This window comes from Alishewanella maricola (genome assembly GCF_016343785.1).
Taxonomy (GTDB): Bacteria; Pseudomonadota; Gammaproteobacteria; order Enterobacterales; family Alteromonadaceae; genus Alishewanella; species Alishewanella maricola.
Genome location: NZ_JAEINI020000011.1, coordinates 1 through 57,671, shown reverse-complemented (window position 1 = coordinate 57,671; position 57,671 = coordinate 1). Strand labels below are relative to the sequence as shown.

Annotated in this window: 48 protein-coding genes (1 of these 48 running past the window's edge); 29 read left to right on the top strand and 19 right to left on the bottom strand. The window is 46.3% G+C overall.

The window, feature by feature from the left end:
• Positions 1-352, top strand: partial view of an exo-beta-N-acetylmuramidase NamZ family protein gene (locus JAO78_RS13785; protein ID WP_226751947.1) — the end only. Its footprint begins 818 nt before the window's first position; 352 of the gene's 1,170 nt are visible here — the last part of the coding sequence; its start codon lies beyond the left edge, outside the window; it ends in the stop codon at positions 350-352.
• 6 nt (positions 353-358) lie between these two features.
• On the opposite strand, the gene JAO78_RS13780 is transcribed toward JAO78_RS13785, so the two are convergent.
• Positions 359-1,765, bottom strand: coding sequence for a M14 family zinc carboxypeptidase (locus tag JAO78_RS13780; protein WP_226751946.1), 1,407 nt, complete (start codon positions 1,763-1,765; stop codon positions 359-361).
• A gap of 179 nt (positions 1,766-1,944) precedes the next feature.
• On the opposite strand from JAO78_RS13780, the gene JAO78_RS13775 reads away from it, so the two are divergent.
• On the top strand, positions 1,945-3,381 hold the full coding sequence (locus JAO78_RS13775; RefSeq protein WP_226751945.1) for a Na+/H+ antiporter NhaC family protein: 1,437 nt from the start codon (positions 1,945-1,947) through the stop codon (positions 3,379-3,381).
• Positions 3,382-3,431: 50 nt separating this feature from the next.
• Here JAO78_RS13775 and JAO78_RS13770 read toward each other — a convergent pair whose 3' ends face one another.
• The 3 genes from JAO78_RS13770 to JAO78_RS13760 form a co-directional block, all read right to left on the bottom strand.
• Complete coding sequence (locus JAO78_RS13770; protein WP_226751944.1) at positions 3,432-3,959, bottom strand: hypothetical protein; 528 nt, start codon at positions 3,957-3,959, stop codon at positions 3,432-3,434.
• A gap of 117 nt (positions 3,960-4,076) precedes the next feature.
• Positions 4,077-5,438 (bottom strand): oxygen-independent coproporphyrinogen III oxidase, encoded by a 1,362-nt coding sequence (gene hemN / locus JAO78_RS13765; RefSeq protein ID WP_226751943.1) that lies wholly within the window; start codon positions 5,436-5,438, stop codon positions 4,077-4,079.
• 87 nt (positions 5,439-5,525) lie between these two features.
• Complete coding sequence (locus tag JAO78_RS13760; RefSeq protein ID WP_226751942.1) at positions 5,526-7,370, bottom strand: esterase/lipase family protein; 1,845 nt, start codon at positions 7,368-7,370, stop codon at positions 5,526-5,528.
• Between the two features lie 412 nt (positions 7,371-7,782).
• Here JAO78_RS13760 and JAO78_RS13755 point away from each other — a divergent pair, with 412 nt between their 5' ends.
• The 5 genes from JAO78_RS13755 (at position 7,783) to JAO78_RS13735 (ending at position 16,115) form a co-directional block, all read left to right on the top strand.
• Positions 7,783-9,975, top strand: a complete 2,193-nt coding sequence (locus JAO78_RS13755; protein WP_226751941.1) for a TonB-dependent receptor — start codon at positions 7,783-7,785, stop codon at positions 9,973-9,975.
• 211 nt (positions 9,976-10,186) lie between these two features.
• Positions 10,187-10,534 carry a hypothetical protein gene (locus JAO78_RS13750; protein WP_226751940.1) on the top strand — a complete coding sequence of 116 codons (348 nt, stop codon included), beginning with the start codon at positions 10,187-10,189 and terminating at the stop codon, positions 10,532-10,534.
• Between the two features lie 70 nt (positions 10,535-10,604).
• Positions 10,605-11,558 carry a glutaminase B gene (gene glsB, locus JAO78_RS13745; protein WP_369413469.1) on the top strand — a complete coding sequence of 318 codons (954 nt, stop codon included), beginning with the start codon at positions 10,605-10,607 and terminating at the stop codon, positions 11,556-11,558.
• Between the two features lie 274 nt (positions 11,559-11,832).
• The gene (locus JAO78_RS13740) at positions 11,833-12,981 is read left to right on the top strand and encodes an efflux RND transporter periplasmic adaptor subunit (protein ID WP_226751939.1); all 1,149 of its coding nucleotides are present in this window, start codon (positions 11,833-11,835) and stop codon (positions 12,979-12,981) included.
• Between the two features lie 14 nt (positions 12,982-12,995).
• Complete coding sequence (locus JAO78_RS13735; RefSeq protein WP_226751938.1) at positions 12,996-16,115, top strand: efflux RND transporter permease subunit; 3,120 nt, start codon at positions 12,996-12,998, stop codon at positions 16,113-16,115.
• Positions 16,116-16,213: 98 nt separating this feature from the next.
• Here the strand turns inward: JAO78_RS13735 and JAO78_RS13730 are convergent, their stop codons facing one another.
• A complete protein-coding gene (locus JAO78_RS13730) occupies positions 16,214-16,831 on the bottom strand; it encodes a TetR family transcriptional regulator (protein WP_226751937.1) in 618 nt (205 codons plus the stop codon).
• A gap of 296 nt (positions 16,832-17,127) precedes the next feature.
• Entirely contained in the window at positions 17,128-18,360 is a 1,233-nt protein-coding gene (locus tag JAO78_RS13725) for an Nramp family divalent metal transporter (RefSeq protein WP_226751936.1), read from the bottom strand.
• Positions 18,361-18,644: 284 nt separating this feature from the next.
• On the opposite strand from JAO78_RS13725, the gene JAO78_RS13720 reads away from it, so the two are divergent.
• The 3 genes from JAO78_RS13720 (at position 18,645) to JAO78_RS13710 (ending at position 22,784) form a co-directional block, all read left to right on the top strand.
• Positions 18,645-19,901: an ATP-binding protein gene (locus tag JAO78_RS13720; protein WP_226751935.1), complete on the top strand. Its 1,257-nt coding sequence runs from the start codon at positions 18,645-18,647 to the stop codon at positions 19,899-19,901.
• Positions 19,898-20,434 (top strand): response regulator transcription factor, encoded by a 537-nt coding sequence (locus JAO78_RS13715; protein ID WP_226751934.1) that lies wholly within the window; start codon positions 19,898-19,900, stop codon positions 20,432-20,434. The genes JAO78_RS13720 and JAO78_RS13715 overlap by 4 nt, the downstream gene beginning before the upstream one ends.
• An 85-nt stretch (positions 20,435-20,519) precedes the next feature.
• The gene (locus JAO78_RS13710; protein ID WP_226751933.1) at positions 20,520-22,784 is read left to right on the top strand and encodes a TonB-dependent receptor plug domain-containing protein; all 2,265 of its coding nucleotides are present in this window, start codon (positions 20,520-20,522) and stop codon (positions 22,782-22,784) included.
• A gap of 90 nt (positions 22,785-22,874) precedes the next feature.
• Here JAO78_RS13710 and JAO78_RS13705 read toward each other — a convergent pair whose 3' ends face one another.
• The 6 genes from JAO78_RS13705 to JAO78_RS13685 form a co-directional block, all read right to left on the bottom strand.
• Positions 22,875-23,189: a DUF3240 family protein gene (locus tag JAO78_RS13705; RefSeq protein WP_226751932.1), complete on the bottom strand. Its 315-nt coding sequence runs from the start codon at positions 23,187-23,189 to the stop codon at positions 22,875-22,877.
• Positions 23,176-26,247, bottom strand: coding sequence for an efflux RND transporter permease subunit (locus JAO78_RS13700; RefSeq protein ID WP_226751931.1), 3,072 nt, complete (start codon positions 26,245-26,247; stop codon positions 23,176-23,178). The genes JAO78_RS13705 and JAO78_RS13700 overlap by 14 nt, the downstream gene beginning before the upstream one ends.
• On the bottom strand, positions 26,244-27,281 hold the full coding sequence (locus tag JAO78_RS13695) for an efflux RND transporter periplasmic adaptor subunit (protein ID WP_226751930.1): 1,038 nt from the start codon (positions 27,279-27,281) through the stop codon (positions 26,244-26,246). The genes JAO78_RS13700 and JAO78_RS13695 overlap by 4 nt, the downstream gene beginning before the upstream one ends.
• Entirely contained in the window at positions 27,278-28,477 is a 1,200-nt protein-coding gene (locus JAO78_RS13690) for a TolC family protein (protein ID WP_226751929.1), read from the bottom strand. Before JAO78_RS13690 ends, JAO78_RS13695 begins: the two co-directional genes overlap by 4 nt.
• Before the next feature lie 87 nt (positions 28,478-28,564).
• Positions 28,565-28,693, bottom strand: coding sequence for a hypothetical protein (locus JAO78_RS16795; protein WP_255654633.1), 129 nt, complete (start codon positions 28,691-28,693; stop codon positions 28,565-28,567).
• A gap of 144 nt (positions 28,694-28,837) precedes the next feature.
• Positions 28,838-29,017, bottom strand: coding sequence for a hypothetical protein (locus JAO78_RS13685; RefSeq protein ID WP_226751928.1), 180 nt, complete (start codon positions 29,015-29,017; stop codon positions 28,838-28,840).
• A 290-nt stretch (positions 29,018-29,307) separates the two neighbouring features.
• Between JAO78_RS13685 and JAO78_RS13680 the strand changes: the two genes are divergently transcribed.
• The 10 genes from JAO78_RS13680 to JAO78_RS13635 all read left to right on the top strand — a co-directional run bounded on the left by JAO78_RS13680 (position 29,308) and on the right by JAO78_RS13635 (position 39,252).
• Complete coding sequence (locus JAO78_RS13680) at positions 29,308-29,949, top strand: peroxiredoxin (protein WP_226751927.1); 642 nt, start codon at positions 29,308-29,310, stop codon at positions 29,947-29,949.
• A gap of 50 nt (positions 29,950-29,999) precedes the next feature.
• Complete coding sequence (locus JAO78_RS13675; RefSeq protein ID WP_226751926.1) at positions 30,000-30,263, top strand: DUF2798 domain-containing protein; 264 nt, start codon at positions 30,000-30,002, stop codon at positions 30,261-30,263.
• Between the two features lie 27 nt (positions 30,264-30,290).
• Positions 30,291-31,688 (top strand): cytochrome ubiquinol oxidase subunit I, encoded by a 1,398-nt coding sequence (locus JAO78_RS13670; protein ID WP_226751925.1) that lies wholly within the window; start codon positions 30,291-30,293, stop codon positions 31,686-31,688.
• Positions 31,688-32,689: a cytochrome d ubiquinol oxidase subunit II gene (cydB, locus tag JAO78_RS13665; protein WP_226751924.1), complete on the top strand. Its 1,002-nt coding sequence runs from the start codon at positions 31,688-31,690 to the stop codon at positions 32,687-32,689. Before JAO78_RS13670 ends, cydB begins: the two co-directional genes overlap by 1 nt.
• Positions 32,690-34,396, top strand: a complete 1,707-nt coding sequence (cydD, locus tag JAO78_RS13660; protein WP_226751923.1) for a thiol reductant ABC exporter subunit CydD — start codon at positions 32,690-32,692, stop codon at positions 34,394-34,396.
• On the top strand, positions 34,383-36,059 hold the full coding sequence (locus JAO78_RS13655) for an amino acid ABC transporter ATP-binding/permease protein (protein WP_226751922.1): 1,677 nt from the start codon (positions 34,383-34,385) through the stop codon (positions 36,057-36,059). The genes cydD and JAO78_RS13655 overlap by 14 nt, the downstream gene beginning before the upstream one ends.
• Positions 36,060-36,110: 51 nt before the next feature.
• A complete protein-coding gene (locus JAO78_RS13650; RefSeq protein WP_226751921.1) occupies positions 36,111-36,716 on the top strand; it encodes a rhodanese-like domain-containing protein in 606 nt (201 codons plus the stop codon).
• Positions 36,717-37,033: 317 nt separating this feature from the next.
• Positions 37,034-38,326, top strand: coding sequence for an NAD(P)/FAD-dependent oxidoreductase (locus tag JAO78_RS13645; RefSeq protein WP_226751920.1), 1,293 nt, complete (start codon positions 37,034-37,036; stop codon positions 38,324-38,326).
• Between the two features lie 31 nt (positions 38,327-38,357).
• Positions 38,358-38,924 carry a Tll0287-like domain-containing protein gene (locus JAO78_RS13640; RefSeq protein ID WP_226751919.1) on the top strand — a complete coding sequence of 189 codons (567 nt, stop codon included), beginning with the start codon at positions 38,358-38,360 and terminating at the stop codon, positions 38,922-38,924.
• A gap of 139 nt (positions 38,925-39,063) precedes the next feature.
• A complete protein-coding gene (locus tag JAO78_RS13635; protein WP_226751918.1) occupies positions 39,064-39,252 on the top strand; it encodes a YgaP family membrane protein in 189 nt (62 codons plus the stop codon).
• A gap of 266 nt (positions 39,253-39,518) precedes the next feature.
• Here the strand turns inward: JAO78_RS13635 and JAO78_RS13630 are convergent, their stop codons facing one another.
• Together JAO78_RS13630 and JAO78_RS13625 are read right to left on the bottom strand one after the other, a co-directional pair.
• Entirely contained in the window at positions 39,519-40,499 is a 981-nt protein-coding gene (locus tag JAO78_RS13630; protein WP_226751917.1) for a sensor domain-containing diguanylate cyclase, read from the bottom strand.
• Positions 40,489-41,334, bottom strand: coding sequence for an alpha/beta fold hydrolase (locus JAO78_RS13625; protein ID WP_226751916.1), 846 nt, complete (start codon positions 41,332-41,334; stop codon positions 40,489-40,491). Before JAO78_RS13625 ends, JAO78_RS13630 begins: the two co-directional genes overlap by 11 nt.
• Positions 41,335-41,815: 481 nt before the next feature.
• Between JAO78_RS13625 and JAO78_RS13620 the strand changes: the two genes are divergently transcribed.
• From JAO78_RS13620 to JAO78_RS13585, 8 genes are all read left to right on the top strand, one after another.
• Complete coding sequence (locus JAO78_RS13620; RefSeq protein ID WP_226751915.1) at positions 41,816-43,270, top strand: sensor domain-containing diguanylate cyclase; 1,455 nt, start codon at positions 41,816-41,818, stop codon at positions 43,268-43,270.
• Between the two features lie 192 nt (positions 43,271-43,462).
• Positions 43,463-44,278 carry a DUF8812 domain-containing protein gene (locus JAO78_RS13615; protein ID WP_226751914.1) on the top strand — a complete coding sequence of 272 codons (816 nt, stop codon included), beginning with the start codon at positions 43,463-43,465 and terminating at the stop codon, positions 44,276-44,278.
• The gene (locus JAO78_RS13610; protein WP_226751913.1) at positions 44,279-44,566 is read left to right on the top strand and encodes a hypothetical protein; all 288 of its coding nucleotides are present in this window, start codon (positions 44,279-44,281) and stop codon (positions 44,564-44,566) included.
• Between the two features lie 22 nt (positions 44,567-44,588).
• Positions 44,589-44,936 carry a hypothetical protein gene (locus JAO78_RS13605; protein WP_226751912.1) on the top strand — a complete coding sequence of 116 codons (348 nt, stop codon included), beginning with the start codon at positions 44,589-44,591 and terminating at the stop codon, positions 44,934-44,936.
• 1 nt (position 44,937) lies between these two features.
• Positions 44,938-46,536: a peptidoglycan-binding domain-containing protein gene (locus JAO78_RS13600; RefSeq protein ID WP_226751911.1), complete on the top strand. Its 1,599-nt coding sequence runs from the start codon at positions 44,938-44,940 to the stop codon at positions 46,534-46,536.
• A 171-nt stretch (positions 46,537-46,707) separates the two neighbouring features.
• On the top strand, positions 46,708-47,505 hold the full coding sequence (locus JAO78_RS13595) for a hypothetical protein (RefSeq protein WP_226751910.1): 798 nt from the start codon (positions 46,708-46,710) through the stop codon (positions 47,503-47,505).
• 239 nt (positions 47,506-47,744) lie between these two features.
• Positions 47,745-48,401: a transglutaminase-like cysteine peptidase gene (locus tag JAO78_RS13590; protein WP_226751909.1), complete on the top strand. Its 657-nt coding sequence runs from the start codon at positions 47,745-47,747 to the stop codon at positions 48,399-48,401.
• Between the two features lie 34 nt (positions 48,402-48,435).
• Positions 48,436-50,334 carry a bifunctional diguanylate cyclase/phosphodiesterase gene (locus JAO78_RS13585; protein WP_226751908.1) on the top strand — a complete coding sequence of 633 codons (1,899 nt, stop codon included), beginning with the start codon at positions 48,436-48,438 and terminating at the stop codon, positions 50,332-50,334.
• 6 nt (positions 50,335-50,340) lie between these two features.
• On the opposite strand, the gene JAO78_RS13580 is transcribed toward JAO78_RS13585, so the two are convergent.
• From JAO78_RS13580 to JAO78_RS13560, 5 genes are read right to left on the bottom strand one after another with little or no spacing between them, the layout of a single operon-like run.
• Complete coding sequence (locus tag JAO78_RS13580) at positions 50,341-50,706, bottom strand: hypothetical protein (protein WP_226751907.1); 366 nt, start codon at positions 50,704-50,706, stop codon at positions 50,341-50,343.
• 12 nt (positions 50,707-50,718) lie between these two features.
• The gene (locus tag JAO78_RS13575; RefSeq protein WP_226751906.1) at positions 50,719-51,306 is read right to left on the bottom strand and encodes a helix-turn-helix transcriptional regulator; all 588 of its coding nucleotides are present in this window, start codon (positions 51,304-51,306) and stop codon (positions 50,719-50,721) included.
• Positions 51,307-51,313: 7 nt separating this feature from the next.
• On the bottom strand, positions 51,314-52,630 hold the full coding sequence (locus tag JAO78_RS13570) for an HlyD family type I secretion periplasmic adaptor subunit (protein WP_226751905.1): 1,317 nt from the start codon (positions 52,628-52,630) through the stop codon (positions 51,314-51,316).
• Positions 52,627-54,765, bottom strand: coding sequence for a type I secretion system permease/ATPase (locus JAO78_RS13565; protein WP_226751904.1), 2,139 nt, complete (start codon positions 54,763-54,765; stop codon positions 52,627-52,629). The genes JAO78_RS13570 and JAO78_RS13565 overlap by 4 nt, the downstream gene beginning before the upstream one ends.
• A gap of 23 nt (positions 54,766-54,788) precedes the next feature.
• Positions 54,789-56,645 (bottom strand): TolC family outer membrane protein, encoded by a 1,857-nt coding sequence (locus JAO78_RS13560; protein WP_226751903.1) that lies wholly within the window; start codon positions 56,643-56,645, stop codon positions 54,789-54,791.
• Between the two features lie 207 nt (positions 56,646-56,852).
• Between JAO78_RS13560 and JAO78_RS13555 the strand changes: the two genes are divergently transcribed.
• On the top strand, positions 56,853-57,671 hold an 819-nt coding region (locus JAO78_RS13555), incomplete at its 3' end, for a retention module-containing protein (protein WP_226751902.1).

The window sequence follows — 57,671 nt, the reverse complement described above, 5'->3', positions numbered from 1 at the left end:
AGTGATTGGTTATGATAAGTTTGCCACTGACGGCTTTGCTTTTACCCCGGTTAGCACACCGGGTGCCGCATTAAAACCGCCCTTAATGGACCAATTGCTACATGGTGAAGATTTACGCCACGTGCCGGCTGGCGGCTTAACGCTGAGTTATTTGATGCGCTGGAATCAGTTATTTGATAGTCATGCGAAAACGCTATTTAGCGCGCCCGATTTTATGGATAAATTAGCCGGCACCGATCAATTGCGTTTGCAAATCGCTGCCGGTTTAAGTGAGGCGCAGATCCGCGCCAGTTGGCAACCACAGCTACAGCTGTTTTTAAAACAGCGTCAAGCCTATTTGCTTTATCCGTAAAGCCCGTTAAGTGCCTAACGGGTTGTGAATAACGCCGCTGGGCACGCTAATTAATTGGCCATTTAATACGGCTTGCACAACCTTGCCTTGCGTATTAACTAATAAGAACGTGGCACCTTGCCAAAGTTGTGGCGAGCCTTGTGTCGGGCGTAACGGATTCAGCAGCACGGGCAAACGGCTGCTTGCTTGCAACAAAGCCTTATCACCCGAAAAATGGGTATAACCTTGCTGCAGTAAAGCGAGATGTGCCTCAGTGTCTAAAGACAAGGCCGTGTTAAGCGGGTAAGCCTGCCCAGCTTTAAAAGCTAAACCTTGCACCGAAAATTGATGAAAAGCGCTGAACAAGGATAAGTCACCTAGCTCATCAATACGCGCGCGCCGATCGCCAGTAAGAGCCAAATTAATGGCCAGATCCACCGTAGCCGTCGTGTCGCCGATGCTCACGGTTAACCCTTGTAGCAAGACATCTTTCATGCCGCCGCTACGGTTAAATGGGATGGCGTTATACAACGCCACATCAGCCTGCTGATAACTATCACTAGCAATCGCAGCTAACCAAGCCACATAGAGTTGGAAATTCAACCACCGCGCCATTTGCCGATTGTCATCACCACGATAAGCGCCCGACTCCACTAACACCGTGCTAATGCCCATCGCCGCAAACGTATCGCCAAAAGATCGGGCCGACCAATCATCGGCATAACGACCGATATGCTGCGGGATCTGCTGCTCAAGCCAAGGTTGGACATGCGCAATTAACTGCATCGCAGCTCGGCGGCTAGCATTAATCTCACGTTCGGCATTATAAGCCGGCGCTAACAATGAAATCGTTGCGGGGTTAGGATAAGGACCTGCCGCATGAAAACGGTTTTGATCATGCAAGTTAAAAGCAAAATGCGGTTTAATCTGCTTGGCTGCCGCCATTAACAACTGCCCTTCTGGGCTTTGTAACGCCAGGGCATCACGATTAATATCGATACCTTGGGCATTGACTCGGCTGTGCTTAGCGGCACCATCCGGATTGAGCATGGGTATAATATACAGCGTTATTTCGGCAAATAACTGCTCGCGCCACGCCGCCTGCTCTGGTGCCTGTAGATAATTTAATAAATCGAACAGAGCCGCGGTGGCGGTAGATTCATCACCGTGCATTTGCGACCAAGCCAATATTCGCTTGTCACCTTGGCCTAATTGAAGTTGATAAATGGGCTGCTGCTTCACCGAACGCCCCAGTTCGGTTACCGTTAGCCATGGCTGCACTTGGTAGTGCTCGATTAACGGCGCAATATCGCTAAATTGCAGTTGCGGTTTATTTAAATGCGCTTGTTGATACGGGTGATAATCAGGAATTGTCATTGCTTTGGCCATTATTACGCTGCTGACTGCCAGTATCAGGAAAACCAATTTATTCATGATTAGCCCATTTAAACTGCAATACTTATACAGATCCTAATACAAACGCATGAAAAGACAATAGGATATTTTAATTAGTTTCTGAGTAAAGCCACAGGGTTCGCGCTTGCAGAAGGCGCAGTTAGCCTGTATAAAATCATAAATTATCCAAACTGCGATGAACACAGCGCCTGAGCGTTATGGCCGCCATCATCCAGCAGATCCCGCATAAAACGGAGAACATCTTGGCAAATTGGCTCACCCTGTTACCGGCAATCGTAGCGATTGCGGTTGTGCTCTGGCGTAAAGAAGTGATCTTAGCGCTGTTATTATCTCTCTGTACCGCCGAACTGCTGATTTTCATGCAGCAAGGACAAGGCTTTGGTGCGGGTTTACTGCTTGATGGCAGTATTCAAACCTTAGAGCGTATTGTTGCGGTTACCGCTGATGATGGTAATGCTCGGATCTTAATGTTTTCCTTGTTAGTCGGTGGTTTATTAGCTTATTTACGCCTCTCTGGCGGTGTTACCGCAACGGTAGATTTTTTAGTACGAAAAGGTATTGCCCGCTCTGGCCGTCAAGCCGGTTTACTGACCTTTGGTATCAGCTTTTTTACCTTTATTGAATCGAACCTCAGCTCGCTAACCAAGGGGATTAGCACCCGTGGTTTATTTGATAAATTTCAGATGAGCCGTGCTCGGCTTGCCTATATCATCGACAGTACCAGCTCGCCTATTTGTATTATCATTTTACTCAATGGCTGGGGGGCTTATGTGCTTGGTTTATTAAGTACTTATGAGTTACCGATGCCGGCCATTTCAGTGCTGTTAGGCAGTATCCCGTTGAATTTTTATGCCTTATTTACGCTAGCCGTGGTGCTGTATACCATTATCAGTGGCAAAGTATATGGCCCGTTAAAACGGGTAGAACAGCGCGCCAGCGAGCAATTACCGCAAACAGAAATTGAAACGCCGGCCAGCCATCCAGCCTTTATGCTGTTACCGTTAATAACCTTAGTAGGCTCAATGATTGGCTTTATGTTTTTAACCGGTAACGGCGAGTTAGTGCAGGGCTCGGGGTCGCGCTCGGTGCTATATGCCACCGTGTTAGCCTGTTTAGTGGCGTATGCCATGATGATTATCAGCCGCCGCTTCCAGCATCAGCAGTTAGTGGATATGGGTTTTAAAGGTATGTCTGAATTACTGCCAGTAGTGACTATTGTGCTGCTGTCGATGGCGCTAGGCAGTAGCTTAAAAGTATTAGGCACCGGCACCGTGATTGCCGGTATGGTCGATCAAAATATCCCGCATTTTTTAATCCCAGCCTTGCTGTTTTTAGCCGGTTCTTTAATGTCAGTCACCACCGGTACTAGCTGGGGTACTTTCGCCATTTTAATCCCCATTGGCATTCCCATGGTGACCTTATTAAATTTACCCCCTCAATTGGTATTAGCCGCCATTTTAAGCGGCGGGATTTTTGGTGACCACTGCTCGCCTATTTCTGACAGCACGGCAGTAAGTTCCGTCGCCGCGGGCTGTGATTTGCTCGAGCACGTTAAAACGCAATTGCCCTATGCGCTGTTTTGTGGAGCACTGGCCTTAAGCGCTTTTGCCATTAGCGGTTGGTTGATGATTTAACCGAACGGCTATCAATTACGATAGCCGCTCATTTCTATACGTGTGTTTGGTTAACCGCGCCCATGCGGCTGATAACTGTATTTCGCAAGCAAGATCTGTTCACGCTGTCTGTCAAATTGGTTATGCGCTACTTCTACTTGATGCGCAAACTTATCATAAGCCCGCTCAACTTTACGTTGATACGCTTGTCTTGCTTTGCTCTTTTGTTTGGGTTTGGCTTTGTGATGACTGTGCTGATAAGCATCAGATAATTGCGCTAATTCGCGGTCAAGCTGACGCTCTAACGACACCAGATGACGCTGATGTTCATGGGCTAACTGCTGTAATGCTTGACGCTGCTTGGCAACAATACGCGGTGTTGCATGCTTAACCTTGTAATATCGGCTATAGCCTTGTTGCACCGGATCGATGCGGGCCACTCTCACTAATTCATCGGCAGCCCGCCTTAAGGTATACACCAACACATCATGACCTACTCGCTCAATGGCAACGGGCGAAGCTTGATGCGCGAGCACTGGCAGTTGTACCAGCGTTAACAAAGAAACAGCAAACAGGGTTTTGGTGATTGTTGTGGCCATAATAGCCTCCACTTTCTGCTAAACACCCGTTAATCTTGCACTGTACAACTGAACCACTGCTGAAAGCTTTTTCAGCATTTTGATTAAAAAAGTCAACTTACCCTGCCCTATGCCGATTTATACTACCTTGGAATAACGTTGCTGACTTTGCGTTAAATAGGCATCAAAGCAGGCACAAATACTGCGAACCCATAGTCGACCTAAGGCAGTCACTGTTAACTCACTGTCATTGGCGACAAGTAATCCATCGGTGATAAACGGCTGCAACTGCGGCACCGCATCGGCAAAATATCCCCAAAAATCGATTAACTGCCATTGCTGGCAAAAAGCAGTGATATCCAGTTTAAAATGACAAATGAGTTGGCTAATCAATGCAGCGCGCAGCCGATCATCCTCACTTAAACTAAAGCCACGCTCAACTGGGCGCTGTTGTTGCTGTAAGGCAGCATAATAATCGGCTAATACCTTACTGTTTTGCCACAATACACCGTTGATTTGGCTAATACTTGACACGCCCAACCCTAACAACGCATCTTGCCCGGCTGTGGTATAGCCTTGAAAATTACGCTGCAAATGGCCTTGCTGCTGCGCTATCGCCAGTGGATCACTGGCTTTAGCAAAGTGATCCATGCCAATAAATTGATAACCGGCTCCTACTAACGCCGTGATCGCCAATTGCAATAACTGCAGCTTTGCAGGCGCAGCCGGTAAACTGTCGTGGGGAATTTTACGCTGCGCGGCAAAGCGCTCTGGTAAATGCGCATAGCTGAATAATGAAATGCGATCGGGTGATAAACGGATAATCTCGGCTAAGGTTTCAGCAAAACTGTCGGGCTGTTGATATGGCAGGCCATAAATCAGATCCAGATTGACCGAGCTAAAACCCAGTGCTCGACTTAATTGCACTTGCTGGCGGATCAACTCGGTTTCTTGCACTCGGTTAATGGCAATTTGCACTTTCTCGTCTAAATCTTGCACACCAAAACTGACACGATTAAACCCCAGTTGGCGTAAATGTCGCAGCTTTTGCTCGCTACAACTGCGCGGATCGATCTCAATACTGATCTCTGCCTCAGTTGTCAGCAGAAAATGCTGATGAATTAACTGCATTAATTGCGTTAACTGCGCTTCCGTTAAAAAGGTGGGGGTGCCGCCACCCAAGTGCAATTGCGTGATACGCTTATCGGCTACACTAGCTTGATACAGCGCCATTTCTTGCGCCAATGCCGTTAAATACTGATCAGCTTTGTGCTGATGCCGCGTGACAATTTTATTGCAGCCACAGTAATAGCAAAGCTGATGACAAAACGGAATATGTATATATAAGCTCAGCTCAGACGGAGCGTCTTGCAGCACGGGGGTAATCATGGCCGAGTCAAAAGCAGGATCTAACGCTAACGCGGTTGGATAAGAGGTGTAACGCGGTCCGTTAATGTTGTATTTGGCAATTAACGCCGCATCCCATGATATCGCTTGCATCTGCTACCCCTTATTAAGCTAAGGCCGAAGTATACTGAGCTTTCACTGACTCAGCCTTGATCTAACGCAAACGGAAATACTTGCCGTTTAGCGTGTTAACTCAGCGAGGTGCTGATGCAAAATACGGCGGATCTCTAAAATGGCAGCCGAGGTTTCTTGTACGCTATGTCCCGAACGGATCACCATCTCTGATTGAGCTTCCGGTAAATGCGCGCTTAAATAGGGTACCACGCCATCCGAGTGTTGGGCCACGGGTAAGCTGGGTTGTTCTACCCCAATAATCGAGTGATACCGCACCGCAGCATTAATCGGAATGCGTGCCGCCGCCATGATAAAACTATCGCTATCGCTGAGGTTTTCAATGCTGGTGATCCGCAATGGCACCCGCGCTTGGCTCTTGCTGCTGGGATCGTTTAACAGCTCAGCGGCTTCGGCCACACGTTCTAACACCGTCACGGGCAAGGTAATGAGCCCGGCTAACCAGCGAGCTAAACGATAATCTGCCACCGCCGTACCCAAATGTGGTGTAGCAATAAAAATCGCCCGATTCGCCCCCGGTAAAGCTGAAAAAGTAAAATCATCACGAAAGCTTTGAAAAAAACGCTGCTGACGTTTTAAATCTAATTTATGCTCTTCGCTAACGGCATACAATAATTGCTCACCCGAGTCAGACACCAATAAACGCGCCAATAGCCCACCCATACTATGACCAATGATCACGATATCTTCTGAAGCCGGAGCCAAGCCTTCAGGATCAAACTGCCGTAAGGTTTGCGTAATACGTTGGCGTATAGCTTGTAAATTCAGAACCAAAGGTAGGTTCGTAGGGTAATACAATTGCCACAACTGATAGTTGGCACGCAGCTTTTCATCACCCAAAACCTCATTCGCCGTATTAACCCAGGCTTCAGGACTACTAGCAATACCATGTAACATAATGATAATTTTACGATTAGGGTCATAAGGCTGCAGCATAAATAAATGTGGCTGCGTTAATGAATCGCTTGCGCCCATTAAATTCCAAAATGCTTGCCGAGAAAAATCAGAACGCGCCAGCCATAAACCGTAACCGGCGGTAAAATTAGCCGCTAGCGGAATGTCAGCCCCCGCAATCGTTACTTGTTGCTGTTGCAGCGGATCCAGCACATGCAAGGTCACCTGATCAGTGCTTAATACTTCCGCCAACGTGTTACCGCCAAAACTCAATACAGCTGTTACTACCGGCGAGGGTAATTCGCTATAGCCTTGCTGCAAATTTAATTGCGTGCGCGCCGCACTGACGGCCACTAATTCAGCACCGAGCCCATCGCGGCGATATTGATTGCGCAAGCCTTGAAATGACAAGGTGTTGGTGGGCACAAGCTGTGCAGGAAGTGCTTGCTCGCGAAAGCGCCGATGTTGCAACTGGCTACGTAACTGCCAACGCTCGGTTTGTAGGGTAATAGCACTGTCTTGCAACCAGCGCCGTTGTTGCTGTGAGAATAATAAGGTTGCGGCTTGTTGGGTGGCAAAGTTGTAGTAATCACGCACTTGCGTTTGCCGGTCTTCAAACAAACGATTAATCGGTGTCACACCAGAATAAAATAAATAAGCGTAAGCATAGCGAGCGCTCATCAGGTAGGCATCGACCTCAGCCAGCACATCTTTATTGCGTGGACGGCTATACCATAAGGCTTGATGTAACCACAGTTCCGCCATCGCCGATAGGCGTTGTTCACTGGTTAAACCCAAACCGGTGCTGAGGATCTCGGCACATTCTGCCGCTTCGCGCTGACAGCTTGCCTGATCTAGCCCAAGTATTTGCAGCACGACACCTGTATATTGGCTGATGGTGCCCGTAGTTAACACATCGCCTCGCCGCTGCTTAACATACTCGCGGCTATCCACATTCGACACCGACACGGTGGCGCAGCCGCTAAGCCCGATCAGCAAAAATACCCCTAGCAAAGACCCTTTACGACAAAGGCCTATCAAGCAATTTAGTGACATTTTTACCGTAGCTAACAAGCTAAATACTCTCTATGGAACATCTTATTTAGGGGCCATATCATAGCATGTGCTGCTTGCAACGAATATCACCTTGCCGGATCTTTAACCGCCATAACAAAATGCCAAGATGTTTTACCAAAAAGCATTTTTGAAAAAAGAGAGTAAAATCTTTAATCAAAATATCGTCTACATTTTATCTTCTCAGCCACAAATTATCGCCTCAGTTACGCTCTGTTAGCATCAATTAAAAACAGTAAGCTAAATGCCAGGTAATGGTTTTCATCCAGCTGTTCAGCATTTATACTCCGCGGGTTTGCCCATAGGTTGGGCAGTCTACTCAGGAGAATGACACCATATGCCAACTCTACAGCTGACACCTGCTTTATCTACCAAACTTAGCCTACTGACTGTGGCAATGGCGGGTTTGTTTAATGCCTCCGCGTTAGCACAACAAACCGCGGACAATAGCGAAAGTAAAATTGAAATAATTGAGGTCACCGCAACTAAACGTACACAAGCCATTTATGAAGTGCCGGTGGCTATCAGCGCGTTCAGCGGCGACGCCTTAGCCGAACAAGGAATCACTGATTTAACCGATGTCGGTAAATTTGTTCCCAATTTAAATGTCACGGGTTTTTCTGCTGGTCACACTTCGTCGGCTAACCCTTTTATTCGCGGTATCGGTTTGCAAGATCACTTGATCACCACCGATCCGGGTGTCAGTGTTTACGTGGATGGCGTGTATCTTGGCCGCCAAGTCGGTCAAAACTGGAACCTGAATAATATTGCGCGTATTGAGGTGTTACGTGGCCCACAAGGCACCTTGTATGGTCGTAATTCCATTGGCGGTGCCATTAATATTATTACGAAACAACCAGATGAAGTCGCTCTGAATAAGGCTACGGTCAGTGTCGGAACACGCGGTCGCTTAAAAGGTGATGTGTTTGTTAATCATGAATTGACCGATACCCTCGCCTTCAACTTAAATGCCGGCTATAACGAGCGTGATGGCTTAGGTAAATTTATTAACGTGCCTAATGCCAAATATGATGTGGGTGAAACCCAAGAAGCTTATGGGCGTTTAGCTATTAAATTTTCGCCACAAGACGATTTAAGCTTTACCCTTACCGCTGATGCTAACGACGGTAATGGCGGCTTGCGCCCTTACACCACATTAATAGATGAAGTGCCTACGGGTGCTTATTACACTGGTGAGCGTTTTGGCCAACCCACTCCGGCAGGCCCACTTCGTAACAGCGATGTAGCGGCTAATATTTATGATAATGCCACAGGTACTAAAGAAGTCACTGAAGTCAGTAATTCTGCCAGCGGTTTATCACTGACCATGGATCTCGGCCTGACCGATACCTTAGCCACTAAAGCCATCATTAGCCATCGCACCTCTGACTACAAAGCCGGCTTAGATGATGACGCCACTATTTTTAGCTTAGATCACTATCCTGAAGTGGGTAATGCGGATCAAACGTCTGCTGAATTGCAATTAAATGGTTACCTCGGTGAAGTCGATTTTGTTTCTGGGATTTATTATTTCACCGAAGAAGGCAGCAATCGGCAAGGTGCCGATTCACGTTTTAACGGTGGTGCCAACCTGTTAGAGCTGGATCAGCGCTCAGTCAGCCGCGCTATCTTTGTGAATGTCGGCTATATGCTTACAGACGATCTGCGTATTGCCGGTGGCTTGCGTTTTAACCGTGACAAAAAAGACGTGATTGCCGATGTCGGCATTGGTGCTTTTACTGCTAGCGACAGCTGGAGCCAGCTAAGCTATGACTTATCCGCAAACTACACCATGCAAAATGGCTTGAATGTTTACGGTAGCATCCAAAGCGGTTATCAATCAGGTCAGTTCCCGGCGCGTCCTTACTGCTTGTTTGGCGATCCAAATTGCTTAGTGGCTTCTGAAAACATCACGGCAGTAAACTACGAAGTGGGCTTAAAAGGGCAAATCAATAATAACTTTGCCATGAGCATTGCGGTATTTAATACCGAATATGATGATTTACCTTATCAGGTGAGCACCACCGCAGAAGGCGGGTTTAGCACCACAAACTTAGTGGTAAGCCAAACCTCACGTGGTATTGAATGGGAAGGCACCTGGTTTGTTACTGACGCTTTTAAACTGCACGGTGCAGTAGGCTATATCGATGTTGATGTGGATCAGATCGGTGCTGTGAAACCCGTTGCACCGTTGACACCTGACGTTACGGCCGCGCTGGGCGCAACGTATAAATTTGCGTTGGAAGGCGGTGCCGAATTGACCGCACGGCTAGATTACTCTTTCCGCGATGAGATGTATGGCGAACCAAGCAGTGACAGTGGCCGCTTTACCCAAATCGATAGCCGTGAGTTAATCAATATGGATCTGCGCTATGCACCGGCTCAGGGTGACTGGTCAGTGTCATTGTATGCGCAAAACCTGCTTGATGAGCGCTATGATAATGCTCGGTTGAATACCGGTGACTATGTTCTGCGTATTTTAAGCAATGATGCGCGCGAACTGGGTGTGCGTTATACCGTGCAGTTTTAATTAAGCACCTGTTACACCGAACATCCCAGCTGCGGCCTACCGCAGCTGGGATTTTAGGTATCTCAGTAAGCGACATTGCTACTGCTTATCATGTTAAGAAAACGCCTAAACAACTGCGCTAAAACACCGCTCACCACGTAACATGACCAATGAAACGATTCACTCGGCTAACCACATCTTTTCTGATGCTTCACCGCTAGCGAGGTAGACCATGTTCAATTTTTTATTCGACAATATCGTAGCCGCCGTCATCGTTATGCTTGTTATTATTGCTTTTGCCTTGTGGTACTTTTACCAACGCGACTTTTCTGCGTTAGCCCAAGCGCAAAAACATGCACATCGACCGCTCAGTGAACAAGCCTTACTTACCGCCACAGAAGAAGCCGATTTATGTGGCTTGGGCCGAGAGTTTCGCACTTATATCCAAGGTATTAACTCACGCTTAGGCGCCAACCAGCTAAAAGTAGGGCATTTGTTGTGGATCTTTGATCAACTCGAACAAAATATTCGTTATGACGCTAGCTTAACGATACCTGAGTTTAGCCAAGCCCTGCGCTGATGGTCGACAACAGGTTAAACCGCGCTCGCGCCTGCAATGCTCAACTTGGCTATGGTATACTGCAGCCTTATTGCTATTACGATATCTCGCCATTATGTCTTATGCCGATCCCAGCTTAGAAGCTTTATTACAACGGTTATTAACTCAATATCAGCCGCGCTATACCGAAGGTAAAGTGGCCAACTATATCCCCGCATTGGCACAGGTCGCCCCCGCACAAGCAGGGGTTGCCATCGCCACCTTGGATGGCAAGGTCAGTGGTGCCGGTGCGTTTGAGCAACAGTTTTCCTTACAAAGTGTCTCGAAAATTTTTGCGCTGGTGATGGCGATGAATAGACTCGACGATGAGCTGTGGCAACGCGTCAATATGGAGCCGTCAGGCCAGCCATTTAACTCAATTGTGCAGCTAGAATGGGAAAAAGGCATTCCACGTAACCCCGTGATTAATGCCGGGGCCATTTTAGTCTCGGATGTGCTGGTAAGTCATTATTCTGCCAGTAAAAGTGCTTTTCTTAGTTTTATTCGCCGTTTAGCACAAACCGATCAGATTTATGCCGATCAACAAGTGTATCAATCCGAATTAGAGCACGGTAATCGCAATGCGGCCCTCGCCTATTTGATGAAAAGCTTTGGCAATATTGAAGCAGAAGTGCCCTTAGTTTTGGCGCAGTATTTTCATCAATGTGCAACCGCCATTAGCTGTGCCGAATTGTCGCGCGCCCTGCTGTTTTTGGCAAACCGTGGCGTGCAGCCTGGCACCCAAGCGCAAATTTGTAGCCGACGTGACGCGCACCGCGTTAACGCCATTTTGTCGACCAGTGGCATGTATGATCAATCTGGCGAATTCGCGTTTAAAGTGGGTTTACCAGCAAAAAGTGGCGTTGGTGGTGCTATTGTTGCCATTGTGCCGCAATTTGGGGTGATCACGGCTTGGAGTCCACCGCTCAATCGGTTTGGTAACTCGGTCGTGGCCATGCAACTGATCACCGCCATTGCTGAAGAATTGGGCTTATCGTTGTTCTAATTACAACGTTGTTTTCATAAGTAACAGAACCAGCCCATGAGTTATGGATATAACGAAGACAAGTTACGCTGCCCCTCGCCATTACTTGTTATCTTTCTGAGCCTGAAGCGAACTCACTTTCAACATTCAACCGCTGTTTATTGCCTTTAGTCGCACATACAGCGTAACGAGCCTTGTTGCGCTTGATAACATACAGCCTTGTATGTATATTGCAGCCATTATTCTGCTACTGTTATCTATCGCAGCTTTTCAGTTATGCCTCACAGGAGTTTTTATGCGTTTTAAGACCAAACTATTGAGTGCTGCCGCATTCAGCATGTTATTAGTAGCCTGTAGCCAACCTGAACCCAGTGCCACTCAAGGTACTGCCCCTGCGCCAGAAGTAGAAGTTGTGACGTTAAGCCATTCCGCTATGCCGCTGATCTCTGAATTACCAGGGCGCACCACGGATTATCGTCAGGCGGAGATCCGCCCTCAAGTTAACGGTATTTTAAAGCAACGCTTATTTACGGAAGGTCAATTAGTCACTGCCGGACAAGTGCTCTATAAAATTGATGCGGCGCCTTATCAAGCCGCTTTGGCTCATGCCAAAGCGAATTTAAGCAGCAGTAAAGCCATGCAACACAACGCACAGCTAAAAGCCGATCGCTTAAAAGGGTTAATTGGTAAAAAAGCCATTAGCCAACAAGACTATGACGATGCTCAAGCGGCTTTAATGCAAGCAAATGCCGCAGTTGCCAGTAGTGAAGCCGCCTTACAAACCGCGCAAATTAACTTAGATTATACCGAGATCACGGCACCTATCGCGGGTCAAATTGGTCGCTCGAATGTAACCGAAGGAGCTTTGTTAACGGCGAATCAGGCACAGGTGATGGCGACGGTAAGGCAACTTAACCCTATCTACGTTGATCTTACGCAATCAAGCAGCGAATTAATGCAACTTAAAAGGCAACATCAGCAAATGGGTAGTGCCGAAGTAACGGTTGAACTGTTGCTAGATGATGGCAGTACCTATCCGCAACAGGGCAGTCTGCAATTCTCTGAAGTAAATGTCGATCCCAGTACGGGCATGGTGACCTTGCGTGCCGTGTTTGCCAATGATCAGGGTGATTTATTACCTGGCATGTTTGTTCGAGCCCGCCTGCAGCATGGTATCGACCAAAATGCCCTGATGGTGCCGCAAAAAGCGGTGATCCGAACGCCCAAAGGTCAAGCATCGGTGATGTTAGTCACCCAGGATAACATTGTTGAAGCACGGGTCATTGAGACCGGGCGTGCTGTGGGTCAAGATTGGCAAGTGCTTTCCGGCCTCAACGCTGGAGATAGCGTGATTGTCGCGGGCTTACAAAAAATTCGGCCTGGCGCCACGGTACGCACAGTAACGGCAACCCAAACCTCACCTAATTCTGCTGCTGTGCAGTAACCCTGGAGTCGCACATGGCAAATTTCTTTATCAATCGACCGATCTTCGCTTGGGTTATCGCCATCGTTATCATGTTGGCAGGCTTGTTATCCATCAAACAACTGCCGGTAGAGCAATATCCTCGGATCGCGCCACCGGCGATCAGTATCAGCACCTCTTATCGCGGTGCATCTGCACAAACCGCTGAAGATGCGGTGACACAAGTTATCGAGCAAACCATGAATGGCCTCGATAACCTGATGTACCTGTCGGCCAACTCAGACTCTTCAGGCAATATCAGCTTAACGCTAACGTTTGAAACCGGTACAGATCCCGATATTGCACAAGTACAGGTGCAAAATAAGCTGCAACAAGCATTACCCTTGCTGCCACAAGAGGTGCAGCAAGCCGGTGTGCGTGTGGCTAAATCGAATGGCGCTTTCTTAATGGTCGTTGGCTTTATCTCTGAAGATGGCAGCTTAACACGCGATGATATTGCTGACTTTGTCGTGGCCAATGTGCGCGACCCATTAAGCCGCACCAGCGGGGTAGGTAACGTACAAGTGTTTGGTAGCCAATATGCGATGCGTGTTTGGTTAGATGCCGATAAGTTAAACCAATTTCAACTGACCCCCGCCGATATTACTGCGGCCATTCAAGTACAAAATAATCAGGTGACAGCGGGACAACTGGGTGGTTCGCCCGCCCTCCCCGGTCAACAATTTAATGCGGCTATTTTAGCGCAAACACGCTTAACCTCAGCCGAAGAGTTTAGCCAAATATTACTGCGCACCAACAGCGATGGCTCAACCGTGAAATTGGCAGATGTGGCGCGGGTTGAGCTTGGCGGTGAAGATTACTCCGTAATCGCCCGTTACAACGGCAAAATGGCCACAGGTTTAGCTATTGAATTAGCAACCGGTGCGAATGCCCTTGATACGGCTGCCGCGGTAAGAGCCAAACTGGATGAACTGCGCCCTTATTTCCCGGCTGGTTTAAGTACTGTGGTGCCTTATGACACCACGCCTTTCGTCGAAATATCGATTAGCTCAGTGGTACAAACGCTGATAGAAGCGATTATCCTTGTATTCTTGGTGATGTATCTGTTTTTGCAGAATTTCCGCGCCACACTGATCCCTACCTTAGCCGTGCCCGTGGTGCTACTAGGTACTTTTGGCGTGATGGCTGCTTTTGGCTTTTCAATCAACACCTTAACCATGTTTGGTATGGTGCTGGCCATCGGCTTATTAGTCGATGACGCCATCGTAGTCGTCGAAAACGTTGAACGAGTCATGAGCGAGGAAGGGTTAGGCCCTATTGAAGCCACTCGTAAATCTATGGGACAGATCACCGGCGCCTTAGTGGGTATCGGCTTAGTATTATCTGCGGTCTTTGTGCCCATGGCATTTTTTGGTGGCGCAACCGGCGCTATCTATCAGCAATTTTCCATTACCATCGTCACGGCTATGGCCCTGTCGGTGTTGGTTGCGATCATTTTCACTCCCGCCCTTTGTGCCACTATGCTTAAACCCATCCACGGTAATCATCAGGCGAAAAAAGGCTTTTTTGGTTGGTTTAACCGGGGTTTTGAGCGAACCAATCGCAATTATCAACGCGGTGTGGCGGGCATGCTAGCGCGGCCAAAACGCTCAATGCTGGTTTATGGTGCCATCGTGATGGTGATGGCACTGATGTTCGTGCGCTTACCCACGTCATTTTTACCCGAGGAAGATCAAGGGGTATTCCTCACGTTAATTCAATTACCCACCGGCGCCAGCCAAGAACGCACCGAAGCCGTCATGGACAAAATTGCCGGCCATTATGCTCAAGAGCAAGCGGTACAGTCAGTGTTTACCGTATCGGGCTTTAGTTTTGCCGGTCGCGGCCAGAATATGGGCTTAGCCTTTGTGCGTTTAAAAGATTGGAGCCTACGTGATGCCTCCGACAGCGTACAAGCCGTGATTGGCCGTGCCATGGGTTATTTTATGACGGTAAAAGAGGCGCAAATTTTTGCTTTTAACTTACCGCCTATTGCCGAGTTAGGGCGCGCAACCGGCTTTACCTTATTCTTACAGGATAGAGGCGGTGTAGGTCATGAAGCACTGTTAGCCGCCAGAAACCAACTACTGGGTATGGCAGCGCAAGAACCCGGCTTAGTTGGTGTTCGGCCAAATGGCATGGAAGATGGGCCGCAGTTAAAAATTAATGTTGACCAGTTAAAAGCACAAGCGTTGGGTGTCTCTCTTAGCAATATTAACCAAACCCTGTCGATTGGTTGGGGCTCGACCTATGTTAACGACTTTTTAGATCGTGGCCGCGTGAAGAAAGTGTTTGTGCAGGCCGAACCTGAATTTCGTATGACACCTGAAGATATCAAGCGTTGGTTTGTGCGCAACGACAACGGAGAGATGGTCAGTTTCGCCTCGTTCGCCAGCAGCGAATGGGTATATGGCCCGCAACGTTTAGAGCGTTACAACGGCGTATCCGCACTGGAGATCCAAGGCGAACCGGCACCGGGTTCAAGCTCGGGTGATGCCATGAATACCATGGAACGGCTTATTGGCCAGCTGCCTAACGGTATTGGTTTTGAATGGACCGCGACCTCTTATCAAGAAAAACTCTCTGGCTCACAAGCACCCGCTTTATATGCGCTGTCGATCTTAGTAGTGTTCTTATGTTTAGCAGCCTTGTATGAAAGCTGGAGCGTGCCTTTTGCGGTGATCTTAGTTGTACCGCTCGGTATTGTTGGTGCGTTAACGGCAGCGTATATGCGCGGTTTAGGCAACGACGTGTATTTTCAGGTAGGGCTATTAACCACCATGGGGCTAGCCTCGAAAAACGCCATCTTAATTGTTGAATTTGCACGCGAGTTACAGCAACAAGGTAAAGAGCTGGTCGAAGCCGTTTTAGAAGCAGTTCGATTGCGTTTACGCCCCATTATTATGACATCAATGGCCTTCTCACTTGGCGTATTGCCACTGGTGATCAGTAGCGGCGCAGGCTCTGCCAGTAGAAATGCGATTGGTACCGGTGTACTAGGCGGCATGATCTCCGCCACGATACTGGCCGTGTTTTTAGTGCCGGTCTTTTACTTGGTGATTATGCGTTTGTTTACCAAGAAACCCCGCGCGAACGCTGAGCAAAGCCAAACCTAACTTAGTAGGCAGGTAAAACTGCCACCGATTCGTACCTTTGCCGGCTTTTAGTCCCACACTAAATAGCCGGCTTTTTTATGCTTAATGTTGCCGGGGGATTAACGCTGCTTTAAACCTTGCAGCATGGCATCAATCAATACAGCGGCATGCTGATCTAAATCGCATTGCTGCGGTTTTAATAAATAACTACTAATAATACCGCCAACATACATATGAAAAGCCGATGCCGCCAGACGAGGTGATACACCCGTTCGTAACATCCCCGCTTGCTCGGCACGTGCAAAGGCTCGCTGCATCACAGCGATGGTTTGCGCATCTAATTCATCTTGTTTATTTACGGCCGGGTTTAATTCATCGAGATATTCACAGCGATGGAATACAATTGTCAGCACACGATGCAACTGCTCGCTATTGGCAATCATTTGTAGGGCGTTAACCATGAGGTCTCGCACCTGTAAGAAAGGATCGACATGCGGATTACTATCCACTTCCGCCAACAAATGCTGGAACGGCAAGCGCACCCGCTCTAACATGGCGTTAAACACATCGGCTTTGTTATCAAAGTGCCAGTATATAGCACCGCGGGTAACATTAGCGGCTTGGGCAATTTTCTCGAGTGTGGTTCGAGATACACCAAACTGAAAAAACAGCTGTTCAGCCGCATCCAAGATCGCTGCGCGAGTGGTTTCTGCTTCGGCTTTCGTACGTCTTGCCATAGAATTTATCAGGCCTGTTTCGCTGCATTACATGGCCGTAATATTAACATAACTCATGTATGCAGACCTAATAGCCGAACGGCACAACGAGGTGCCTTGTCGCAAACCCACGACAACTTTTTTTGAAATTGCGCCAGCGGATAGCGCTCCCAAAAACCGTTGAAATGGCTTTTGCTAACAATAGCGACGTTATGCTCTCATTACCCTCCCCCAAACACCTCCGACCACACTCAGACACTGGTCAGACCGCTCTCAGACACCGGTCGGACCTGTACCTGAGTGTGGTCGGATGAGGGTTAACTAAAAAAAGCGAGGTAAAGGGTGCGGCCGCTTAATAATAAGGTTGCAGCAAATACCGCCGCCCCCAACACATTCTGCCGCAAGCTGTTGCGATAGGTACCCAGCAGTGAGGAGTTCACGGCTAGTAATAAGCACAGAGTAATGATTGGCAGCAAAATACCATTAGCCACTTGGGCAAACCAAATGATGCTCAAAGGTTTTAAGCCCAAACTCGATACCAGCATACCCACCAAAATAATCAGTAACCAACTCAGTCGAAACCATTGTGGGCTTAGCTGTAACAAGCCGCGCAAAGCATAAGCCGCGGCTAACGGTGCGGTAATGGCTGATGACAAACCTGCTGCTAGTAAACCTAACGCCATTAAGTAGGTTGCTGCAGCACCAAATACCGGTTGCAACGACAACGCTAAATCACCGGCATTTTCCATTTGTAGGCCTTTGCCAAAATAAGCGGTTGCTGCCGTAGATAACACGGCTAAAGTGATCAATCCACCTAAGGGTATGGCGGTGCGTAAGTCAGCCGCAGACTCTGCCAGGGCTTGTGCTTTATTGGGCTGATTGTGCCATTTCGTTGCGGAGCTTGCCGCGTGCAAGAACAAAGAATAAGGCACCACCGTGGTGCCGATAAGAGCAATCACCGTTAAGGTAGCGCCGCTAGGAATTGTGGGTAACAGCATGCCCGAAAACATCGCACCCAGATCGGGCTTGGTTAGCAGCATGGTACTGATAAACGCCAAGCTCATCAGCAATACTAGGCCAATTAAAAACCGCTCAATCCGTTGATAACGACCACGCCACAGTACCACGATCGCAATGACGCCTAACAACAATGACCAAGGGTTTAACCCCGAGTGTTGCTTTAGCGACAGCACCAGCGACTGTTGCCCCCAAATGGCATCGGCACCCAGGCTAGCACCGGTTAAATTTCCGCCTTGATAAGCACTATTCCCCACAACAACCGCCGCCACCACCAGGCTATATAACAACACTTTTAATAGCGGCTGTTGTACCAAATGTCGAAGGTTTTCACCCAAACCTTTACCGGTAACGATGCCTAAGCGTGAGGCCATTTCTTGTAAAATCATCGTTGCGATGACAGAAAATAACAATGCCCATAACAGGGCGTAACCATAGTTCGCGCCAGCCAATGAAGCGGTTACTACCGTGCCTGGGCCAATAAAAGCCGCCGTTACTAAAGTGGCGGGGCCTAAACGAAAATACGCACGCATAAACTGAATTCCTGAAGGTATTGCCGCGACATCTTTGCAATATTGATGTCAAAACAGCATGATTTGTCTGGTGTTTATTTTAACTTAAGCGTCTTTGCGACTAAGTACAACACTTCAGTTTGCTTAGCGTGCGACTTGATTAAAATAACTGCGATACGGTGTATGTATAATGGATGCTATCTTCAGCTCAAACACATAATTATGCTAGACTCATCTGCGTTTTTGCTTGTTAACGCCAAGAGCATTAGCGGTTACAGTTTTTCCCTTACTAGATGGAAAATAACATGTTTACGGCAACCACCTCTTTTTGGCAGCTGGTGAAATTCCGAGCTTTAATCTTCAGCATCTTAACGTTATTAGCGCTACTGGGCAGCATAATGGTCTATCCGGTCACAGCGTGGAATGTCATCGTGCTTGTGCTTTGTACTTTATTAGCCACTAACTTAGCACAGCTGCAATTGCCGAGGGCATGGCACGAAAGTCAATTACTTTTTGTTGTCTGCTGTGCGCTCGATTTATTGGCGATCTTTACGCTGTTAGCACTATCCGGTGGGGTCAGTAATGGCTTTGTTGCGCTATTATTACTACCTGTGGCAGTTGTGGCTGTTTTATTACCCGCTTGGCTAAGTTATGTGTTCGCTTTGGGTGCTATTATTGCCTACAGCTTATTACTGTGGATGGGTGACTTAACACAGATCCTGCAAGCGGCTGAAGGCATTGGCCATCATATGCTGCATACTAATGTAATGCAGCCCTTCTCACGCCATATGTGGCAAATGTGGTGCGCTTTTGTTATATCTGCAATCGTTATCAGTTGGTTTATTAGCCGGCAAACCGCACTGAACCGAAATACCTCAGAACAACTTAATCAATTACAGCAGCAGCAAGTTCGTCAAGAACACGCCTTAGCCATTGCCACATACGCCGCCAATGCCGCGCATGATTTAGCTTCGCCTATCCAAAACTTACTGTTATTAACCGACGAAGTTCAGCCGCTGATCGCGGCACACCCCGCAACTGCGGATATGCAACAACAACTAAGGCGTTGTCAGCAGATTATTAGCGAACTGCGCCAACATGCAGGAGAATGGCGCGATTTGAAACCCGCCCCACTATTACCTATCTTGCGACAAAGCTTAAAGTCTTGGATGGTCACTCGTCCAGACATTCACGTTACGATAACCGAAAACACGGACGATAGCCGTTGTCATATAAAAGAAGCAACTGCCGTTGCCGCAGCGCTGTTTCAAATATTAGACAATGCGGCCGATGCTGGTTTACAGCAGCAGAAACCTCAGCTTGAGCTGAAATTAACGCTGCAGCAAGGGCAGTTGTCGCTTTGTATTATTGATTTTGGCGAAGGTCTATCCGAACAGCGCCTAGCTGAGCTTGGTCACTTACCACAACACAGCGAACAAGGCCTTGGTTGGGGGCAATTTCTTGCTAATGTGTCTATCGAGCGCCTAGGTGGCCAGATTATAAGGCGAAACCGCTCCTCTGGTGGTATGGAAACACTATTGCACTTTAGAGGTCAGGCATGATTAAAAAACTGGTTATTGTTGATGATGATCCTGCACTCATCAACACACTCGCTAGGCGTTTAGCAAAACCAGGCTGGCAAATCCAAGCATTTTATCAGCCATTAACTGAGGCCGAATTAATTGCCGAACAAGCTGATATCTATTTGTTAGATTTGCGCTTTGGTCAGCAATCTGGTTTAAGTTTTATTGCACCATTACGAATGGCATTGAGTCACAGCCGTATTATTGTATTAACTGGATATGCCAGTATTAATACTGCCGTGCTAGCAGTGAAACAAGGCGCTGACGATTACCTGACCAAGCCCGTCGATTTTCAATTACTACAACAAACGCTTTTTGGTGACAACTTAGCTGTACCAGAACACCCCCCAACACCGTCGAACAGTGTGTTTTTGTCACCGGAACAATTAGAATGGGAGCATATTCAGCGTGTGCTAGCCAAACACGATGGCAATATTTCGCAAACAGCGAAAAGCTTGGGAATGCACAGGCGTACCTTACAGCGAAAACTGCTTAAACATCGTCCCACCTAAGCCGTTACTGCGACAATATGCCGCATTACTTTAAGCGCAGCAAAATACTACCATAGCTTAAAATTCTCAATGCTATTGGAGTTTTATGCACTCATCTCATTCTCAGCACCTTGCTCAACTCTCTAAACTGGCTGCGGCCATTAGCCTAGCCGTATTCGCTAACCCTGTTATGGCCACAGACAGTAACGAGCCAACTATTGAACATATTCAAGTTGAAGGGCAGCGCCAACCGGTGGGTATGGCACAACAATTATTGGCCAGTGAACTGCAAGCGCAGGTAGCCGCAACAAGTGATACGGCAGCTTTACTTAACGCTTTTGCTGGTGTTAGCGTAAATCAAACGGGCGCCGTTTCAAGCTTACCAATGATCCGCGGCTTGGCCGATGATCGCTTGCGCATTAAAGTGGATGGCATGGATTTAATTGCTGCTTGTCCTAATCATATGAACCCACCGCTATCCTACATGGCGCCATCTGATGTCGGTCAGCTTTCTGTGTTTGCCGGGGTTACGCCAGTCAGTGTCGGCGGAGATAGCATTGGCGGCACCATCATCAGTGAATCCAAAGCCGCTGAGTTTTCAGATCAAGCAGAAACGACGGCCGAACTAGGTGGCTTTTATCGCAGTAATAACCAAGCTCGTGGTAGCCATCTGAAAGTGAGCCACAGTAGCGCAGCACTGTATGCAAGTTATAGCGGTAATTGGAGCAAAGGCAACAATTACACGGCAGCGGCCAACTTTAAAACCCTTAATGCTACAGGTCGACCTGGCGAAACACTGCCGCTAGATGAAGTCGGCTCAAGTGCTTATGAAACCCAAAACCATCAGCTACGTTTTGCCTATAAAACCGCAGCCGATCTCATCGAGTTGCAATTAGGCTACCAAAATATGCCCATACAACTCTACCCAAATCAGCGGATGGATTTGCTCAATAACGAACAACAGCGAATTAACCTTAGCTGGCAACGCACAACTGCGTGGGGGCAATGGCAAAGCCGCATATATCAAGAAAAAGTTGAGCATGTGATGGATTTTGGCCCTGATCGGCAATTTTGGTATGGCTCTAATGCGATGGGCGGTCAGGCCTGTGCCCCGATCCGTTTTCATGGCGATCCTGCTGGCACCTGCGCTGCAGGTATGCCAATGCATTCTGACTCCACCAACCGGGGGCTAAGCTTAAATGTTGAAATGACCTTTTTGGCTCACTCAACAATACGTTTAGGCAGTGAGTTACAACAGTTTTCTTTAGATGATTACTGGCCTGCGTCAGGCGGTGGTATGGGCCCAGGTACGTTTTTAAATATCAATAATGGCCGTCGTGATCGCAGTGCGGTGTTTGCCGAGCACGAGTTAACTTTAACGCCGGATTGGTTACTGCTTTATGGCGTTCGAGTAGAGCGCGTGACACGCAATGCCGATGAAGTGCAAGGTTATGACACGTCAGCAAGCGCGATGGGCATGCAAGTTCCTAATGCGGCAGCCTTTAACCAAGCGGAACGCAAACAACGCGATACCAACTTAGACATTACCGCACTGACCCGCTATCAACTCACCGACAACATGCGTGTAGAGTTAGCCTTGGCACAAAAGATGCGCTCAGCCAACCTCTATGAAGCCTATCCATGGTCATTTTGGCCTATGGCTGCATCGATGAATAATTTGGTGGGTGATGGTAATGGTTATGTGGGTAATATGGCGCTAGCACCAGAAAAAGCGCATACCGTATCGGCAAGCTTAGCGTGGCAAAGTAAAGATAAACAACAGCAGGTAATCATCACGCCCTATTACACCGATGTGCAAGATTATATTGATGCGGTGGCAGCCAACAGCAGTTGGTTAGCGAGCCAGTTTAATGTGCTGCAATATCAAAACCAACGCGCCAAGCTGCGAGGAATCGATCTCAGTGCTGAAACCACATTAGCCAACAATAATAGTGGGCAATGGCAACTGAAAGCCCTGTTCAGTTACATAGATGCACGCAATACCGATACCAATGCGGGTTTACATAATGTGCAGCCACTGCATGGCAAGTTAACACTCAACCACACCTTAGCGGGCTGGGAAAACAGTTTAGAATGGCAGATAAGTAAAAATAAGAATCGAGTATCAACGATTCGTGGTGAGCCGACAACTGCGGGTTATGCCTTGCTCAATGCGCAATTTAGTCATAGCTGGCAGTCACTGCGGCTTGATGTGGGTGTAGAGAACCTACTGGATAAATTCTATTATCTACCCCAGGGTGGTGTGTATACCGGCCAAGGAATGACCATGTCGTTGAATGGCATCCCGTTTGGTATTGGCGTACCAGGAATGGGTCGCACCGTTTATGCTGGCTTTAACTACACTTTTTAACAGCAAGTGCAGTAGCAACTGCTATATTTTATCGTCGTCATTCACGCCCTGCTATTGCAGGGCGTGGTGTTTTTAATCATGGCTAATGACTCACAAGTGGCCGCTTTCCAACACCGGCATCACATAATAACGAAACCCATTATTACCCGTTTTAGCTGAGCGACATTGTCGCAATTGCACTATAACTTGCTCACGCAATAGTTTGTTCACTATCACTTCGACACGACATAACTGCCGATAACCAACAACCTGCTCCAAGCGGTCAAATTGACTATTATCGCGGCTATGGCCATCTAAGGTGACAATAGAAAAACCACTCAGATCGTCAATAGCCAATAAACTATCCACCACGGCATCGCGTTGCTCTAACGGAAAAAACACATATAGCATCTCAAGTTCTGTCATGACGGCCTCTTAAACGCGCATACATTAAAGGAAGTAAAAATAAGGTGGTCAGCGTTGAAGTAATTAAACCGCCAATCACCACTATCGCCAGCGGTCGCTGAATTTCAGCTCCTGGCCCCGTGGCTAACGCTAACGGGATCAATCCTAACATAGCCGTTGTTGCCGTCATCAAAATAGCCCGTAACCTATCGCCGGCGCCAGCTATAACCAACTCTTTAATGTCGTTATAGCGTTCTTCAATACTTTGAAAATGTGACAGCATCACCACACCATTAAGTACAGCCACCCCCAGTAGGGCAATAAAACCTACCGATGCCGGTACCGATAAATATTCACCGCTAATAAACAACGCCAACACGCCCCCCATCAGGGCAAAAGGGATATTGGCATACACCAGCCCCGCAATCGCTAAAGAGCGAAAGGTGGTGAATAAAATCAGCACGATCACCAGCAAAACCAACGGCACGATCATGAGTAAGTTATTGGTTGCTCGTGCCTGATTCTCAAACTCACCGCCATATTCTATGGTGTAACCACTGGGTAAACTAACCGCTTGGCCAACTTGCTGTTTTAACTCTTCAACAAAACTGACGATATCACGACCACTCACATTACTTGTGACCACCGCAAAACGACTGCCATTTTCACGCTCAATTAAACTCGGGCCGAACTGCGTTTCAATGGTAGCGACACTCGCTAACGCGACCACACTGCCATTTGGCAAACTTATCGGCAAAGTTGCTAACTGTTCAAGATAACTCACTTGATTAGGTTGCTGGCTACTACTAAACAATAAGGGCGTTTTAATCTTACCATTGGTAATTTCACCCACCTGCAAACCATCAACAAAGATCCGTAAACGTCGAGACAACTCTTCGGTAGTAAGCTGATAACGCGCCGCAACCTCAGGCCGTAGCCGAACATTCACAAATTCACCGCCATCAATAATGGTGGTTTGTACATCGACACTACCACTCATTTGCTCAGTCGTGTGAGCAATGCTTTGTGCTAAATGACTGAGAGTTGCCACATCGTCACCAAACACTTTGACCGCAACATCGCCAGAGGTCCCCGTGAGCATTTCTGAAACCCGCATCTGAATGGGCTGAGTAAAGTTGAAATTAATCCCCGGATACTCTTGTAAAATAGTGCGGATTTTCTCGGTGAGCGCTTCTTTAGACGACACCTGCCAAGTTGTAGCGGGGTGCAATTGCATGAACATGTCGGTTTCATTTAAACCCATCGGATCCATCCCGAGTTCATCTGAACCGATGCGAGCAACAATTTGTTTTATTTCAGCTACATCACGCAAAAGCCGCTGGCTAATTTGGCTATCGACCGCTAAAGATTCGCTTAAACTGACGTCAGGATGCTTTTCAAGCTGTACGATTAAATCGCCTTCATCCATAACGGGCATAAAGGTTTTACCGACAAAGCTCGCCGTCAAGCCCGTCCCCATTACTAGCAGTAGCGCCATAATCAACCAAGGCGCAGGACGTTGGATAACCTTGGTTAAGGCGTGTTGATAGCGCTGTAATAGCCATAGCAAAAACTTTGGCGCAGGTTTATCTGACACTTTAATGAGACTTACCGCCAGTACGGGAATAACACACAAAGCAATCACTAACGAAGCCAGCATCGCAAAGACAATAGTCATAGCAACAGGCGAAAACAATTTCCCCTCTAAACCTGTTAGCATTAACAAAGGGGCAAATACGATGATCACAATCGCCGTACCCGCAATAACCGGTTTGGCGACCGCTAAGGTTGCGCGATATACGCGATGTGCTAATGGCGCATGACGTAATTGCTGACCTTGGCTAACAATGTTTTCCACCACCACCACCGCCGCATCCACCAACATGCCGATAGCAATAACAATACCGCCTAAAGACATTAAATTTGCGGTTAACCCAAACTGATCCATGGCTAAAAAAGTGATCGCCACAGCCAAAGGGATCGCGACGGCAACCACTAAGGCCGCCCTAACATCTGCCAAAAAGATAAATAGCACCACAATGACCAGCAATACCGCGGCAAACAAAGCTTCAAGAATGGTACTCACCGCCGTTTCAATTAAGGTCGCACGGTCATAAAACACATTGAGCTCGCTGCCCTCTGGCAAGGTCACGCTAATTTGGTCCAATTTAGCTTTGACCGCGGCCACGACCTCACTGGTATTCGCCCCTTTCAAGGCGATAATCATCGCTTGTGCGGTTTCTTTGCCATTATGCGTAACACCACCAAAACGCGCTAAATGCCCTAAGCTCACTTCGCCTAATTGCGCGAGGGTAATCGGATTGCCATTAGCATCCGCAATGGTGAGTTGGCTTAAATCAAAAGCATCAGTTAGTTTGCCCTCGGTGCGAATCACTAAGGTATTGGTACCGCTATTAATTCGGCCAACACTGCCATTCATATGCTGCTGTTGTAGCCAGCTAATTAAATGCTCTAAGCTTATACCGGCTTGCTGTAAACGTACTAAATCTGGAGCAAATTCATAGGTTTGTACATAACCACCCATCGTTGCTACTTCAGCTACGCCAGGCACAGTGCGCAGCAGCGGTCGGATCTGCCAATCTAAAACATGCCGCCGCTCAGTTAACGATAAATTAGGATTGTTATAGCTGAACATAAAAATTTCGCTCAGCGGAGTACTCATTGGCGCCAGCCCACCTTCAGCGATATCTGGTAAGCTGCCCCAAACCCCAGCTAGACGTTCGCTCACTTGTTGCCGAGCCCAGTAAATATCAGTACCTTCAGTAAAATCAATCGTAATAGAGGTAATGCCGTATTTGGTGGTTGAGCGCAAGATGCTTTGATTAGGGATCCCTAGCAACTCAGTTTCTATCGGCTGGGTAATTTGTGCTTCAACTTCGGCTGTCGTCATACCGGGTGCACGAATGATTAACTTGACCTGTGTTGGCGAAATATCGGGAAAAGCGTCTATCGGCAAGCGCTGCCACGCTTGCACCGCAAGCGCAATCACAAGCACAGTAAGCGCCAGCACAAAGAGCTTTTGCGTTAAAATAAAACGTAATAATGCGGCCATACTCATTCGCCTCCTAAACCTAAGTAATGGCCATATACCGCACTTACTGATTGAATTAGTACCTGATCTGCCGGGGCTAACGCTTCACTCTGCACCCAAAAAGCGCCTGCGTCTTTGCCTAAAATTGACACTGGCACCAAACGCAAGCTGTTAACACTTTTTAACCAAAGATGCTGCTGACTATGATGGCGAACGATAGCGCTAGTGGGGACACGATATACCGCCTGCGCATAAACTGGCGTAACATTAAGTTGTTGCTGCCAATTAAGTTGGCAAGCCGATTCACTCGCCACGGGTGCCGTCCACCAGCGGCGCGAAAAGCCTTCGCTTACCGCTTCAAAGCGCTCAATTGCCAGCTGACAATTTTCAAAACGTATCGCACTGGGTTGAAAAGATTGCTCGACTAAGGTTCCTGTTAAGCGCAGCTGTGCCTGATCCAAGATGCTAAATAACACAGGCTCCGACGCATCAGCACTTAACACTAAACCGGCGATTGGCGCGGTGAGGATAATACTTGAATGATCAGCACTTACTTGGCTAATCCGTTCATAAAAATGATCTAAATGTTCAAACTCCAGCATTGCAGCCTGATAAGCCAAGCTAATTTCTTGCCATGCACTGGCTCCAATGGCTTTTTGTTTGAACAACTGTTGATTATCGTCATAACGCTTTTTAACTAACTGAAAATAACTTTTACGCGCATCATATTCCGTTAAAAAATGATGCACTTCGCTTCCCGCTAACTGCATTACCGGCTGGCCAGCCTCGACCACGCTGCCGGGCTGCGCTAACCATGTCATCTCAGCGCTTTCAATCATTCGACCAACCGGCCGAGCACTGCCAGTGTAAGCACTGGCTTGCGCCAACAAAGGCTGCCCCGCGAAATCGCTAGCAAGGCTCACCTCTGCATAACGCAAGTTTAATGCCCCTAACGCTGAAATGGTTACTTCTGCCGGTTCTGATTGGGCAACACTTTGCCCACTAAGTACCAATAACACACCGATGGCTGCCCTTTGACATCCTTTGAAAAATACATTCATAACATCACTCCGGCAGTTTGATTTAATTTGGCGATACTGGCTTGTACTTGAATTTCTAATAGCACAAGTTGCAACTCGGCTTGCAACAGTTGCTGCAGCCGCTGCTGTGCCACATCAGCGTTAATTTCTTGGCGCTCTAGTAATAACAACAAACTGGCTTTTGCTTGCCGGCGCAAGGCGTCGTCATTTTTTAAAAGGGCTAACTGCGCTTGTTGCGTCTTTAGCTCGGTTCGTGCGGCGCTGTGCTGCTGTTCAATTTCCCGCTGTGAATCACTGTAATCATTGAGCCATTGCTGATAGTCCAACTGAAAAGTACTATTCGCCAACTGGTTTGATTGCTCGCCAATTGTTAAAGGAATATCCAGCTGCAGACCTATCTGATTATCGTTTTGCTCAGCATTGTTAACACGTTTTACCCGTGTGGTTAATTGCCAAGCGCTATTGGCTGGAGAGTTTGCTTGTTGCTGTAATTGCAACTGTTGCTCTTGCAGTAACAGCAACTGTAAACGAGGATGCTGTACTAACTGAAAATCAGCCGTAGGCTCTTCTGCAGTCATATTAGGCAAGTTAGCCTGCCCTGTTAACTGCTGTAGCTGTTGCTGCGCAATCAGTAATCTGGCAGCGCTATCTAACTGTTCTAATGCCAGCTCTGTCGCACCTTGTTGATACAAGTATTGATGATAACTTTGCATTTCACTTGCTTGCCCTGGGCTACGCAATTTTTCGATAAAGTGCTGATAAATATCCAATTGCTCGGTTAAGAGCTGCTGTCTTTTGCGTTCTAATACGATTTGCCATACCGTATCGCGAACTAAGCCACTGGCAAACCAACGACGATATGCCAGTAAACTGGCTGTCAGGCGTTGTTGATTATCTAATACATCTTCGTCTAAGCGCACTCGGCTAGGACTTTTTAAGGGGAGATTAAGCGCTAACTCGATCTCATCACTGCCACCTTTACTTCTGCTGTTCAGCAACCCTGCAGATAGCACCGGCGCATCCGCCAGCCACGTTGAGATCCAAGGCGCAGGTTGATGCAGTGCTTGACGCTGTAACCTTTGTTCAGCAGCATCCGTTAATTGACTTAACGAAGACACCGGCTGCAACTCTGTTGACAGCATTTGCGCAATACCATGACATGGCAACATCACCAACAGCGCAACACAACAACCCAATAACGGTTTGACAATCTTCATGAGAGCACCTCTATGCATCCTTCCTTGTTAATTCATCATTTGAGCAAAGCGTGCATTTCAATTTCACTCCAAAGCCAGCTTCAGTCGTTAGCGCTGCTCGCGATACAACCAAGAAGGTAATAACACTTCAGCTAACGCTTGGTTTTTAGTTTTTGCCGTCACTTCGCTATCGCTTAGTGTCAGCCGCTTTTGTGCAAAATCATAATACCCGCTCACCGCCTGACCATCGGGCTTTAAAATGGTGATGTTCGGGCTGCCATCTGGCTGTTGCTATAACGGCGCAAAATACTGATCAAATTGCAATAAAGTCCTGCCTAGCGTAGAAGCATCACGACTAAAATCGCGCCCGAACAAAGGTGCTTATGCACTGACACCTTGCAGCAGAATCTGGCTTAGCTCACCGGTTGCTAAAACGCGCTGATACTGCCAGAACACCAAACCCAAACGATTTATGGACAATAACAACAAGCCGCCAATCAGTAATGCCAGCAAAGACAAATAAGGCCCACTAAAACGAATCAACCAACTTAATTTGGGCATATCGCCTCTTCTACTTAACAAAGCAAGCGAAATAATAAACGCGAAAACTTAATCAATTATTAAGATTGTCGCGAAACAACCAAAACTAAAATGTAAATATAAAAAGCAAAAAAAGTTAAAAATACAACTTTCAAGCTATATTTTTAGGTACAACCCAAGTTTTCTGTAACTAATCATTTTTTATGATTAATTCAATCAATTTTATTTATTTCTATTTGTTATAAGCATATACTATATTGATATAACATTAATGTCTAATGTAATGAAGATAAACTCACAAGGATCTTATTATGACTGAACAAACGGTTAGCTTCCCGCAACTCAACATGCCAGCTCCGGCCTTTAATGCCAAAACCACTCATGGCATGAAGACCTTAGAAGACTATAAAGGTAAATGGTTAGTATTATTTTCACACCCAGCAGATTTTACGCCAGTGTGTACTACTGAATTTATGGGTTTTGCTACACGCGCTGATCAATTTGCTGCATTAAATTGTGAGCTTTTAGGTCTATCGATTGATAGTGTGCATTCACATATTGCTTGGGCTCGGAGTATTGAAGAAAACTTTGGGGTAAAAATTACCTTTCCAATTATTGCGGACTTGTCGATGGATGTTGCCAAAGCTTACGGCATGATTCAGCCAGGTGCGAGTGATACTGCTGCGGTACGAGCCACATTTATTATTGATCCAAATGGCATTTTACGTGCCATGGTGTATTACCCAATGAGTAATGGTCGCAGCATTGATGAGTTTTTAAGAGTGTTACGGGCATTACAAACTAGCGATGAACACAAGGTCGCGACTCCTGAAAATTGGCAACCTGGTGATGATGTTATTGTGCCACCGCCAGCAACTATGGCAGAGGCTGATATACGTAAAGATCAAGGTTACCAGTACATCGACTGGTACTTCAGTAAAAAATCATTGTAATTAACCTTTGATGTCAGCCTCTGCTGACATCGCTTTTTTTTGAGAAAACCATGATCCAAATTAAGATTTCTCTAATTGAAAAAGTTTTAATGCCGCTTATTTTATCTATACTGATGACTTTCGTGATCTCGTTGGTCAGTACCCTTAAAGCACTAGGCTTTAACGATATAACGCTAGTAGGTTGGATGTCAGCATGGCTTTGGTCATGGTTAATCGCCTTTCCAACACTATTAATTGTGCTGCCCATCGTTAAAAAGTTCATCCAAATACTTATTATGAAACAACACGCAAACGCCAACCAAACGGCACGCTAACCGTTTTTGGTTGCACTGGAGCAATCTATGGAACTCGACCCGCTGTTACTCTCGCGCATACAATTTGCCTTTGTTGTATGTTTCCACGCGATCTTCCCAGTCTTTACTATTGGCCTTGCCAGTACTATTGCTGTGTTAGAAACCTTATCATACAAAACCGGTAACCCGATGTGGCAACGCTTATCCAAATTTTGGATCCAAGTGTTCGCGGTTGTCTTTGGCATGGGCGTGGTCTCCGGGATCGTCATGTCATTTCAGTTCGGTACCAACTGGAGCAACTTCGCCTACGCCACCGCCAATTTCCTCGGCCCCGTGCTCAGTTATGAAGTGGTCACCGCCTTTTTCCTCGAAGCGGCGTTTCTAGGCGTACTACTCTTTGGCCGCGATAAAGTCCCCCAAGGCGTGCATTTATTCGCCGCTATTATGGTTGCCACCGGCACCTTTATTTCTTCATTCTGGATTTTATCAGCCAACTCTCTTATGCAAACCCCAGACGGCCTCGTGCTACGTGATGGGATGTACCATGTTGTCTCTTGGAGTGATGCGCTCTTTACCGCCTCGTTTGCCTATCGCTTTATGCACATGGCCTTAGCCTCTTTTTTAACCGCCACGCTCGTCGTTGCCGGTGTCAGTGCTTGGTTCTTAATTCAAAAACGTGAAGTTGACGCCAACCGTAAAGCCTTGTCTATCTCATTGTGGGTACTCCTGTTACTCGCCCCTATTCAAGCTGTCGTCGGTGATTTCCACGGCTTGAATACCCTGAAGCATCAACCGATGAAAGTGGCCGCGATGGAGGGCAACTGGACCACCCGCGAAGGCGCACCCTTACTGTTGTTCGCCCTGCCAGACCAAGACGCCCAGGAGAATCGCTTTGAAATCGGTATTCCAAAGCTTGCCAGCTTTATCCTAACCCATGATTGGAATGGCACCTTACCCGGCTTAAACGAAGTCCCCGTAGCTGAACAACCGCCTGTCTTTATTGTGTTTTGGGCCTTCCGAGTTATGGTCGGCTTAGGTGTGCTGATGATTGGTGTCGGCGTATGGGGCTTTATATTGCGCTATAAAGGGCAATACCATCAATCACGCGCCTTTTTACAAACACTGCGCTTGATGAGTATTACACCCTTTTTAGCGGTGCTGGCTGGCTGGGTTGTTACCGAAACAGGCCGAGCCCCTTGGTTGATTTATGGCCAAATGACCCACGCGCAAGGTTTAACCCCCTCATTAACCGGCGGTATGGCCTTATTTACCTTAATTGGCTATATCGTGGTCTACAGCCTCGTGTTTAGTGCCGGGGTCTATTACTTATTAAAAGTGTTTAGAGGCGGTTTAGAAAAAGCCAATGCCCCACATGAAATGGATGAGATTGAACGGCCTAAACGCCCCTTCTCAGCCGCGCACGCCGGATTAGAAGGAGATAACTAATGGCACAACCCTTTGATTTAACTTTAATATGGGCCGGCATTATCGCCTTTGGTGTCATGATGTACGTGCTCATGGACGGCTTTGATTTAGGCCAAGGTATTTTATTTCCTTTCGCACCCAGCGAGCATCATCGTGATGTCATGATGAACTCCGTCGCGCCCGTGTGGGATGGTAACGAGACATGGCTCGTTTTAGGGGGCGCAGGCTTATTAGCCGCCTTCCCGCTGGTTTACTCAGTGTTTCTGCCCGCGTTATACATCGGCGTTTTTCTGCTCCTCGCCGGCCTGATTTTCCGGGGCGTCGCGTTCGAATTTCGCTTTAAAGCCAAAACCTCACGCTACCTATGGAATTGGGCCTTCGCCGGTGGCTCGATTGTCGCCTCCTTTGCCCAAGGCGCTGTAGTTGGAGCCTATATTCAAGGCTTCAAAACAGAAAACTTCCGTTATGTTGGCGGCGCGCTTGATTGGTTAACGCCCTTTACCGTCATTACTGGCATTGGCTTAGTCGCAGGTTATGCCCTACTTGGCGCCACTTGGTTAATTATGAAATCTGAAGGAGAAGTACAGCAGTGGGCCTATAAAATCGCCCCGCGCTTGTTATTAGCTGTCCTCGTGGTGTTTGCTATTATCAGCGTGTACACCCCTTTTGTTGACCCACGCGTCATGTCTCGCTGGTTTGATAGTATCTCGTTACTGTGGCTGTTACCCCTCTTAGCGCTATATTGTGCTTGGGTTGTTTTTCAAGCTCTGCGCAAGCAAAAAGAAGGCACCCCTTTTGTCGCGACCATGGGCTTATTTCTGTTTACCTATCTGGGTTTACTCGCCAGCAAATGGCCCTACATGGTGCCGCCAGATTACACCTTGTGGGATGCCGCATCAGCGTTTGAGTCACAGTTGTTCTTGTTAATTGGTTTCTTATTTGTTATCCCGCTAGTCTTAACCTACACCGCGTGGACTTACTGGGTCTTCCGCGGGAAAGTTAAACAAGGTGGATATCATTAAGTGACTAAGACGTTAGCTGACTCCTTAGCTGAAGAGTCAGGTGTTGAGGCTCGTAACCTTACCGCGAAGGGATCAGCACTGCTGATCGCTTTGCGAAAACAACAACAAACACGTTTGTGGTTAAGCGTGTTTGCTGGAGTTATCGCCACAGTCTTGCTAGTGATTATTTGGTTTTTAGCCGCGTGGCTCATTGATCAACTGATTATTCAAAATACCATCACAGCAGACCGCAAACTCGTTATCTCGATCTTGGGCATCACTTTATTATGGCTGCTGCGCAGCCAATTGCTTTTCTGGCAAGAGCGCTTAGCCCAAGACGCGAGTAGCCGTATTAAAAAAACATTACGCCAAAAAATGTTGTTGGCATGGCAAGTTGTTGGCATCTCGCAATTACAGCGCTCGCCCAGTGTTTATGCCAGTCATTTACTTGAAGATGTTGATGCCTTAGACGGCTATTACGCCCGCTACTGGCCACAGCAGCAATTATTATTGCTGTCACCTCTGTGCATCTTACTTGCTATTAGTTGGACTGATTGGTTAGTCGGCCTATTATTGTTGTTTAGCGCACCACTCATTCCGCTTTTTATGTCACTAATTGGCATGGGTGCAGAGCAAATCAACCAACGTCATTTACTTCAGCGCCAACGATTAGCGGGGCATTTTCTTGACCGCCTAAAAAAAATCGCGCTCATTGCACGTCTAGGCGCGGCCGCACAAGTACAAGATGAAGTAGCAGCACGCAGTCAAAGTTATCGCCGACTCATTATGCAAACCTTAAAAGTCGCTTTTTTGTCGTCAGCAGTATTAGAGTTTTTTAGCAGTGTTGCGATTGCTGCTGTGGCCATTTATATCGGTTTTGCTTTATTCGGAGCCATTGATTTTGGACCTGCACCGCAATTAACGCTGAGCACCGGGTTATTTATTTTGGCGCTGGCCCCAGAGTTCTTTCAACCGATCCGTCAATTCGCGCAGTCTTATCATGACAAAGCCAGCGCTTTAGCTGCGGCAACCGAAATCTCTGACATTATAACCATCACAACAGAAGTGCCAACACCAAGCGCAACAGCCATGGTCGGGGCCTTAGACGTTACAAACTTAACCATTAAAAACCCCTCTGGCCAATCACTAGCAACAAACTTGAACTTTTATGTCGAACCGCAGCAATGCTTATTGATTAGTGGTCCATCGGGTGTTGGTAAAACCACGTTATTAAAAACACTCGCGGGGTTAATCCCGGTTGCAGCAGGTAAAGTCCAATTTAACCAAGTTTCACCCTCACAGGTCTGTATTTATTACATGGCGCAGCGTCCTTGGGTAGTAAATGGCTCAATTAGACAGAATCTTCAACTTCTAAGCGGGCCCGTTAACGATGCCGCTTTACTTAACGCCCTTAACAACGTTGGGTTAGCCAAACTATGTCCAACCGTATCAGCACTTGATCAACTTATTTCAGAGAGAGGTGAGGGTTTATCGGGTGGGCAATTACAACGTATCGCTTTAGCCAGAGCCTTTCTTGTACCCTATGGCCTTATGCTGTTAGACGAACCAACCTCTAGCCTTGATCTGGAAAGCCGACGCTATGTTATTCAAGCTTTGCATACACTTAAACTCACTTGCACGCTTGTTATTGTAAGCCACGATAGCGAACTACAAGCACTCGCGGATCAGCATCTGGAGTTGCTAGAGGTAACAGATGCCATCTCATAAAAATCTGCAAGCGCTCCGTTTTTGGCTCGATATTTTTCTGCAACAAAATAAACATCGCTTAGTGTTGGGCGCCTTACTCGCTATAGCGACTGCGCTATCAGGTATCGCATTACTCGCTTTATCCGGCTGGTTTATCACGGCAACCGCGGTAGCCGGTGCGGCACTGCTGCTTGGAGGCATATTTATGTTAGATATTTATTTGCCAGGTGGCGGCATTCGCTTTTTCGCTCTCAGCCGTACCGTCAGCCGCTATTTTGAAAGGCTGTATAACCACGACACCGTATTACGGCAACTGGCTAAAAGTCGAGTAGTGTTATTTAAAGGCTTACAGCAATTACCCAGATCAATGAGTAAAAATTTTTCCGACACGGATTGGTTAAGCCGACTAACCGCAGAGTTAGACTCACTGGATAATCTTTATCTGCGCTTGCTATTGCCCCCCGTAATAAGCGTAATAGCCACGGTATTTTTTTTCGGAATATTAGCAATTTGGCTGCCCAGTTTTGCGCTATTTACGCTTGGCTTATTACTGTTATTTATGGCGATTGCACTTAGGTTGTTTGGCAACGCCAACGTAACCACAGGCCGCGAGCTTGCTCAACAGTTTACAGACACTCGCGCCGAAGTGGTTGCTCACATTGATGGTTTAGCGGAACTTTATGCAAGCAAAACTACCGCGTTTAATCAACAACCTTTACTCAAAAGCATTGAGCATATTTATCAATTGGAAAGTCGTCTCCAACTGATGCAAGCCCGTTTACAGCTTGGCGTTAATACGATGCAAGCTATCGTTTTTTCAGCATTATTACTCAGTGTACTGGTCGCTTTTGTTGCCGGAACACTAACTGGGCCACTTGCCGTGATGTTTTTACTTGGCTGGCTTGGTGTAGCTGAATTGCTGACGGGTTTACCACTGCAATTTAGCCACCTCGGTAAGACCGTTTATGCAGCCAAACGCCTAGCTGGCTTTGCGCAAACACCTGCGCCTCTGAGCCCCTTAACTAAACAAGTGTCTTGCATACAGTGTGAAATATTTAACCACCCGCAGATAACGAGTAGCAAGTTACACCCATTATCACTGCGTCTCACCAAACAACAGCCGTGGTTATTGCTCACTGGCGTCTCAGGATCAGGTAAGTCGACGGTTGCCGCAGCGTTGGCGGCAGAGCACACGTCACCACACATTACGCTTAGTATTAACCAAACTGACCTAACAGCTGCTGAAACACAGCCATATCGTCAGGCTGTTGCTTATTTAGAACAACAGAACGCCATTTTTGCCGACACATTGCGTTACAACCTGCAGCTTGGCTTAGCACCATTGACTGACGCTGATCTTTGGCAAGTATTACGCTTAGTTGAATTAGACGAGTGGGCAAGAACACTTAGCCAAGGTTTAGATACATGGCTGGGTGATGTAGGCCAGAATCTTTCGGGTGGTCAAGCAAGACGGCTGACCCTTGCCCGCTTAATACTGCACAATCCTATGCTGATTATTTTAGATGAGCCTTTTAACGGCTTAGATAGCACAATGGCTAAGCGGATTTGGCAAAATATTTTACCTTGGCTGCAAGGTCGATTCGTGCTGTTGCTGCTCCATCATAAACCAAGCGATTTTAAAGATATCGCGCAATTTGAGCACAAAATACTACACTCAAGCTAAGCACACAAAATACGATTAAATATTTTTTATTTAACAACGCAGGAGAACACAATGTCTTTTCACTCTTGGTTAGTGCTACCCATAGCATTAAGCATGTTATTTTTTAATGCACCGTCTCTAGCGCAAGACTCGACAAAGCCTGTAGAACAAGTAGATTTAACCAAAAGCCAATTAGGGCTTTATCTCACCGCGAAAGAGGCCTATCAACTTTTAGAAAATGATCCCAAAGCCATATTGGTGGATGTCAGAGATCCGGTAGAAATTAAATTTACTGGTTTTGCTCAAGCGACCAAAGTGCATGTGCCATTTCAACTAACCGATGTCAGTTTATGGAATGAACAAGCACAATCATGGGCGATGCGCCCTAACCTTCATTTTGATCAAGAACTGTTACAAAAACTGAATCAACTTGGCGTGGCTAAAGATGCCAATATCATCATGATGTGTCGCAGTGGTTCAACGCGAAGCGCTCCTGCCGCAGATAGATTAGCCGTTTATGGTTACAGTAAAGTATGGTCAGTCAGCGATGGCTTTGAAGGCACGACTGAAAAAACAGGCTTATCGAAAGGTGTACGTAAGGTAGATGGCTGGCGTAATTCTGGTTTACCCTGGAGCTATAAGATCCCAGAAGGTGTTGCTTGGAGACCTCAACAATAAAACATCCCGATATATAGCTAAGTTAAGGCTTTAACTATGCAATAGTAACACTCAGCTTTGCCCACACTGACACAGAACTTGCACTTTAACTTGTCAAAATGTATTTCGCTTAAAATGGCATGTCTTGTTTGATGACTTTTAATAACATACGGTCACTTTTTAAAATAATTTAAATTTAATCGGTAAGCTAATTTCAACTTGCACAACGGACATGCAACCACTATATTAGATTATTCTTTATTTGCATAAGATATTCCTAATTGGAATAACGTGCCGACATAATACTCTGGTGCTCATGTCACCAGCTTGGAGATATGATGAACACAGACAACACAACTACAACCAAAAACTATGATGTTGTAGTGATTGGCGGTGGCGCTGCAGGGTTAGCTACCATTGCTAGCTTACTAAAACGACAACCTTCCCTCAAAATCGCGCTAGCTGAACCAAGTGATCAACATTATTATCAACCTGGCTGGACCTTAGTTGGCGGTGGAGTTTTTAAGCAAGCAAGTACCGTGAAAAACATGGCAGATTTGATACCGGCTGCCGTCACTTGGTATAAGAGTGCTGCAGCAAGTTTTCAGCCGGAGCTTAATCAGGTTGTACTACAAGATAATTCGACCTTGTCTTATCGTGCACTGGTTGTTGCCATGGGTTTAAAATTAGATTGGTCTGCCATCCCAGGGCTAGCTGACAACTTAGGTCAACACGGGGTTACATCCAATTATGCACCGGGCTTAGCGCCTTATACTTGGCAGTTAGTTCAGCAACTGCAACAAGGTACAGCCATATTTACTCAACCACCGATGCCGATAAAATGTGCCGGTGCGCCACAAAAAGCCATGTATTTATCCTGCGATCATTGGCTACGCCATCACGTCTTAAAAAATATCAACGTGCATTTTTGTAGCGCTGGCGCAGCGATATTTGGTGTAGCAGACTATGTGCCTGCTTTACAACAATACGTTAAAAAATACGCTATTAATTTAAACCTTCAAACCAATTTAATCGCGCTTGATGCCTCAAGCCAAACCGCATACTTCAGACAAACACAAGCAGATGGCAGTAGTAAAGACATTGAAAAACACTTCGATATGTTGCATGTAACACCGCCGCAAGTAGCACCCGATGTATTACGCCAAAGCCTGTTAGCAGACAATGCAGGCTGGATGAATGTTTTTCCAGATACCTTGCAACATCAGCAATGGCCAAATGTATTTGCTCTGGGTGATTGCGCCAACACCCCTAATGCTAAAACCGCCGCTGCGGTGCGTAAGCAAGCTCCCGTGGTAGCAGAAAACCTCATAAAACTGCTAACCAACAAACCCATGCAAGCTGTTTATGATGGCTATGGTTCATGTCCACTAACGGTAGAACGTGGCAAAATTGTGCTAGCTGAGTTTCTTTATGGTGGCAAAGTAGAACCTACCTTTCCTAAGTGGTTAGTCGATGGCACAAAACCCTCCGCTCTATCATGGTTTTTAAAAGAAAAAATGCTCCCACCACTGTATTGGTATGCCATGTTAAAAGGTCACGAATGGCTGGCAACACCAAGTTATCGTGACGATTTACCGCAAGATCGTCATCAAAAAAATCAACTTAAATAATTTTTACCCACTGCCAATTAATGGAAGAACTATGCGTATTTTTTTATTACTTTTATTGTGTGGTTTAAGTCAGATGGCTAATGCTGTTGCTAACGATCATAACCTTGATAGCCTAAAACTCGACGCTCAAACCCGCATTAAAGGTTTTGCGACGGAACTCAAAAGTGCGCTCGGCTCTGCCATTAAGCAAGGGGGTCTGTCTGCCGGCGTTGCGGTTTGCCAAGAACAAGCACCGATGATCGCCGCAAAATGGTCTACTGACGGCTGGGAAGTAGGCCGCACCAGCTTACGCGTTCGTAACAGCGCAAATATTGCCGATCCGTGGGAGCAGAATATCTTACAAAGCTATATCACTGCCTTAGCTGCAGGCGCTGATGCAACTGAGCTACAACATGCTGAAATTGTTAACAAAGGCGAAGGTTCATCATTTCGTTACATGCAACCGATTATGCTCGAGCCAGTTTGCCAAGCTTGTCACGGTAATATGATTACTGAGGCGGTACTTCAAACAATCCAAGAACACTATCCAGCAGATTTAGCAACTGGCTTTGAGATTGGCGAACTTCGCGGTGCCTTTACACTTAAAAAGCGTCTGTAGCACCTTTATGAAGATTGACGTCACACTTGAGCTTGTTGACGCTTCAAAGCAGATAAAAAATTTTGAAGTGATTCACCGACATGACTTTGAATAAAGACTATTGTTTATATTCAGGATCCTTAATATAACGGAGTAACAAATGAAAGCAAACGTAGGCTCGCTGGATAAAACACTGAGAATTATCGCTGGGATATTGCTGATTGCGCTCGCGGCAACCGGTTATATTGGTGTTTGGGGTTGGATTGGTGTGGTGCCGCTAGCCACCGGTTTATTTAACTTTTGCCCACTTTACAGTTTGATTGGCATTAAAACCTGTAAAATTCCCTAAGCTAAAAACGATAAGGGCACCTGAATATCCTAAGTCATTTAAGCCTTAAATAACCTGATTTATCAGGGCGTTTTAAGGCTTTTAAGTTAGCTCTGCTTGATTAACGCTATCGCTGGCACGACGCCGGCAAGCTAGGATCATGCGTTACTAACAATACCGCACAACCGCGTTGCTCATTCACCTTGCAGAACAGCGCAGTAGGCATATCGAGGATGCCGGTCGGTTCATCAGCTCACAACTAAGCCGATAGCCAGCGCATAATATTGTTACTGATCGTGCTCTGTACTTACGCGATTACGACCATGCGTTTTAGCATGGTACAGTGCACTATCTGCGCGTTGGTAAATACTCTTTTTGGTATCCGCGTCAGCCACTAAGGCAATGCCAAAACTGGCGGTGATGGTAAAGGCAAAACCACTGATTTGTTCAATACTGCTGCGATGTCGTTCTGCAGCAATGCGAGCGGCAGCCAGATCGGTGTCGGGCAATAAAATGGCAAACTCTTCGCCACCAATGCGTACCAAAATATCAATTTCGCGAATATGCTGGCGCAGTTGTTGCGACAAGGCTTGCAACACGGTATCGCCCATCGCATGACCGTGAATATCATTGATGGTTTTAAAAAAATCGATATCAACTAATATTAAAGCAAATTGCTGCTGGTTACGTTGATATTGGGCAAGCAATAGATCCAGTTGCGCCTCATAATACCGTCGATTAAATAACCCAGTTAACGCATCCGTCACCGACAGCGTTTCTAAGCCCGAATTCAGTATAAGTAGCTCTTGATGCTTCGCCAGCAATTCACTTTGCGCTAACTGCAACTGCTGATTAAGATCATCTTTTTCTGCATTCGCTTGTTCAGCTTTGCGTCGTTCGGTGAGTAATTGTTCTTCAATAAGCTGCCGGCGTAACATGCGCAGCACGACAAATACATAATAATCCTGATCCTGCTGTTGCACGCGGTGGGCGTTGACCATTACAGGTAAATCGTGACCATTGGCCTGTTTTAATATGATCAATTTTTCTTCAATCTGCCCGTTGGTTTGTAACGTGGGCAGTATATGCCCGAGATAGACTAACTTAGTAGCCGGGGTAAAGACTCGGGTTACCGTATTATGCAACAACTGTTGCTGCGGATAACCCAGCCAATCACAAAACAGCGCATTAACTTGTTGGATGGTATTTTTTTGGTCCAGCAGCATAATACCGCAAGGCAACGATGCCGGCTCGAGACTAACACTCACTACTGATTTCCTTACGAATGGCAGCAATAACAGCACCAGGGTTAATCAATTGTGGATAATGCCCAGATGCCGCTAACTCCATAATTTTGGAATTCGGAATATGCTGCTGCAGATACTCAATAACCTGCACGGGAACAATAATATCTTCAAGACAATACAGAATCGTCACTGGCACTGATACGGCTGGCAATTGCGGCCGAATATCACAGTAAAAGGTCACGTTGGCAAACTGTAACGAAATTACCGGATCGGAGCGCATAAAGCTGAGTTTCAGCTCATCGACGCTTTTAGCATCATCTGTTTGCCCTATTACCTTTGGCGCCAAATAGTTAGACCATTCGAAATAGTTTAACTCCATCATCGCTAGCATACCGGCGATGTCACTGGCTTCAAAGCCACCAAAATAAGCAGGTGGGTCATTTAAATAGCGTGGCGAAGGACCAATAGCGATGATTTTTTTAAATAATGTAGGCTGCTTTATCGACGCTAATAGCGCAATCGCACCACTGACCGAATGCCCCACAAAAATAATGTTGTTTAACTGTAAGCTTTGGCATAACTGCAGTAAATCATCCGCATAAGCTTGCAAATGGTTATAACGTTTCTTGTTATAAGCCCCAAGATCTGATTTACCACAGCCGATATAATCAAATAGCACCACACGATACTGCGCGTAAAAGGCCGGGGCAACATGCTGCCAAATATCTTGATCACAACCAAAACCATGCCCAAACACCAGCGTTTGCTCACCTTCGCCATGAATGGCAATATTGTGTCTACGTATCACCTCAGTTGCAGTTGTTGCATTAAAATTGGGCTGCTTGGTCTGAGCCATAAAACCTCACTGTTGCACTAGCTTTGGTGCAAATCGCTTTGCATCGTAAACTCTATTTGCTCGTGCACATTAATTGATTGCTTTAGCCTAGCTTAACCGTCATGCGCTGTCAGTAGTATCAAGAAAGTACTTACCACATTTTCAGTCGTATCGCGAATAAACACGGATAGCTCAATCTCTGTTATAACCGCCCTATCTTTACTGCGGCTAAGTTGGGCAGCCATTACCGTTATAAAAACAGTAAAAAATGTTAAACTGGCTTGGCCTTTATCGGCTCTGACCACGCGTTCTATAAAATGTTTGATTAATCTGGAGATTAATTGGCGTGTTATGCTTTTTTGTTCATAGGATAGAACTGATGTCAGCTAAACAATTGTCTGTTTTTACGCCGCTTTTTTGGGCATTGCTCCTGGTATTATTGACTCATTCGAGCAGGGCAGTCGCTGCAGAATCATGCTCATTAGTCTCTCACGACTCGCCTATGGCAGAAGTGTTAACCGCAGCTGAAAAATCGAGCATTAAACTCACCCCAGGCCTTAATCAATTTACTCTGCGATGTGACCTTAATCAGCCGGGTGTGTTTTCATTTCAGCGACATGGTTTAAACCGCTTTAGCTGGCAGCAGGCCGGCATAACGCAATCACCGATCCCATCAGGTGAAGTGACATTTCAAATTGATCAAGGCGAGTTTTCGGCGTTACTTAGCATAGATTCCAAATTTGCGCACAACCCACGCTTTCAATGGCAACCGCTGACAGACTTTATGCTGTCTAGCCAAAAACATAATCTTATTATGGGCTTATTTTACGGTTTAAGTTTTACGTTAATGCTCTATGTGCTGATAATCAGCCGTAAAGTACCCGACAAGGCGTTAAAACTTTACAGCGCCTACATCTTTTGTATCACCAGTTTTATCTTGCTGCAGGAAGGCCAGTTATTTTTGTATATTGCCAGCCATCTATTAAGAGAAATCCATCTCGCCTATTTACTCAGTATTGGTTTAACGGTGGTCAGTGCCACTTGGTTTATGTGCGAAATTTTGAAAGTGAACACTGACTTTCCAAGAACGAGCCTCATTTTTAAAACCATGTCTCTGATCGTCTTGTTCAGTTGCTTGCTTAGAATGGTCATTGAAAACCATCCGTCGGCCACCGCCGCCGCTATGTTGATGAGCTATGGTACCTTGGCATTGGTCGCCGCTATTTTTGCCAGCGCGCTGTGGCAATGGCAACGACGAGTGAGTGAGGCAGGTTTGGTGTTCTGCGCCCTTAGTATTGTGCTCATTAGTATGATCTTTCGGATTGTATTATTAGACAGCAATATCTTTGTGCAGCGCTATGGTTTCATTATTGCCTTTGCGGTTGAAAGCCTGATGTTAGCCATAGCCGTGTCACGACGTATCGGCCGCATTGCTATGGCAAAAGAACGTGCTGAAAACGAAGCGAATATTGATATGTTGTGTAACATATTAAATCGCCGAGGTTTTAGCTTAAAAGCCCAACATTTAATGGATTATCAACGCCAAAATGGCGACTTACTGGGCATTTTTTATATTGATGTTGATAGCTTCAAACAGCTCAATGACACCTATGGCCATCACGTTGGTGACACAGCCTTAAAAGAGATTGCCCGTTATTTGCAAAGCCAAATGCGCATGGAAGACGCCGTAGCACGCATCGGGGGTGATGAATTTGTTGCTCTGGCCTGCTTTAGATCACAGCACGAAATCGTTGCCAAACTCGATGAATTACAAAAACATTTTCAACAATTTACTATTAGCCTGCATCAGCAACACTTTTCGGTATCGGCGAGTATCGGTTACGCCATGTTTAGCACCGTGCCCGAAACGCTAGAGGCTCTCTTAGCTGCTGGAGATGCTGCCATGTATCAAGCCAAATCACAACGCAAAGCGCTGGTTTTAGCCAACACACGCTGAACTGGCGTCATAACCTTGCGCCAGTCTTCATATCGTTACCCTTTCTATGAGCCGCTGACTCTAATTGCAGCAGCGGCTTAAGCCGCAACTTCTTGAGTGCACTTAACCGACTACCGGTTGGTCACTTGCTGACATGCTAATGCGGTCTATACTTACTATGCTCGGTTTTCACAACACAGCAGGATGGACGCCATGCATCGCACCACCTCGGAACGACTGAAAAGGATCCAACAGTACTTAGGTGTAGAACCCGATGGGGTTTTGGGTGGGCAAACCCTTAGCGCCTTAGAAAAACGCTTGCTACCGATTGATGTTCGCCTTGAGCAAGCAACAAGCATTTCGGCCACGCCCCCAGCCATTACACAAGGCCTCACCCTTTCTAAAAAGGGTATCGACTTAATGATTCAGCACGAAATTAGCTCTGAGCAGTACTATCAGGCCAAACTCATTCACCCCAGTTGGCCCGGCGGTGACTCAGGTATCACCATCGGTATTGGCTATGATTTAGGGTATGCCAGCACAGCGCAATTTGAACGCGATTGGTCAGCCCTACTCCCAACATATGATATCGCTAAATTACGCCGTGTTTGCGGCAGCAAAGCCGCCAGCGCAAAGCGTTTGCTAAGCTCAGTTCAAACACTGGTTATTCCACTGTCAGCCGCTAAACATGTATTTGTCCATGCATCACTGCCTCTTTATGCCAGTAAAACTCAACGCACCTTTCCCGGTGTCGAAAAGCTGCATCCCGATGCACAAAGCGCGTTATTGTCTTTGGTTTATAACAGAGGTACCAGCATCAGTGGCGATTCTCGCCGTGAGATGGCGGCAATACAACCTTTGGTTCTACGCCAAGCCTATCAAGACATCGCTCAACAAATCATCAATATGAAACGCTTATGGCAGGGCCGCGGGCTCGATGGTTTATTACATCGGCGTGATGATGAAGCAAGGTTAGTCATGCAAGCTGCGCGCACCTATCAAGCCGATGAATTAGTGCAGGTGGCGTAAATGAGTAACAACATGGCACAACTACAAAAAATTTATGCGGCATCGCAAGCCAAACACCAGCAATTTACTGAGCAAAGCGGTTTTCAGTGGCAGGAATATTCTGGCTGCATGGTGCTAAGTGCCAACACTGAACTGCCGGATGTGCTGCAGTTTCGCTCTCCCTTTAATCCAACAGGCTATACCCCAGTAATCAACAAGGTTGGATTACCCAAAACCACAGCCTTAGCAACCTTGCAACAACGCTACGGAACGACCTTTACTCATGCTATCAGTATCTTGTTTTACTAACTGCTAAAAGAGGCGAACACTTATGTCCACGTTTAAACAAGCCATGTCTAATCTCGCAAACGCCGTACAAGACTTATCCAAATTAGATGTCATTACCTTTGAAGGCTCCGTCACATTAGAGGGCAGCGATCCGGAATTAGTCCGATTCTCCGATGTCATGGCCAAAGCGAAAGGCAATACCACGGTTAAAGTCAAAGTACTCGCCAGCACCCAAACCAGTATTGATGGTGATATTGTCGCTTTTTATGACACAAATATTACCGATGCGCAGCGTTTAGCCCATGCTGATTTAGTGCAAGCCGGCGCCGAATCGCGTAAAGCCACCATCGATTTTGTGAAATCTATCGTTGGCGATATCGCAGATCTCTAATATGGCTGATTCAGCAACAGATTTTTTAGCGCAATTTGGCATGGGGCTCGATGCTGCCGTTAATGAGCGACATCTCCCCAACCCCGTTATGGCGGTAAGCAACCCCAATCAAACCGACTCGGCGGCTTATATTCGCGCCGTTAGAGCACGTTTAATTGAGTTAGGTTATTTAGCCGAGGGCGACAAGCGGGTTAATCGCAGCAATCACACTGTAGATCCGATCTTGGTGAAGAAAATTAGACAGTTACAACAAGAAGCCGGCATCGAAGTGGACGGCTGGGCAGGGCCAGAAACGTGGCAGGTGTTGGAGTGTTTAGTGAGCTTTGAAAATCAGCAACAGCCCTCAAATTGGCAACAGGTGTGGGCCAAGCCATTGGCGCAATTAATTCCTGCCGTCGGCATGCCTAACCTGGCGTTGTTACGGGGTATTTATTGCCGTCTTTACAGTATGGGCTTTTTTAGTGATTGGGCACAGCATCGCATCCACACCAAAACCATCCTATTGCCACAAGACAACCCCGCATTCGCTTTGGCCATCGCGCGGTTTGCGCAATTTGCAGGGCGTTTAGGCTTGCTCAGTACGGCATCGTTAACGCTTACCAAGCCACTAGTGCATGCCCTATACCAGCATGATGCTATCGTCCTTAAGCTTGCCGATGCTGCGTTATTTGCTGAAGTTACTCACGAGTTTCAGCACAACATTGAGGCCATTAGCCGTATCGAACTATGGCTGCTCGGCTATGATATTACCCCTGGCCAAGACCAAACTGAATGGGAAAGACTGCGCGCGAAAAGAAGTGCCAGACCAAGGCGCCAGCTGTCAAAAACCACACTCGCCATTAGTCGTTTTTATCAAGACAATTCGTCAGAAGCGCTTCATGCAAAACAACAAAGCAACACTGTAGATGCGCAACTGATGGCTGCTTTTGCTGTTTTAACTCATGAACCGAGCAAAGACATTTATCTAGGTAAGCAGCTCAATAATACCGTGCAAAGCATTTTGTCGCACAATCAGCACAAAAAAGAATTTCAGAACCAATTTGCTCGGCTGGCCAACGGTATTTTTGATGGCCTCAAGCGAGTGATCCGCTGGTTATTTCGAGCCGTGAAACAACTGCAGCAGTTCACTACAGAATTTATTGCTAATCTCGCGCGCTATATCAGCAGAAAGGCCCGAAAATTTTATATTGGCGTGGTCAAAGCCATCGATATTGTGCACGCAGGCACCAGTTATTTGCGCAACTCAGTGTATCAGTTTAGCCAACCCGCTAATTTGCTGTTTAGCCACGACCATGATTTTGACCAATATTGTTTACTCAGCCCTAGCGCTACCCCTGCACAAATCAAGCACCATCTCGTGCAATATCGTTATCGCGTAAAGCTTTATGCCGCGAGCTTAAATATTATTAGCCACTTAATGCGTATGGCGCATCGGGTGCTCAAAACCGTAACCACACCCTTTGGTTGGTTACTGGCATTACTGGCACTGGCTGATTTCGCTAATTCGGCAAAGGCCATAAAACAACAACTCGATAGCATCGCTGATTATCAACTCAGCATCGATATAAAACAGGCGCTTTTTCAAGCACACATATCCTAAATTCAGCCAAGTCTTAGCCGCAACCGCTCGCTTAGTTCAGCATGTAAACCACCGCATCAGTGTAATGATGCACCCGTTACAGTTTGCTTAATAGGCTCACGGCGGCACTTAGCTGTTGAGATCGTATAAAACAGCGTACTATAACGGCAGTTTTTAACCAGGCGAGCCTTTATGAGCGAATATCCCGACTACCACCTCCTTGTGCCGACTGAAAGAGCGTCTTTTAATACCTGCTTTTATTGTGGTTGTATTGCCAGTGAACATGACTTTGCACCGCCATTAAAATACCGTGATTTCTTTCTCAGCACACAAGAACCTGCTGACTTTGTGAAGATCCCCAGTTGTCGTGAATGCTTTGAGCATTTAAAAAGCTGTAAAGCGGGGGCATTAGAAGAGCGCCGTGTTTACGCCAAGAAAAAACTGGCGAAAAAATATGAAAAAGCCTTAAATATTTTCGAAATGTGGACAGAAGAAGAACTCGCTGCGCTGGATTTTAGCTTAAGCCATAGCATTGCTGCGGGCTTAAAACTAGGTTTAGAAACCACCGAAAGGCTTAATTTTCCAGGTTTTAATTACGAAGCTGCCGGTATTAATCATCAAGTACATTATCACCTTAGCGCCAGCTTTGACGTATTTGGTGAAAGCTATAGCAGCTTTAGAGAAGCCCTAGACTATGCCAGTAAAGCGTATCGCATTCCCAAATTCACCTTAAAAGAATACTACGCAGAGCACGGCAACAGTTTTGAAAAAGCCATCCACGCGGTACATCGAGAAACCGCAGCCAAGGAGTTTCAAAAACAACTTACGACACTGTGCCAGCAATTTGCTAAACAACATAAGCAATCGGTCATTTTTGTACATAAACAAGTTGAGCGCTATTTAACCGAAAATGACACGCTCAGCATTAGCCAAGCGCTCGGCAAACTGTATGACGAGCGTATTCATCCCGCAGCAACACGCAAACGCTAAGTTCACAGCGTGTGATAAGCCTAGCCTAACGTGTCAAACCCGATGAGCGTGATTTAAGGCTGTCACACTCGACACAGCAGCCTAAGACGATAACAGGTATAACAAAACAGTAGAGCGCGCTGCAAAAATCCGTTGAGATACAACTAGTTTTACACTATCTTGGGGCTGGGTTACGAGTACTGAGCGTGTGCTAAATGCCAGCAAAGGCGATAAAAAAATTCGCAATATCTTTTGGAGGCATGCTGTTTATCGCGGCAGCGTTGCATAACCATGCGCTTGAAACCCCCTTTCTTATTGATTTCTCTCAGTTTGATCGTTATCTCGAACAATCTTCTCCAGCGTCAACAACACTGGCTACCTCATCGGCTTGGCAACAAATGTTGCAAGATGCTGCAAACTTACCGGTTGTTCAGCAATTAGAAACCGTGAACACGTTCTTACATAACACGCTAAGTTACGAGTTAGATGCCTCGCTCTATCAAGTCGAAGATTACTGGGCGAGCCCTGCCGAAATATTGGCATCAAGGCGCGGCGACTGTGAAGATTGGGCGATCACCAGTTACATCAGCTTACGCGCTTTAGGGATCCCTGATACACAGCTTCGCTTAGTCTATGTTCGAGCGCGCGTTGGGGCTGAACACAGCGGCCTCAGTTTAGCGCATATGGTACTGGCTTATTATCCAGATGCCGAAGCTGAACCTCTGATTATCGATAGTTTAATTCAAAATATTTTACCCGCATCAGCCAGGCCAGATCTAACGCCAGTATTTAGTTTTAATTCTACCGGGCTTTGGGCGGGTAGCGGCAATCAAAAATCAAAACACAGTGCGTCGGCGCGGTTATCGCGCTGGCGTGATCTGGTAGCACGATTATCACTGCAGGGCATTTTTTTATGATGCTGGGCAATATGTGGGTTAAGGAGTTTAGGCTATGTCTCTGATTAAGCAGTTATGGATTGGAATTATTGTTATTGTGCTCTTAGCCTTTGGCAGTAGCTTTTTTATTAGTGCCTACCAATCAAAAAGTTATCTCGCAGAACAACTACAAGTTAAAAATATCGATAATGCCACCGGAATGGCTTTAAGCCTGTCACAAATGGATAAAGATCTGACCACTATCGAGTTAATGCTCTCGGCGCAATTTGATACCGGTTATTACCGGCGTATTACCTTAAAAGACGTAGCAGGAAATACGCTTACAGAATTTACACTTAGCCCTCAACCGGTTGCCGTTCCCGATTGGTTTGCTAGTTTATTAGCGTTTAATGTTAAACCCGGTATTGCTCAGATCCAAGATGGCTGGCAACGCTATGGTAGTATTGAACTGGAAAGCCAAACCGATTACAGCTTAACCGCGTTATGGCACATTACCCAAGATTTAGCGCTAGGCTTTTTGCTGATTGCTATTTTTTGTGGTGTGGTGGGCAGCTTTTTACTCAAACGTGTTAGCCGGCCGTTAAACCAAGTAGTAAATCATGCAGAAGCGCTAGGTAATCGTCAATTCATTACCAGTGAAGAACCTTCAACCTTTGAGTTAAAACGCTTGGTTGCTGCCATGAATCGGCTAACCAGCCGCGTGCGCAGCATGCTAGAACAAGAACAAAAACAGCTGGATAGACTGCAAAAGCAACATGAATTGGACGATGTTACCGGCGCGTTTAACCGCGATTATTGCGCCAACTGGCTCGACAGTTATTTTGGCAATATTGAACACAGTGAATTAAGTTGCGTGTTGTTATTGCGGGTCAGCGAACTGCACGAGTTAAACCTGCAACTCGGCCATGCCAAAACAGATCTTTGGTTAAAACAGTTAATTGCAGAGGTTCAACAATATTCAGGGATGCGCTTAGTTAGCCGTTTAAATGGTAGCGATTTCTTTTTAGTTGTCGATCAGTTAGCTTCGACTGCTGAGTTGACAGAACAGCTGCTCAATCAACTCAATCAGAACTGTAAGGTTTCGCCCGATACGGTCAATGCACCGGTATTGTTGGTCGGTATGTCATTAGATACCGTCACTAGCCGGCAGCAAACATTAGCACAGCTTGATGCTCTATTAGTTGAGGTTGAAGCCTCGCCACAGTTACAAAGTAAGACACTACTCGATGCCAAGCCATACGCCGATTTAGCGGATGCAACCGACTGGCTAAAAGCGCTGCAGCAGGCGGTAACATCTGACAGTATTAGCTCGACTATTTACCCGGTGCAACTTCGTGATAGCCGTGTTATGCATCAAGAAGCCATGTTAAAAATGAAAATCGATGGTCACTGGTTATCAGCTACCCAGGTGCTAGGTTGGGCGCGGCGTTATCACTACACCAGTCAGTTGGATATCGCTATGTTAAAGCACGCTTTGTTGTTGCTGCAAGAGGACAAAGCGCTGAACTTAGCGCTTAATATCTCTGATCTTACTTTACTAGACGTCGCAACACATTATGAATTATTAACGCTACTACAGGCGGTGGAGCCATCGATCCGTGTGCGTTTAGCCTTGGAGTTTGATGAGCGCTTAGTGGTAAAACAGCCATTGCTGTTTAGCCGTTTCGCTGCCGCTTTAACCTCATTGTCAGTGAATGTTGGCTTGCAAAAATGTGGCTTTGCCATTAATGCCATCCAAGACTTAGAAAAACTAGGCATTGACTACTTAAAAATCGACGCTGCTTTGGTACGACGTTATCAAAACACAGAAAGTGCTCATTTGTTGTCGGGTTTAATCAAACTGGCACATACTTTAAGCTTAACCGTGATTGCCGAGGGTGTAAGCGCCAGCGCAGACATTGAAGGCTTGCTTGAGCTGGGTTTTGATGGTTTGACCGGCCCCGCTATTACTTAAAGCTGCCTAAGGCATAATGCTGTCGTCCTCTTCTTCATTGAAGAGGCTCAGCCTTTGCATGTCGTGGCGTAGGGTTTTACGGTTCAGTAATTTAACCTGCGCGGCCATCGGCAACTTGGTAAAAGTGATGATGCCGTTAGCTGTTAATAATTCAATCAAATCTTCAAGAACGCGAGCCAATTCTGCATCTGAATCTTGTAATTGTTCACTGTGGCTTAGCTCAGAACTTGCTGCTAAGGCATACGCCGGAATATTTTTTTGCATAAACTGCAAAAGGTCAGGATCATTGTTAGCAACAAACTCTGGATAGTCGGCGGATTGCTCCGTGCTTAACGCGACGATCTCTTTATTGCTGGCTCGCTTAACGTACATAAGATGCTTCCTTTAAAGCAGCATGATGAGTTGTAACCTATCTTTTACCCCAAGTTTAGCAAAGGTTGCCGTAAGGTGCTGTTTCACAGTGCGTTCGGTAATAAATAAACGCTCGGCAACCGCTTTGTTACTTAAACCTTGCCGTACCAAGCTCGCCACTTCGAATTCTCTTTTCGACAATTGCCCTTCAAAGGTTTGCCACGTTGTTTTGCTGGGGATCGCTTTAGATAGAAATCGATTGAGTTGATTAAGTAACGCTGCAGGGATCCACAAGGCACCATTATGAATAGCCGCCACGGCTTGGATAAAGTTAACGCTGTTACTGCCGGCATCCAGGTAACCTTTCGCACCCGAGCTCAACGCCACTTGCAGTTCAACTAAAGCGAGTTGCTGGCTGATCACTAACACTAACTTACTTTGCTGCAACTGTGTGACGAGCATCGTCCAATCGCTACGCGCACTGTGGATTAATACCACATCACAGGTATCTAACATCTGCATGTCGGCATCGGGATAAACATGCAGCTGCGGCTTACCAAATGCAGTAGTCCAGCTTGAGGCAGTAAAACCGGGAGCAGTAAAAATTGCTACATTGGCCATTAATTGATTATCTCTCTGTCATCGCGTTACTTTTTGCTCGAAGCAGTGGCTTCAGCAAATACGATAAGACCGTGCGTTTACCGGTAACAATATCGACTTGCACCGTCATACCAGGCAAGATGGTTAACTTATCATCCAGCTTTGGGCTGGCGGTACTTAATCTAACAACATAATAAGTGTTATCTTTTTCATCCGTCACCGTATCAGCACTGATATGACTGACACTGGCTTGCAAACCACCAAAAATAGCAAAATCATAAGCACTGATGCGAATAGTCGCCTGCTGACCAATTTGAATGAAAGCGATATCTTTTGGCGAGATTCTGGCTTCAATTAATAACTGATCGTCCAACGGCACGATATCTAAAATATCTCTGCCTGGGGTTAATACCCCACCTACCGTATTAATATGCAGCCGCTGTATGGTGCCACGCATGGGTGATCTCACTTCAGCCTGCTGCACCATATCCACTAAACCTGTTTGTAGTTCAGCAAGCGCAGCTAATTTGGCACGCGATTCTGATAACTGATTACGCCAACGATTCAGCACCGTTAACTTAATTTCTTTGAGTTTATTGCGTGCCTCTTGCAAGGCAGACTCAGCTCTCGCAGCATTGGCTTCAGCCCGTTTTACTTCGCCGCTAGCTCGTGCCACTTCGCGCTCTAAGCGTAAAATATCAATATCCGATACTGCACCACTCGCCAGTAATGGCTTGGTTACACTTAACTCTTGATTGGTCAATTCTAAGGTTTGGCTATATTGGAAAAGTGCGGCTCTGGCTTCAACTAACTCTTGTAAGCGTTGTTGCTGCTGCTCTGCTTGCACCGCTAATTGCTCGTTTAACTCGGCTAAACTATTACGATACAGTTGAATTTCGTGTTGTAGTCGATCGGGCGCTGCCGTTTTTAACTCTTCCGGAAACTGCGGGGCACTTTCGTTAGTTAGCGCTTGCAGCCTAGCGACCTCTGCCGTCAAGGCATAAAACTGTGCTTTGTTCTCAGCTAAGTTCGCGTTTGAACGGGTGGAGTCAACCTTTAGCAGCACCTGTCCTACATCCACCACTTCGCCTTCACGCACCAAGATATTGGTCACTAAACCACCATCCAGCGATTGAATGGTTTGTAATTGTTGCGAAGTGACCACTTTGCCATCGCCTCGGGCAATTTCATCTAATGGCGCAAAAGCAGCCCAGACAATCAATGCCACTACACTAAATAGCACACCATAAAGCAAAGCACGCGCCGATAATGGCGATTGCGCTATACGCGCCCACTCCGCTTCAGAGACCCAATCTTTTGAATATTTATGCGGTTGATTACTCATGCGTTGTTACCCATGATACGACCTTGCCGCAGTGCTTCCATAACGGTGTCTTTCGGACCATCGGCTATGATTTTGCCGTTATCCATCACGATAATCCGATTGGCTAAAGACAACAATGGGCTGCGATGTGTAATTAACAACAAGGTTTTACTCTCAGCAAACTCACCTAATTGCTTCCGAAAGGTCTCTTCACTGCTGTAATCTAAGGCTGCTGTCGGCTCATCCAACAGTAAGATCGGCGGATCGTTATAAAGCGCTCGGGCAATCGATACGATTTGCTTTTGACCGCCAGATAAGTTTTGCCCCTTTTCACCAACTTGCATTTCAAATCCGGCCGGGTGCTGACTTAATAATTGATTTAACCCAGAGATGTTACAGATATTGAGAAAATGCTCAGCGCTTTTCGGCGGCGCTGCTAATTCGATGTTGTAACGCAAAGTGCCACGAAACAGGCTGATATCTTGTGGCACATATCCGATATTGTTTCGCACCTGATTAATGTCTAACTGACGAATATCGATACCATCAATCAATACCTGCCCTTGCTCAGCATCATGTAAGCCTAAGATCAGTTTTTCTAGGGTCGATTTACCCGAACCGTTTCGGCCTAAGATGGCAACATGCTCACCGGGCTCGATAACAAAACTGACATTTTGTAACGACGGGACATCGCTATCTTGATAGCTGAAACTCACATTTTTAAATTCTATTTTGCCTTGTAGTAAGGGTTTATCAATGGTTTGCCTTGTGGCGTTTTGCTCTGAAGGATAAGCCATGAGTACATCCAGCTGTTCATAAGCGGATGACGCATAATGAAATTGCGCTAATAATCCGGTAGCTTGGCTTACCGGTGCTAAGGCACGCGATGACAGTAGATAGACCGCAATTAAGCTACCTTGTGTAAGGTTGCCATCGATTAACAGGTAGACACCAATAATGATCACCGCCACACCCGCAAGCTGTTGAATAAACGCGGACACATTACTGACAGAGGCTGATACCGAGCGCATTTTGGCACTGTGATGAGCACAGCTTAAAGACAACTGCTCCCAGCTGTGCTGAATATCTGCATTAACATTATTGGATTTAGTCGTTTCTAACGAGCCTAAGGCTTCAATCAAGGTCGCATTGCGTTCAGCCACCGATTTAGCCGATTCATCCGATAAAAACTTCAGTTTGCGCTGAGCAAAATAAGCATAAATCAACGAAATGAAAGCCCCAACTAAGATCGGTGCTAATAAGGGCAAACTGATCATGCCAATCACGACGCAATACAACAGTACAAAAGGAAAATCGGCCAGCGCAACAATGGTTAAAGAGCCGATAAAACTTCGCACAAATTCAAAAGATTGCACAATTGAAGCAAAACTACCGGTTGATTGCGGTCGATACTTCAACTTCATCGACAACACTTTGTCCATAATGGCAGACGAAAGCATCACATCCGTTTTACTTGCCGCTAAATCAACAAAATGGTGTCTCAACAGTTTTAACACTAAATCAGCTACCAACACTAAGCTAATGCCAGAGGCCAAAATCCACAGAGTGTGCGTAGCCAAATTGGGCACAACTCGATCATAGACGTTCATCACAAACATCGGCATCGCCAATGCAAACAAGTTGATCATGATCGCGGCTAGCAACACATCGCGATATAACGAGCGGTTTTGCTTAATGACACCCCAAAACCAATGCAGGTGCGCCGGTAATTTAAAGTGGTTAATTTTATCTGCCGCATCGGTTTTCGGCCGCACATAAAACACCGAACCTGCGTACAGGGCATCAAGCTCGGCTAACGGCAATGTAATGACACTGGCTGGCAATTCAGGATAACTGATGCTGACCTGCTGCTGCGCATGATCAATACTGTGAATAATGCAGGCTTTATTGTCGTGCAGTGTCAGAATAGCGGGGAATAACGCCGTGTTTAATTGTTTCAACGGCCGCTGTAGAATTTTTGAAGCCAGTTTGGCGCGATCGGCCGCGCGATGAAATACCGCCGGACTAAGCATGTTGTCTGCTAACGGCAAGCCACTGAGTAAGCTGGCAGGACTCACTGCATAATGATGAAATTCACAGATATACAGTAAGGCTTCAAATAACGGGCCGCCCGTATGCTTGTTATCTGGGATCAATACGTCGATTCCTATGTCAGGGTTTATTCTGCAACGCGTGACACAGCATTGTCATATTTTCCAGTAACAACCGCTTCTATCCGGCGATTGACATTGTGTGCGGCTTCCGTATCAGCTTCATCTAACAAGCGACTCGCACCATAACCTTTAGTCATAATGCGTTCTTCCGCGATGCCATACTGCGAAACTAATATTTGCTTTACTGCATCTGCACGTTGTTGCGATAAAATATCGTTGTACCACGCCGCACCATCTGATGAGGTGTGGCCTTGTATTTCAGCTTTTGTATTCGGGTAACGCTGTAAAAATGCAGCAAAACTAGCTATTTGAGGTAAATATTGCTCTTCAATCACGCTTTGATTATGACCAAAGGTAATTTCCAAAGTAAATTTAGCCTCTTTTTGCGTAAAGACGGAGCAACCTTTGGCATCAACTTTATCGGTTATTGGCGTGTTAGGGCAAAAATCAGCACTGTCTTTCACCGAGTCATTATCGGTATCTTGATCGACTTGCAAACTACCGTAAACATCAACCGCAGGGCAAGCAGTGGCAGGGTCAACAGTTAATCTTTCTGCGCCAAGCTCCGTTAATGAAGGCCAAGTACTCGAGGTTAAACCTAGCGTATTGGTCAAGCTTCCCATCCCGGCTAAAGTTCTGGCCTTAGCGACACTTAAGGTGTAAATCGCGGCTAAATAAGCTCGACTGGCTTGAAAGTATTCATTTTCAGAGTCAAGCACATCTAACAATGAACGTTGGCCAATATCAAATTGTTGTTTATAAGCTGTTCTAACTTTATCGGAAGACAAGCGATGTTGATTTAATAATGGCAACTGCTCTGCTAACTTAGTGCCGTCGTTATAAGCAATTTGAATGGTTTGGCGAATATCAATACAGGCCTTATCGCGTAATTCTTCGGCTAAATTAACTTCTGAATAAGCACGACTTAGCGAAGCTGAATTACGGCCACCGTTATAAAAATTGTATTTTAATTCAATGCCAACGGATGCTTCATTTTGATCGGTTCTGACACCAATGTCTGAATAGTTTTGATATCCGTAACTACCCACTAAATTAACATTAGGCTTAAAATTTGCTTTCTGCGTTTGCACGCCCGCTTCAGCGGCTTTAATGTTGCGTAAAGCGGCATGATAGGCTGGGCTAGCTTGATAGGCCTGCTGTAGCGCTTGATTAACCGTGCTGGGCAACTGATCTGACGTTGTCACAGGTCTCATATCGGCTGCAGGTAAGGTACCGACAATTCTCAAATAGCGCGTTGTAACATCATGCAAGTTCGACGTTTCAGTAATCAGGTTGCTTTGCGCTAAGGACACACGACCGCTAATTTGCTCTAAATCGACAAATTTTGCGACCCCGGCTTTGGCGCTACTTTCGATTTGCCGATACACTTCAAAATGTTTGTCTAAATTTTCTTGCGCCAACGCAACCAACTGGCGTTGAGCCAACACATCTTGATAAGCCCGAAAAGCTTCTAACGCGATATTTTCAGCCGTTTCTAACAAGTTAAAATAGGCAACTAGCTGAAAGTTGGAGAATCGATTCACTTCCGAACGCGTGCGGCTGCCATCATAGAGCATTTGAGTTAAAGTCAAACGCGCATAAGCACCGTCATATTCTCTAAGCAAACCATAATTTTGCTTTTGATATTGTACCCCTAAGGTGCCATCAACAGTTGGTTTATAACCAGCGCGCACAGACTTAACATCATCGCCTGCGGCTAAAAATTCATACCATTTAGCCAGTACTTCGGGGTTTTTTTCTATTGCCTCTTTTGCAGCTTGCTGCACTGTTGAAGCGGCATAACTGGGGGAAGCGAAAATAATTAAGGTTGCAAAGAAAGGATACAGACATTTTTTTATCACTGACACTGCTCTCAATTGGAATACACCTTACGTTTCTATAATTGACACAATCATTAATTCTATTTTAACAAATATACACTATACACATGGCTATAGTTAATAGAAAACAAGTTTTTACGAGATTAACTGTACTCAGGTCCAATGGTGTTATCTACAAACCCACCTTATCATATAAGTTGTGATAGTTATTTAATGGATACACTAATTATGTCAAAAATCGTTGCTCAAGCTGTTGAAGGTATTGTTCAAGTACAATCGACTAACGGTGAAATAAGAGTTCTGAAGCAAGGTGATATGCTACTGCCCGGCGACACTGTGATCACCTCAGAGCAAGGTTCGGTTATCTTGGCATATTTAGACGAAACCGTTAGCGTTTCCGCAAACCAACAACTCGTTATTTCTGAAAGTTGGCTGCAAACAGATATTACGCCTGAAGACTCCGCTGTTGCCTCAAACACTGCCGACGATATCTTAGCCGTACTTGACGAAGAAGGTGACTTACTTGAGCAATTAGATGCCACAGCAGCCGGTGCTGATGGCGGTTCAGCTGAGAATAGTGGTAACGGTTTTGTCCGACTTACCCGAATAGCTGAGTCAACCGAGCCAACACTATTTGAACTCGCTGCATTTTCTGAAGACGATCCTATTGCACCCTTATTAGCCGAATCAACCGCGGATGTTATTGAACCTGTTGAGATTACTATTAATAACATTACCGCCGATGATATTGTCAATGCGACTGAGGCAGCAGGTTTTATTACGGTTACCGGCACCGCCAGCGGGGGTGATATTGTGGCAGGTAATACTGTTACCCTGGTAATTAATGGCGTTACCTACACGACTGTAGTACTAGCAGATGGTAGTTGGTCTGTTAATGTGGCCGGTAGCGACCTGGCTGCAGACACCACTTTTGACGCTGTTGTGACATCAACTAACGCGCTTGGTAACACGGTACAAAACAGTGCAACCTCTACCCATACGGTTGATCTAACCGCCGATGCCGGTATCGTTACCGTAAATAACATT

Bases quoted from the DNA above. Each gene is read 5' to 3' on its own strand.
- JAO78_RS13590 (WP_226751909.1), top strand. From the start codon at position 47,745: ATGCTGTTTATCGCGGCAGCGTTGCATAACCATGCGCTTGAAACCCCC.
- JAO78_RS13750 (WP_226751940.1), top strand. From the start codon at position 10,187: ATGTTCAATTTTTTATTCGACAATATCGTAGCCGCCGTCATCGTTATG.
- JAO78_RS13680 (WP_226751927.1), top strand. From the start codon at position 29,308: ATGACTGAACAAACGGTTAGCTTCCCGCAACTCAACATGCCAGCTCCG.
- JAO78_RS13700 (WP_226751931.1), bottom strand. From the start codon at position 26,247: ATGAGTATGGCCGCATTATTACGTTTTATTTTAACGCAAAAGCTCTTT.
- JAO78_RS13610 (WP_226751913.1), top strand. From the start codon at position 44,279: ATGAGTAACAACATGGCACAACTACAAAAAATTTATGCGGCATCGCAA.
- JAO78_RS13770 (WP_226751944.1), bottom strand. From the start codon at position 3,959: ATGGCCACAACAATCACCAAAACCCTGTTTGCTGTTTCTTTGTTAACG.
- JAO78_RS13730 (WP_226751937.1), bottom strand. From the start codon at position 16,831: ATGGCAAGACGTACGAAAGCCGAAGCAGAAACCACTCGCGCAGCGATC.
- JAO78_RS13645 (WP_226751920.1), top strand. From the start codon at position 37,034: ATGAACACAGACAACACAACTACAACCAAAAACTATGATGTTGTAGTG.
- JAO78_RS13670 (WP_226751925.1), top strand. From the start codon at position 30,291: ATGGAACTCGACCCGCTGTTACTCTCGCGCATACAATTTGCCTTTGTT.
- JAO78_RS13695 (WP_226751930.1), bottom strand. From the start codon at position 27,281: ATGAATGTATTTTTCAAAGGATGTCAAAGGGCAGCCATCGGTGTGTTA.
- JAO78_RS13720 (WP_226751935.1), top strand. From the start codon at position 18,645: ATGTTTACGGCAACCACCTCTTTTTGGCAGCTGGTGAAATTCCGAGCT.
- JAO78_RS13585 (WP_226751908.1), top strand. From the start codon at position 48,436: ATGTCTCTGATTAAGCAGTTATGGATTGGAATTATTGTTATTGTGCTC.
- JAO78_RS13580 (WP_226751907.1), bottom strand. From the start codon at position 50,706: ATGTACGTTAAGCGAGCCAGCAATAAAGAGATCGTCGCGTTAAGCACG.
- JAO78_RS13595 (WP_226751910.1), top strand. From the start codon at position 46,708: ATGAGCGAATATCCCGACTACCACCTCCTTGTGCCGACTGAAAGAGCG.
- hemN (WP_226751943.1), bottom strand. From the start codon at position 5,438: ATGCAAGCGATATCATGGGATGCGGCGTTAATTGCCAAATACAACATT.
- cydB (WP_226751924.1), top strand. From the start codon at position 31,688: ATGGCACAACCCTTTGATTTAACTTTAATATGGGCCGGCATTATCGCC.
- JAO78_RS13655 (WP_226751922.1), top strand. From the start codon at position 34,383: ATGCCATCTCATAAAAATCTGCAAGCGCTCCGTTTTTGGCTCGATATT.
- JAO78_RS13725 (WP_226751936.1), bottom strand. From the start codon at position 18,360: ATGCGTGCGTATTTTCGTTTAGGCCCCGCCACTTTAGTAACGGCGGCT.
- JAO78_RS13575 (WP_226751906.1), bottom strand. From the start codon at position 51,306: ATGGCCAATGTAGCAATTTTTACTGCTCCCGGTTTTACTGCCTCAAGC.
- JAO78_RS13605 (WP_226751912.1), top strand. From the start codon at position 44,589: ATGTCCACGTTTAAACAAGCCATGTCTAATCTCGCAAACGCCGTACAA.
- JAO78_RS13705 (WP_226751932.1), bottom strand. From the start codon at position 23,189: ATGACAGAACTTGAGATGCTATATGTGTTTTTTCCGTTAGAGCAACGC.
- JAO78_RS13685 (WP_226751928.1), bottom strand. From the start codon at position 29,017: ATGCCCAAATTAAGTTGGTTGATTCGTTTTAGTGGGCCTTATTTGTCT.
- JAO78_RS13620 (WP_226751915.1), top strand. From the start codon at position 41,816: ATGGCAGAAGTGTTAACCGCAGCTGAAAAATCGAGCATTAAACTCACC.
- JAO78_RS13710 (WP_226751933.1), top strand. From the start codon at position 20,520: ATGCACTCATCTCATTCTCAGCACCTTGCTCAACTCTCTAAACTGGCT.
- JAO78_RS13735 (WP_226751938.1), top strand. From the start codon at position 12,996: ATGGCAAATTTCTTTATCAATCGACCGATCTTCGCTTGGGTTATCGCC.
- JAO78_RS13755 (WP_226751941.1), top strand. From the start codon at position 7,783: ATGCCAACTCTACAGCTGACACCTGCTTTATCTACCAAACTTAGCCTA.
- JAO78_RS13740 (WP_226751939.1), top strand. From the start codon at position 11,833: ATGCGTTTTAAGACCAAACTATTGAGTGCTGCCGCATTCAGCATGTTA.
- JAO78_RS13600 (WP_226751911.1), top strand. From the start codon at position 44,938: ATGGCTGATTCAGCAACAGATTTTTTAGCGCAATTTGGCATGGGGCTC.
- JAO78_RS13675 (WP_226751926.1), top strand. From the start codon at position 30,000: ATGATCCAAATTAAGATTTCTCTAATTGAAAAAGTTTTAATGCCGCTT.
- JAO78_RS13690 (WP_226751929.1), bottom strand. From the start codon at position 28,477: ATGAAGATTGTCAAACCGTTATTGGGTTGTTGTGTTGCGCTGTTGGTG.
- JAO78_RS13650 (WP_226751921.1), top strand. From the start codon at position 36,111: ATGTCTTTTCACTCTTGGTTAGTGCTACCCATAGCATTAAGCATGTTA.
- JAO78_RS13775 (WP_226751945.1), top strand. From the start codon at position 1,945: ATGGCCGCCATCATCCAGCAGATCCCGCATAAAACGGAGAACATCTTG.
- JAO78_RS13640 (WP_226751919.1), top strand. From the start codon at position 38,358: ATGCGTATTTTTTTATTACTTTTATTGTGTGGTTTAAGTCAGATGGCT.
- JAO78_RS13615 (WP_226751914.1), top strand. From the start codon at position 43,463: ATGCATCGCACCACCTCGGAACGACTGAAAAGGATCCAACAGTACTTA.
- JAO78_RS13715 (WP_226751934.1), top strand. From the start codon at position 19,898: ATGATTAAAAAACTGGTTATTGTTGATGATGATCCTGCACTCATCAAC.
- JAO78_RS13780 (WP_226751946.1), bottom strand. From the start codon at position 1,765: ATGAATAAATTGGTTTTCCTGATACTGGCAGTCAGCAGCGTAATAATG.
- JAO78_RS13635 (WP_226751918.1), top strand. From the start codon at position 39,064: ATGAAAGCAAACGTAGGCTCGCTGGATAAAACACTGAGAATTATCGCT.
- JAO78_RS13570 (WP_226751905.1), bottom strand. From the start codon at position 52,630: ATGAGTAATCAACCGCATAAATATTCAAAAGATTGGGTCTCTGAAGCG.
- JAO78_RS13625 (WP_226751916.1), bottom strand. From the start codon at position 41,334: ATGGCTCAGACCAAGCAGCCCAATTTTAATGCAACAACTGCAACTGAG.